The 57,671-nt window shown below is 31.9% G+C and carries 54 protein-coding genes and 1 tRNA gene (2 of these 55 cut by a window edge); 44 read left to right on the forward strand and 11 right to left on the reverse strand.

The window, feature by feature from the left end:
- From E7419_01650 to E7419_01665, 4 genes are all read left to right on the forward strand, one after another.
- A protein-coding gene (locus tag E7419_01650) for an MFS transporter (GenBank protein ID MBE7013894.1) crosses the window boundary here: on the forward strand, nt 1-603 show its 3' portion. The gene continues 645 nt to the left of window position 1, outside the view; 603 of the gene's 1,248 nt are visible here — the last part of the coding sequence; the start codon falls outside the window, past its left edge; the stop codon is at nt 601-603.
- 366 nt (nt 604-969) lie between these two features.
- Nucleotides 970-1,593 carry a hypothetical protein gene (locus E7419_01655; GenBank protein ID MBE7013895.1) on the forward strand — a complete coding sequence of 208 codons (624 nt, stop codon included), beginning with the start codon at nt 970-972 and terminating at the stop codon, nt 1,591-1,593.
- Nucleotides 1,594-1,648: 55 nt separating this feature from the next.
- Nucleotides 1,649-2,632 carry an S-layer homology domain-containing protein gene (locus tag E7419_01660; GenBank protein MBE7013896.1) on the forward strand — a complete coding sequence of 328 codons (984 nt, stop codon included), beginning with the start codon at nt 1,649-1,651 and terminating at the stop codon, nt 2,630-2,632.
- Between the two features lie 301 nt (nt 2,633-2,933).
- Complete coding sequence (locus tag E7419_01665; protein ID MBE7013897.1) at nt 2,934-3,335, forward strand: hypothetical protein; 402 nt, start codon at nt 2,934-2,936, stop codon at nt 3,333-3,335.
- A 272-nt stretch (nt 3,336-3,607) separates the two neighbouring features.
- On the opposite strand, the gene E7419_01670 is transcribed toward E7419_01665, so the two are convergent.
- A complete protein-coding gene (locus E7419_01670) occupies nt 3,608-4,453 on the reverse strand; it encodes a class I SAM-dependent methyltransferase (GenBank protein MBE7013898.1) in 846 nt (281 codons plus the stop codon).
- A 98-nt stretch (nt 4,454-4,551) separates the two neighbouring features.
- Between E7419_01670 and E7419_01675 the strand changes: the two genes are divergently transcribed.
- From E7419_01675 to E7419_01775, 21 genes are all read left to right on the forward strand, one after another.
- Nucleotides 4,552-4,989 (forward strand): Asp23/Gls24 family envelope stress response protein, encoded by a 438-nt coding sequence (locus E7419_01675; GenBank protein MBE7013899.1) that lies wholly within the window; start codon nt 4,552-4,554, stop codon nt 4,987-4,989.
- Between the two features lie 12 nt (nt 4,990-5,001).
- Nucleotides 5,002-5,439 (forward strand): transcription antitermination factor NusB, encoded by a 438-nt coding sequence (nusB, locus tag E7419_01680; GenBank protein ID MBE7013900.1) that lies wholly within the window; start codon nt 5,002-5,004, stop codon nt 5,437-5,439.
- Nucleotides 5,436-6,629, forward strand: coding sequence for an exodeoxyribonuclease VII large subunit (locus tag E7419_01685; protein ID MBE7013901.1), 1,194 nt, complete (start codon nt 5,436-5,438; stop codon nt 6,627-6,629). The genes nusB and E7419_01685 overlap by 4 nt, the downstream gene beginning before the upstream one ends.
- On the forward strand, nt 6,629-6,823 hold the full coding sequence (gene xseB / locus E7419_01690; GenBank protein ID MBE7013902.1) for an exodeoxyribonuclease VII small subunit: 195 nt from the start codon (nt 6,629-6,631) through the stop codon (nt 6,821-6,823). The genes E7419_01685 and xseB overlap by 1 nt, the downstream gene beginning before the upstream one ends.
- Nucleotides 6,823-7,695, forward strand: a complete 873-nt coding sequence (locus E7419_01695) for a polyprenyl synthetase family protein (protein MBE7013903.1) — start codon at nt 6,823-6,825, stop codon at nt 7,693-7,695. Before xseB ends, E7419_01695 begins: the two co-directional genes overlap by 1 nt.
- Nucleotides 7,696-7,703: 8 nt before the next feature.
- Nucleotides 7,704-8,153: a divergent PAP2 family protein gene (locus E7419_01700; GenBank protein MBE7013904.1), complete on the forward strand. Its 450-nt coding sequence runs from the start codon at nt 7,704-7,706 to the stop codon at nt 8,151-8,153.
- A gap of 35 nt (nt 8,154-8,188) precedes the next feature.
- Entirely contained in the window at nt 8,189-10,036 is a 1,848-nt protein-coding gene (gene dxs, locus E7419_01705) for a 1-deoxy-D-xylulose-5-phosphate synthase (GenBank protein ID MBE7013905.1), read from the forward strand.
- Nucleotides 10,033-10,833 (forward strand): TlyA family RNA methyltransferase, encoded by an 801-nt coding sequence (locus E7419_01710; protein ID MBE7013906.1) that lies wholly within the window; start codon nt 10,033-10,035, stop codon nt 10,831-10,833. The genes dxs and E7419_01710 overlap by 4 nt, the downstream gene beginning before the upstream one ends.
- Before the next feature lie 2 nt (nt 10,834-10,835).
- Nucleotides 10,836-11,699 (forward strand): NAD(+)/NADH kinase, encoded by an 864-nt coding sequence (locus tag E7419_01715; GenBank protein MBE7013907.1) that lies wholly within the window; start codon nt 10,836-10,838, stop codon nt 11,697-11,699.
- Nucleotides 11,696-12,151: an arginine repressor gene (gene argR, locus E7419_01720; protein MBE7013908.1), complete on the forward strand. Its 456-nt coding sequence runs from the start codon at nt 11,696-11,698 to the stop codon at nt 12,149-12,151. Before E7419_01715 ends, argR begins: the two co-directional genes overlap by 4 nt.
- 8 nt (nt 12,152-12,159) lie before the next feature.
- The gene (recN, locus tag E7419_01725) at nt 12,160-13,845 is read left to right on the forward strand and encodes a DNA repair protein RecN (protein MBE7013909.1); all 1,686 of its coding nucleotides are present in this window, start codon (nt 12,160-12,162) and stop codon (nt 13,843-13,845) included.
- The gene (locus E7419_01730) at nt 13,842-14,228 is read left to right on the forward strand and encodes a hypothetical protein (GenBank protein ID MBE7013910.1); all 387 of its coding nucleotides are present in this window, start codon (nt 13,842-13,844) and stop codon (nt 14,226-14,228) included. The genes recN and E7419_01730 overlap by 4 nt, the downstream gene beginning before the upstream one ends.
- A gap of 3 nt (nt 14,229-14,231) precedes the next feature.
- The gene (locus E7419_01735; GenBank protein MBE7013911.1) at nt 14,232-14,897 is read left to right on the forward strand and encodes a MinD/ParA family protein; all 666 of its coding nucleotides are present in this window, start codon (nt 14,232-14,234) and stop codon (nt 14,895-14,897) included.
- A gap of 11 nt (nt 14,898-14,908) precedes the next feature.
- The gene (locus E7419_01740; protein ID MBE7013912.1) at nt 14,909-15,118 is read left to right on the forward strand and encodes a 4Fe-4S dicluster domain-containing protein; all 210 of its coding nucleotides are present in this window, start codon (nt 14,909-14,911) and stop codon (nt 15,116-15,118) included.
- Between the two features lie 5 nt (nt 15,119-15,123).
- Nucleotides 15,124-16,185, forward strand: a complete 1,062-nt coding sequence (vorB, locus tag E7419_01745) for a 3-methyl-2-oxobutanoate dehydrogenase subunit VorB (protein ID MBE7013913.1) — start codon at nt 15,124-15,126, stop codon at nt 16,183-16,185.
- Nucleotides 16,185-16,928, forward strand: coding sequence for a hypothetical protein (locus E7419_01750; GenBank protein ID MBE7013914.1), 744 nt, complete (start codon nt 16,185-16,187; stop codon nt 16,926-16,928). The genes vorB and E7419_01750 overlap by 1 nt, the downstream gene beginning before the upstream one ends.
- On the forward strand, nt 16,928-17,461 hold the full coding sequence (locus E7419_01755) for a 2-oxoacid:ferredoxin oxidoreductase subunit gamma (GenBank protein MBE7013915.1): 534 nt from the start codon (nt 16,928-16,930) through the stop codon (nt 17,459-17,461). Before E7419_01750 ends, E7419_01755 begins: the two co-directional genes overlap by 1 nt.
- A gap of 190 nt (nt 17,462-17,651) precedes the next feature.
- Nucleotides 17,652-19,436: an S-layer homology domain-containing protein gene (locus E7419_01760; protein ID MBE7013916.1), complete on the forward strand. Its 1,785-nt coding sequence runs from the start codon at nt 17,652-17,654 to the stop codon at nt 19,434-19,436.
- A gap of 51 nt (nt 19,437-19,487) precedes the next feature.
- Complete coding sequence (fusA, locus tag E7419_01765) at nt 19,488-21,551, forward strand: elongation factor G (GenBank protein ID MBE7013917.1); 2,064 nt, start codon at nt 19,488-19,490, stop codon at nt 21,549-21,551.
- A gap of 131 nt (nt 21,552-21,682) precedes the next feature.
- Nucleotides 21,683-22,519 (forward strand): YitT family protein, encoded by an 837-nt coding sequence (locus E7419_01770; GenBank protein ID MBE7013918.1) that lies wholly within the window; start codon nt 21,683-21,685, stop codon nt 22,517-22,519.
- Nucleotides 22,520-22,619: 100 nt separating this feature from the next.
- Nucleotides 22,620-23,993: an MATE family efflux transporter gene (locus E7419_01775; GenBank protein ID MBE7013919.1), complete on the forward strand. Its 1,374-nt coding sequence runs from the start codon at nt 22,620-22,622 to the stop codon at nt 23,991-23,993.
- Between the two features lie 55 nt (nt 23,994-24,048).
- On the opposite strand, the gene E7419_01780 is transcribed toward E7419_01775, so the two are convergent.
- From E7419_01780 to E7419_01790, 3 genes are all read right to left on the reverse strand, one after another.
- The gene (locus E7419_01780; GenBank protein MBE7013920.1) at nt 24,049-24,381 is read right to left on the reverse strand and encodes a DUF86 domain-containing protein; all 333 of its coding nucleotides are present in this window, start codon (nt 24,379-24,381) and stop codon (nt 24,049-24,051) included.
- A complete protein-coding gene (locus tag E7419_01785) occupies nt 24,371-24,673 on the reverse strand; it encodes a nucleotidyltransferase domain-containing protein (protein MBE7013921.1) in 303 nt (100 codons plus the stop codon). The genes E7419_01780 and E7419_01785 overlap by 11 nt, the downstream gene beginning before the upstream one ends.
- 113 nt (nt 24,674-24,786) lie before the next feature.
- On the reverse strand, nt 24,787-25,290 hold the full coding sequence (locus E7419_01790; protein ID MBE7013922.1) for a hypothetical protein: 504 nt from the start codon (nt 25,288-25,290) through the stop codon (nt 24,787-24,789).
- A gap of 625 nt (nt 25,291-25,915) precedes the next feature.
- Here E7419_01790 and E7419_01795 point away from each other — a divergent pair.
- The 6 genes from E7419_01795 to E7419_01820 all read left to right on the forward strand — a co-directional run bounded on the left by E7419_01795 (nt 25,916) and on the right by E7419_01820 (nt 36,369).
- The gene (locus E7419_01795; GenBank protein MBE7013923.1) at nt 25,916-27,304 is read left to right on the forward strand and encodes a hypothetical protein; all 1,389 of its coding nucleotides are present in this window, start codon (nt 25,916-25,918) and stop codon (nt 27,302-27,304) included.
- 1 nt (nt 27,305) lies between these two features.
- Nucleotides 27,306-29,765, forward strand: coding sequence for an AMP-dependent synthetase (locus E7419_01800; protein MBE7013924.1), 2,460 nt, complete (start codon nt 27,306-27,308; stop codon nt 29,763-29,765).
- 398 nt (nt 29,766-30,163) lie between these two features.
- Nucleotides 30,164-32,464 (forward strand): helix-turn-helix domain-containing protein, encoded by a 2,301-nt coding sequence (locus tag E7419_01805; protein MBE7013925.1) that lies wholly within the window; start codon nt 30,164-30,166, stop codon nt 32,462-32,464.
- Between the two features lie 54 nt (nt 32,465-32,518).
- On the forward strand, nt 32,519-32,989 hold the full coding sequence (locus E7419_01810; protein MBE7013926.1) for a BlaI/MecI/CopY family transcriptional regulator: 471 nt from the start codon (nt 32,519-32,521) through the stop codon (nt 32,987-32,989).
- Nucleotides 32,967-34,547, forward strand: coding sequence for a M56 family metallopeptidase (locus E7419_01815; GenBank protein ID MBE7013927.1), 1,581 nt, complete (start codon nt 32,967-32,969; stop codon nt 34,545-34,547). The genes E7419_01810 and E7419_01815 overlap by 23 nt, the downstream gene beginning before the upstream one ends.
- 13 nt (nt 34,548-34,560) lie before the next feature.
- The gene (locus E7419_01820) at nt 34,561-36,369 is read left to right on the forward strand and encodes a hypothetical protein (GenBank protein MBE7013928.1); all 1,809 of its coding nucleotides are present in this window, start codon (nt 34,561-34,563) and stop codon (nt 36,367-36,369) included.
- A 155-nt stretch (nt 36,370-36,524) separates the two neighbouring features.
- Here the strand turns inward: E7419_01820 and E7419_01825 are convergent.
- From E7419_01825 to E7419_01835, 3 genes are all read right to left on the reverse strand, one after another.
- A tRNA-Arg gene (locus E7419_01825) sits at nt 36,525-36,599 on the reverse strand.
- A 99-nt stretch (nt 36,600-36,698) separates the two neighbouring features.
- Nucleotides 36,699-37,994 (reverse strand): diaminopimelate decarboxylase, encoded by a 1,296-nt coding sequence (gene lysA / locus E7419_01830; GenBank protein MBE7013929.1) that lies wholly within the window; start codon nt 37,992-37,994, stop codon nt 36,699-36,701.
- 61 nt (nt 37,995-38,055) lie between these two features.
- Nucleotides 38,056-38,751 carry an N-acetylmuramoyl-L-alanine amidase gene (locus E7419_01835; protein ID MBE7013930.1) on the reverse strand — a complete coding sequence of 232 codons (696 nt, stop codon included), beginning with the start codon at nt 38,749-38,751 and terminating at the stop codon, nt 38,056-38,058.
- A 119-nt stretch (nt 38,752-38,870) separates the two neighbouring features.
- Here E7419_01835 and E7419_01840 point away from each other — a divergent pair, with 119 nt between their 5' ends.
- The 5 genes from E7419_01840 (at nt 38,871) to E7419_01860 (ending at nt 45,779) form a co-directional block, all read left to right on the forward strand.
- Entirely contained in the window at nt 38,871-40,403 is a 1,533-nt protein-coding gene (locus E7419_01840; GenBank protein MBE7013931.1) for a DUF3794 domain-containing protein, read from the forward strand.
- A gap of 8 nt (nt 40,404-40,411) precedes the next feature.
- On the forward strand, nt 40,412-41,575 hold the full coding sequence (locus E7419_01845; protein MBE7013932.1) for a hypothetical protein: 1,164 nt from the start codon (nt 40,412-40,414) through the stop codon (nt 41,573-41,575).
- 136 nt (nt 41,576-41,711) lie between these two features.
- Nucleotides 41,712-42,197, forward strand: coding sequence for an NAD(P)H-dependent oxidoreductase subunit E (locus E7419_01850; GenBank protein MBE7013933.1), 486 nt, complete (start codon nt 41,712-41,714; stop codon nt 42,195-42,197).
- Nucleotides 42,190-44,076: an NADH-quinone oxidoreductase subunit NuoF gene (gene nuoF, locus E7419_01855; GenBank protein ID MBE7013934.1), complete on the forward strand. Its 1,887-nt coding sequence runs from the start codon at nt 42,190-42,192 to the stop codon at nt 44,074-44,076. The genes E7419_01850 and nuoF overlap by 8 nt, the downstream gene beginning before the upstream one ends.
- A 2-nt stretch (nt 44,077-44,078) precedes the next feature.
- Nucleotides 44,079-45,779, forward strand: a complete 1,701-nt coding sequence (locus tag E7419_01860; GenBank protein ID MBE7013935.1) for a 2Fe-2S iron-sulfur cluster binding domain-containing protein — start codon at nt 44,079-44,081, stop codon at nt 45,777-45,779.
- Nucleotides 45,780-46,040: 261 nt separating this feature from the next.
- On the opposite strand, the gene E7419_01865 is transcribed toward E7419_01860, so the two are convergent.
- The 4 genes from E7419_01865 to E7419_01880 all read right to left on the reverse strand — a co-directional run bounded on the left by E7419_01865 (nt 46,041) and on the right by E7419_01880 (nt 50,036).
- Nucleotides 46,041-47,063, reverse strand: a complete 1,023-nt coding sequence (locus tag E7419_01865; protein ID MBE7013936.1) for a hypothetical protein — start codon at nt 47,061-47,063, stop codon at nt 46,041-46,043.
- Nucleotides 47,064-47,083: 20 nt separating this feature from the next.
- Complete coding sequence (locus E7419_01870) at nt 47,084-47,698, reverse strand: RNA polymerase sigma factor (protein MBE7013937.1); 615 nt, start codon at nt 47,696-47,698, stop codon at nt 47,084-47,086.
- Between the two features lie 17 nt (nt 47,699-47,715).
- Nucleotides 47,716-49,062 (reverse strand): DNA repair protein RadA, encoded by a 1,347-nt coding sequence (gene radA, locus E7419_01875; protein MBE7013938.1) that lies wholly within the window; start codon nt 49,060-49,062, stop codon nt 47,716-47,718.
- A 305-nt stretch (nt 49,063-49,367) separates the two neighbouring features.
- Nucleotides 49,368-50,036 (reverse strand): DUF624 domain-containing protein, encoded by a 669-nt coding sequence (locus E7419_01880; GenBank protein ID MBE7013939.1) that lies wholly within the window; start codon nt 50,034-50,036, stop codon nt 49,368-49,370.
- Nucleotides 50,037-50,171: 135 nt separating this feature from the next.
- Here E7419_01880 and rlmN point away from each other — a divergent pair, with 135 nt between their 5' ends.
- The 8 genes from rlmN to E7419_01920 all read left to right on the forward strand — a co-directional run.
- Nucleotides 50,172-51,191: a 23S rRNA (adenine(2503)-C(2))-methyltransferase RlmN gene (gene rlmN, locus E7419_01885; protein MBE7013940.1), complete on the forward strand. Its 1,020-nt coding sequence runs from the start codon at nt 50,172-50,174 to the stop codon at nt 51,189-51,191.
- Between the two features lie 5 nt (nt 51,192-51,196).
- Nucleotides 51,197-51,916 carry a Stp1/IreP family PP2C-type Ser/Thr phosphatase gene (locus E7419_01890; protein MBE7013941.1) on the forward strand — a complete coding sequence of 240 codons (720 nt, stop codon included), beginning with the start codon at nt 51,197-51,199 and terminating at the stop codon, nt 51,914-51,916.
- 2 nt (nt 51,917-51,918) lie between these two features.
- Complete coding sequence (gene pknB / locus E7419_01895; GenBank protein MBE7013942.1) at nt 51,919-53,979, forward strand: Stk1 family PASTA domain-containing Ser/Thr kinase; 2,061 nt, start codon at nt 51,919-51,921, stop codon at nt 53,977-53,979.
- Entirely contained in the window at nt 53,946-54,869 is a 924-nt protein-coding gene (gene rsgA, locus E7419_01900; GenBank protein ID MBE7013943.1) for a ribosome small subunit-dependent GTPase A, read from the forward strand. Before pknB ends, rsgA begins: the two co-directional genes overlap by 34 nt.
- Nucleotides 54,866-55,498, forward strand: coding sequence for a ribulose-phosphate 3-epimerase (gene rpe, locus E7419_01905; GenBank protein ID MBE7013944.1), 633 nt, complete (start codon nt 54,866-54,868; stop codon nt 55,496-55,498). Before rsgA ends, rpe begins: the two co-directional genes overlap by 4 nt.
- Nucleotides 55,495-56,112, forward strand: a complete 618-nt coding sequence (locus tag E7419_01910; protein ID MBE7013945.1) for a thiamine diphosphokinase — start codon at nt 55,495-55,497, stop codon at nt 56,110-56,112. Before rpe ends, E7419_01910 begins: the two co-directional genes overlap by 4 nt.
- A gap of 5 nt (nt 56,113-56,117) precedes the next feature.
- Nucleotides 56,118-56,936 (forward strand): undecaprenyl-diphosphate phosphatase, encoded by an 819-nt coding sequence (locus E7419_01915; protein ID MBE7013946.1) that lies wholly within the window; start codon nt 56,118-56,120, stop codon nt 56,934-56,936.
- Between the two features lie 73 nt (nt 56,937-57,009).
- On the forward strand, nt 57,010-57,671 hold the start of the coding sequence (locus tag E7419_01920; protein ID MBE7013947.1) for a hypothetical protein. It continues 1,312 nt past the right edge of the window; 662 of the gene's 1,974 nt are visible here — the first part of the coding sequence; the start codon lies at nt 57,010-57,012; the stop codon falls past the right edge of the window.

Consider the following 57,671-nt stretch of genomic DNA (forward strand, 5'->3'; position numbering starts at 1 on the left):
TGTATGCTGTGTATATTTTTAGGAGGAGCAGCAGAGTGCACGATGGCTCAGTGGTCATCAAGTTTTTTGGAAAGAGCAATCGGTGTTCATAAAGTTTTCGGAGATGTTTTCGGTGTTGCTTTTTTTGCTATACTTCTTGGCATAGCAAGAACTTTTTATTCAAAGTATGGAAAAAATATTATCAATTTTATGCTTATGGGAATGATTGGGGCAACTTTTTGTTATATTATTGCAGGAGTAGTTTTAAATCCTGTTATTTGTATAATAGCCTGTGCTTTAACAGGTCTGTTTACAGCAATGCTTTGGCCCGGAACTTTAATATATTTAGAAGAAAACTTTACTAATGTAAGTGTTTCGGCTTATGCACTTATGGCGGCAGGCGGTGATATGGGTGCTGCAATTGTTCCTCAACTTGTAGGAGTTGTATCGGATAAATTTTCGTTATCAGAAATTGCTTTGAAATTTTCGGGATTTTTTAATATATCTTCAGAACAATTCGGAATGCGATGCGGAATAATAACTGCAGCAATATTTCCTCTTTTGGGAACTATAGTAATACTTTATATGAAAAAATATTTTAAAAACAAAAAAATACAGGGTTGATAATATATCAGCCCTGATTTTTTATACCATTTTTATTGCTTTTTAAAAATATGTTGTAAAAATTATTATAGTTTGTTATAATAAAGTTGCCAAACAAATCAAATAATAAAACTTGTAAAGTGTGTGTATTTTTAATTATGACAAAAATACAGATGCTCTTATTTGCATATACTTTGCAAGTTGTGTAAGATTTGTTTGGCGACAGTCGGAGCAATGTGTTTTTTATGCGTGGCTTAGGCTGCGCATTTTTTATTGTGATTTGCTATGCTAAGCTATTATTGACTTTAAATAAGGGGGAATGGTATAATATAAATAACAAGTAACTGGTAACATTTTCATATATGACACTAAAGGAGGTACACAAATATGAAAAAAATCCTTATTGTACTTTTAATAACTTTACTTTTAATTTCTATGGTGGGTTGCCAAACAAAACATAACAGCAGTGTTGAATATACTGTTGGTTTTTACAATTTGTTTGGAGAACATATAGATGTTATTACTAAAAGCACCGATTTTGGAGATGTAAAAGGAGTTACGGAAGGTAAGCAAACAACATATACTTTTACTTGCAATGAAAATAGCGAAAGTATTACTGAAAAACAGTTGGTTTTTTATAATGATATTTTAATGGCTGAAAAAGTCAAATTTTCCAATTTGGAAAAAGCCTATTTATTTGCTAAAGAATATCGTAAAGACTTTGAAAAAAATTATGGTAAAAAAGATACATATCCAAATATGTCTTCTCCATATTCAGGATATTTAGATGATATATCAAGCGTTGGAGAAATTAATAAACCTTGTAATTATTATGAAGATTATACGGTTGAAGTTTCAGAAAAAAAGACTAACGAGCCTTGGCTTCATATAGATAAAGCACAAAAAATGCTTGGCGATATAAAATATTCGCGTATTGATTTAAGACTGGAGTTACAAGTCCTTTCTGATGACTTGGCATATGTATCTGTAAAATATATGATATTAAGATAATCGATAAATAAAACACAATGTCCGACAGTTACTAAAAAAAGAAAGGAAAATACTTATGAAAAAATTATTTGTATGTTTTTTAATTGTACTTTTAATATTTAATTTAACTGCTTTTTGTGAGGAAACTAAAATATACACCTTTCCGGGTGAAAGGGTTGTGTTTGACTTTTCATTTTCTGATAATAAAGATGTTATAACATCGGATTTTTACATTAAGCCAACGGGACCTGCAAAGTTACAAATTAATTTTAAAAATGCTGATGAAAGTTTTACAGTTAATTTTAAGATTATAAACAAACTGACAAAGGATATTATATATAACAGTGTTGTAAACTTTATATCGAACGGAGAAGATGATACATATCAGTATATTGAAATTTTCCCTGCACAATTAAAAACAAATGACGAATATTATATAGAAATATCAGAGCCTTCTTTAAAGAATGCAAAGGGTAAAATTGAAATAATAGGCAGTATTGAATTGCTTTCCGAAATAGGTAAACTTCGTAATCTTGGAATAGCAAATGATGTGGGGGAAGGACCTTATCAACCTGTTAAAAGAGGGGAAATGGCAAAACTTATTGCTCAGACTCTTAAAATGACATCTTCTGCTGCTTTCTGTTTGCCTGAATTTTCCGATGTAGCAAAGGACAATCCAAATTATAACTATATTGGATTAATAGAAAAAAAGGGGATAGCAGACGGATATGGAAACGGAAATTTTAAGCCGGATGAAAATATTACATATTACGAAGCGGTTAAAATGATTGTTTGTATGTTAGGTTATAAGCCTGAAGCAGAGATTAAAGGATATCCGGAGGGGTATTTGCAAACTGCAAACAAAATAGGAATTATACTTTATCCCGGAGCGGAAGACAGAGTTATAAATCTTGATGATATTTCAAAAATTTTATATAAGGCAATTGATACACCTCTGATGCTTCAGACTGGATTTGGAGCAGAAACGCAATATGAAATAGCAGACGGTGTAAATAATAAACTTATGACCATAAGAAATACATATCTTGCAACTGAATAAGGACCTCTCAAAATTCTAAAATGTATTATCTTGTATCATTTGAAACTATATAAACATTTTTATATTTCACTGTCATCCTGAACGCAGTGAAGGATCTCTTCTTAATAGGTAAGAGATTCATCGTCTATGCCTCAGAATGACAAGAGGAAAATGTAAAGTTTTAGTCGTTACAAGGTAGTAGGGGCGGTTCACGAACCGCCCGCCTACTCGGGACATTCGTGAATGTCCCCTACAATAAAGAGAACCTTGTTGTGTTAATACACAATAAGATTATTTTTAAAATTAATATAAGAGGCGGAATATGAAAAAAATATTAATTACAATAATAGTTTTGTTAATACTTGTTTCAGTGTTTGTTATTTGCTATATAGGACCAAAGATAAATGAGTCTGTCGGGTACTTGACATCTAACGATGATTATACCGAGCCTGCTTCAATAACACCGCAAAAAGCAATAGAAAATTCCAAAAAGATGCTTAATGAAAAAACTATCAAAACAATTATAAATTATGATAATCCAAAAGTTCAAGAGGTAGTAGCCAACAAGCAACTATCAATAGTTTATTTTGATAAAAGTGTTAAAGATGGGAGACTCTTGTATAGGATTACTTTTAATACTATTCACGATGGACTTTTGGGACCGGTGGTTTTTTATGTGGATAAATTAAGCGGTAATGTAGTAGGTGGGGAATATAGAGAATAGAGAATAATATCACGAAATCCTAATGTATGATAATTTTCTCAAAGAACCTTGTTGCATTATTTCACAATAAAAAAAGAGGGCGAAATGGAACCGAACCCGACCGCATCCTTAATGGATGATGAAGGAAGGGTGCAGGGCTGTGCTGTAACACAATGAAAACGAGGGCGGCTTGCCCGCGTGATGTTTGAATTGATGTTACGAACGGAAGGTATAGCATCATTTCGCCTTCATTCATTTCACATTTCGCATTTCGAATTTTGAATTTGAAAAAATTATTTTTTTTCAATAACACACACTGCCATTTTAATAAACATTTCTTTTAAGACAGGAAGTTTTGCTAAAGGTGCTAAAAAATTTCTAAGTGGCATTTCATTATAGTAACTTGGTGTTATATTAAGATTTTTAAGAATGTTTTTAAATCTTTTTATTGTCATTTTATTTATATATGAAAAATATTCTTTTCCGTTTTCGTCTTTGGAAATTCTGAAATTAATTCTGCTTTTTCCGTCAGGCAGGTCTTTTACAAGTTCTTTATAATCTCTTATTAAAGTTTTTTCGCTAAAGAATAAATGAACCCAGGGGATAAATATTGCATCGCTTAAATGCGCACCGAACGGATGATTATAAGGAGGGAAGTTTATATATACTTTGCCGCCTTTTTTTAATACTCTTAAAACTTCTTTTAAAACTTCTTCAGGTTCTCCTACATGTTCCATAGCATCATTCATAATAATTGTATCAAACGAGTTGTCAGGATAGGGAAGATTTTTTGCATCGGCGCATATAAAGGTAAATTCGTTTTCTAAATTCAGTTTTCTTGCTAAAGTTTCCGATTCTTCCTTGTAAGACTCGACAACATCAACACCGTACACATGGTTTGCCCCAAGCGTGATATAATAAAGAGATTTTCCGCCTGCACCACAACCTATATCAAGAATATCTTTACCTTTAAACATTTCTTCTTTATTAGTATATCCTAAATAGTTTTTGATTGTATTTTCGCCTTTTTCAAACTGCCACATAGCATAAGTTTTAACTCCGTCATTATTTAAATTAAAAGGATGTACAACGGGTTTAAATAACTTGTTTATTTTTATAAGTAAACTCATAAATAACACCTCGAGAAAATATTATAAAACTAAATTTAATAATATCATATCATAAAAAAATAAAAAAATAAAGTTTTTTTAAAAAATGTTGAAATATATTATAAAAAATGCTAAAATATAATATAATGCATTTAATTTTATTTAAGGAGGCAAACACAATGAAAAAATATGAAGAAGAAAACAATGTTGTAGAAATCGAAGCGGGTGACGTTACAGTTTCCGAAAGTGTTATTGCATCTATTGCTAAAAATGCTATTATGGAGGTTGAAGGTGTTCATAGCGTAATTGGTGATGAGCAACCTGAACCAAAGAAAATTTTTGATTTGATTTCCAGTAAAGCAACAGGTAAAGATAAAGGTATCAAAGTTGTTACAAAAGATAATAAAGAACTGAGCATCGAAGTATTTGTTGTATTAAACTACGGAACAAATCTTATAAACGTATCTAAAAAAATTCAGGAAAAAGTAAAAGATGCAGTTGAAAGTATAGTTGGTATGCACGTAGTAGATGTTGATGTTTATATTGAAGGCGTATTCGCCCAGTAATCGGAGGAACTAATGAAAAGGCAAGATTTAAGAAAATATGCTTTTCTTATAACATTCGGAAGATCTCTTAGTTTTGATACTCCTGAGGAAGCTTTAGGTAACTATCTTGAGTCTTTTAAAGAAGATTATGAAAAAGAAAATGGAAAGTTTTCTAAAAAAGACCTTGAGTTTATAAAAGATATAATCTTCGGAGTAAATAAAAATATAGAAACTATTGATAGTACAATTTCAAAATATGTAGAAGGGTATGAAATTACGCGAATATCTAAAGTGGCTCTTGCCGCTTTAAGAGTGAGCATCTATGAAATCTTATTTAGAGATGATATTCCGGATAAGGTTTCAGTAAACGAAGCCCTTGAAATAGTTAAACTTTATGACGACGACAGTACAAGAAAATTTGTTAACGGAGTTCTTGGCAGTCTCATAAAAGATGCGGAGAATAAAGAATGATAATCTCTGTAAGTGAACTTAATTCTCTTATAAAAGAATTTTTCGACTTAAATCCTATGTTTAACAGTGTCTATGTTAAAGGTGAAATTTCCAATTTTAAAAGGCATTCATCGGGGCACTGTTATTTCAGTTTGAAAGACGAGAAGAGTGTTATTAAAGCAGTGATGTTTAAATTTAATGCACTAAGCCTTAACTTTGAGCCTGAAAACGGAATGAAGGTTATAATAAATGCACGTCTGTCTTCTTATGAAAGAGATGGAGTTTATCAACTTTATGTTAATGAAATGCAGCCTGACGGAGTTGGTGCTTTGCATATTAAATTTGAGCAGCTTAAAGATAAACTTTCAAAAGAAGGTTTGTTTGACGAACAGTTTAAAAAGCCTTTACCTCGTTTTCCTAAAACTGTAGGGGTTGTTACGTCTAAAACCGGCGCTGCCGTTAAAGATATAATAAATGTCATAAAACGCCGTGCGAAAAATACTGATATTATAATATATCCTGCAACTGTGCAGGGGGCTGATGCTCATAAAAGCATTGTAGCAGGGATTGAATATTTTAATGAAAATAAAGTTGACGTTATGATTGTAGGGCGAGGCGGAGGCTCTATTGAGGACTTGTGGTGCTTTAATGAGGAGGAAGTTGCCCGTGTAATTTTCAAATCAAGTGTTCCGGTTGTTTCTGCTGTTGGTCACGAAACCGATTATACCATTTCTGACTTTGTGGCAGATTTAAGAGCGCCTACACCTTCTGCTGCCGCAGAACTTTGCGTTCCTCATCTTAAGGACGTAATAGGCTTTATAGAAACTTCAAGGTCAAGAATGTATTTATCATTAAATAAAAATATAGATTTATATAAAAATAAACTTGATACTTTAAAAAACAGTAATGTGTTTATATATCCAAAAAGAATGCTTGAAAGATATGAACAGAATATTGTAACACGTTCTGCTACTCTTTGCAATGCGTATGAGCGTATAATAGCAAGTAAAAAGGAAAGTTTTGTAAGAAGTATTTCTTCCCTTGACAGTCTTAGTCCTTTAAAAGTTTTAAAAAGGGGATATACTTTTGTTGAGAATAAAGAGGGAAAAGTGATTGACAGTGTTAAAAAATTAAATACTGATGACATAATTTCTCTTAAATTTGCTGATGGAAAAGCAAACTGTCAGGTTGTGTCAAAGGAGGGTAACTGATGGCATTATTTGAAGAAGATTTAAAAAAGTTAGAAGATATAGTTTCAAAATTGGAAAAAGGCGACGCACCTTTGGAAGAGTCTATTAAAATGTTTGAAGAGGGTATTAAACTTACTAAAACATTACAGAAAACTCTTGATGACGCAGAAGGTAAAATAAAGGTTGTTATGGAAAATGAGGCGGAGGATTTTTGATGGATTTTAGTCTCGAATTTGAAAGAAGAAAGAAAATAATTGAAGATTATCTTGATGGCGATATAAAAGAGGATAATTCTTCATATAAAACCCTTTTATCTGCGATGAAGTACAGTGTTAATGCAGGCGGAAAAAGAATAAGACCGATACTTATGATGAGTGTTTATGAACTGTTTAAAGGAGATTTTGAACAAATTCTTCCTTTTATGGCGGGAATTGAATATATTCATACATATTCGCTTATTCATGATGACCTTCCTGCTATGGATAATGACGATTTAAGAAGAGGAATTCCTACCTGTCATAAAAAGTACTCGGAAGCAATGGCAATCCTGGCGGGTGATGCACTTTTAAATTATGCTTACGAGAAAATGCTTGACTCCCATCTTGAATATTCGAAAGAGGCAACAAGATATATTTTAAAGTCAGCAGGGAAAGACGGAATGATTGGCGGTCAGGTTATAGATATAGAAAACGAAAATAATAAGATTTCTTTGGAACTTCTTAACGAATTACATGCTCTAAAGACAGGTGCTTTAATCCGTGCCGCCTGTGTTTCGGGAGCAATACTTGCGGGTGCAGATCAGGATACTGTTGAAAAAATAGCCGAGTTTGGAAGTCTTATCGGAATGGCGTTCCAGGTTAAAGATGATATTTTGGATAAAATAGGTAATACTAAAGATTTAGGAAAACCTGTCGGAAGTGATGAAAAGAATAATAAAACAACATATCTTAGTCATTTTGACTTAGAAGAGTGTGAAAATATAGTAACCCTTCTTACAAAAAGAGCAGAAGAAATTCTTCTCACCTTTGGAGAAAAAAGCGAATTTCTGAAGGAACTTATAAACTATCTTACTCAAAGGAATAAATAGAGGATTGTATGAATTTTATAACTGAATTTTTTTCAAATAAAATAATCAGTGCAACACTTTTAAGTTGGCTTGTTGCTCAGATACTTAAAACGATACTTGTTATTATAACAAGTAAAACTCTTGATTTTACAAGGCTTGTAGGATCAGGAGGGATGCCAAGTTCTCATTCTTCACTTGTATCAACTTTAGTAATTATGACAGCAAGAATTGAGGGAATATCAAGTACAGCATTTGCGGTAAGTTTTGCACTTGCTTTGATTGTTATGTACGATGCTGCCAATGTCAGAAAAGAAGCAGGAGAACATGCAAGAATTATCAATATCCTTATTGAAGAATGGGTTGAAAAAGAAAATCTTAAAATGGATAAAGATTTAAAAGAACTTCTTGGGCACACCCCGTTTGAAGTTATAATCGGTGCAATATTAGGTTGTCTTATAGGTGGATTTTTCCCGATATAACCGTTGTCGGTTTTTAAATAACTAAGGAGAAACTAATGATTTTAGAAAATATCTATTCATCAGAAGATGTTAAAAAACTAAATATCGACGAACTTAAAATTTTGTCGGCTGAAATAAGAGAATTCTTAATAAATTCCGTATCCAAAACGGGTGGGCATCTGGCTTCTAATTTAGGGGCAGTTGAATTAACTCTGGCAATACATAAAGTGTTCGATTTTACTAAAGATAAGATTATATTTGATGTAGGGCATCAGAGCTATGTCCACAAAATTATTACAGGCAGAAAAGATAAATTTTGCGATTTAAGAAAATATAAAGGTATAGCAGGATTTCCTAAAATAAAAGAAAGTGAATATGACTTTTTTAACAGCGGGCACAGTTCAAATTCTCTGTCAGTTGCTCTTGGTATGAAAAGAGCATCTCAGATTATGGGAATAGATAACAATGTTATTGCATTTATCGGTGACGGTTCTTTTGGCGGAGGAATGATTTATGAGGCCATAAACGATATAGGTAACGATAGCCAAAAAGATAATATAATTATTATCTTAAATGACAATGAAATGTCTATTTCTAAAAATGACAGCAGTATTTCAAAGTACCTTTCTAAATTAAGAATAAATAACTCATATATTGATGCTAAAGAAAAGGTTGAACATAGCCTTTCCAAAGTTCCTTTTGTAAAAAATGTTATTTCAACTGCAAAAAAAACTTTAAGGAAAGCAATAGCTACAAATGGAGAATTTTTTGAAAATTTAGGTATAAAATATTACGGACCTTATGACGGTCATAATATAGAAGAACTTATTGAAATTCTAAGGGTTGCAAAAAATCTTAATAAACCTGTCCTTATTCATACCGTAACAAAAAAAGGAAAAGGTTATGAACACGCTGAAAACAATCCTGAAAAATTTCATGGAATTTCTGCTTTTGATATATTAACAGGTAACCCGAAAAACAAAAAGAAAGATTATTCTTCTGTTTTTGGTGATCAACTTGTAAAACTTGCAAAAGATAACGAAAAGATTGTTGCAGTTACTGCCGCTATGCCATCAGGCACAGGGCTTATGGAATTTAAAAATGCATATCCTGACAGATTTTTTGATGTTGGTATATGTGAGGAACATGCTGTTTCGATGTGTGCAGGAATGGCGCTTTCAGGGCTGACACCTGTATTTTGTATATATTCATCATTTTTGCAAAGAGCATACGACCAGATTATAACTGATGTTTGTGCTATGAATTTGCACGTTGTTTTTGGTGTTGACAGGGCAGGCATTGTTGGAGAAGATGGAGAAACCCATCAGGGAATTTTTGATATTTCTTATCTTTCATCTATTCCTAATATGACAGTTCTTTCGCCTGCAGACTTTAATGAACTTGAAATGATGCTTGACTTTGCAGTAAATGTTCATAATGGACCGGTAGCAATAAGATATCCGAGAGGCTCTGAAGTTTCAGTTATACCTTCTTGTCCACCTTTAGAGTATAAAAAATCTTCAACTCTTCATAAAGGCGATGACCTTACAATTGTATGTGAGGGAAGAATGGTAAGTATAGCACTTAAACTTGCATCTTTGCTTATTACAGATGGTATAAAAGCAGAGGTTATAAATACACGTTTTATTAAACCAATAGACATAGAATCTATAAGGCAATCAGTTTTAAAAACTAAAAAACTTCTCGTTATAGAAGAAGGGGTTGAAAAAGGCGGTTTAGGAGAGGCTGTTTATTCTTCGCTTTGTGATATTTCTTTTTCATACCTTTCAAAATCAGTAGGCGATAAATTTGTTGAACATGGTAGTTTCAATGAACTTTTATGTGAATTAAAACTTGACGAAGAAAGTATTTATAAAGAGGTTAAAGAGGTGTTTGGTCTTTGAGTGAATTAAAGCAGAGAATTGATACTCTTTTGTTCGAAAAAGGCTTGGCTGAAAGCAGAGAAAAAGCAAAAAGTCTTATTATGGCAGGTGTTGTTTACATTGACGAGCAAAAGGTGGACAAACCTGGAACTAACGTTAGTGTGAATTCAAATATAATTGTCCGTCAGGGTGCAAAATATGTAAGCAGAGGCGGATTAAAACTTGAAAAATCAATAGAAAATTTTGATATTTCACTTTCTGATAAAGTGTGTATGGATATCGGTGCATCAACAGGTGGATTTACCGATTGTATGCTTCAGAACGGCGCAAAAAAAGTTTATTCTGTTGATGTCGGATATGGTCAACTTGCATGGAAATTAAGATGTGATGATAGAGTATGCAATTTGGAAAGAACAAATATAAGATATCTTGATAATTCACTTATTTCGGATCCTGTTGAATTTGTTTCAATTGATGTATCATTTATTTCTTTAAAACTTGTTTTGCCAAAGGTAAAGGAACTTTTAATATCAAGCGGTGATTGTGTTGCACTTATTAAACCTCAGTTTGAAGCAGGCAGGGAAAAAGTAGGCAAAAAAGGTGTAGTAAGAGATATAAATGTTCATAAAGAGGTAATTTCTAATGTCTTTTCATTTACCAGAGAATTAGGTTTTAAAGTAGTAGAACTTGATTATTCACCAATTAAAGGACCTGAAGGAAATATCGAATATTTAATGCACATAAAAAAAGAAAGCGAAATTGAATTTTCTGATAGTCTTATTGAAGATATAGTAGAAAAATCGCATACGGAGTTATAATTATGGAAATTAAAAATATCGGTCTTATTTTTAAAAACAAAGATGAATTGAATATTGATATAGTAAAGAAGATATATGATATACTTTCTCAAAATAATATCAGAGTTTTTGCCAATAAAAAGTATGAAGATTGTATTAACTTACCTCTTGAATTTGTTGGGGAAGACGATTTTTTTAAAAATTCTGACGTAATTATATCTCTTGGCGGAGACGGAACATTAATTACGGCGGCGAGAAACTGTGCTGTATATGATAAACCTGTTATGGGTATCAATCTTGGGCATCTTGGTTTTTTGTCCGAAATGGAAAAAGATGAACTTTCAGGTCTTAATAAACTTTTGTCAAACGAATATACCATTGATGAAAGAATGATGCTTAACTGCACAATAACTGATATAAACGGCAAAGTTCATAATTTTAACTGTTTAAATGATGTTATTATTTCAAGAGGTTCATATCCAAGAATGATAGATATAAATTTAAAAATAGGTAAAGAAACAGTTGAAAACTACACTGCAGACGGTCTTATAATTTCTACCTCGACAGGCTCAACTGCATACTCACTTGCCGCAGGCGGTCCTGTTGTAGAACCTGACGTTGAAGTTATAATAGCAACACCTATTTGCCCTCATTCTTTAAAGAACAGGTCGATACTATTCTCTAAAGACCGTGAACTTGAAATAACAGTCAATGAAAAATATAATAAGAAAGTTTTTGTTTCGCCTGACGGGCAGGAATCGATAGAAATAAAGGGAAGTATTATTATAAAAAAATCTCAGTATATAACAAAACTTATAAGAATAAATAATAAGAGTTTTTACTCTATTTTAAATAATAAGTTATCCGAAAGAGGTGTTAACCGATGAAACAGAAAAGGCAAATGGCAATTCTTAACTTAATTGAAAGCGAAGAAATTTCAACTCAGGAAGAACTTACCGATAAACTTAAAAAAATGGGTTTTAAAGTAACTCAGGCAACAGTTTCAAGAGATATTAAAGAACTTAAACTTATAAAGGTCCATTCGGATAAGAAAGGCAATAAATACAGTCACGTATCTAACGAAATTTCAAAAAACAATAATAACAGCAGTGCAAAACTTTATACGATTATCTCCGAAGCAGTTTCCAGTATAGATTACGCTAACAATATTGTTATAATAAGAACTTTACAGGGGATGGCACAAGGTGTTGCGTTTGCTATTGATAACCTTCAAAAAGAAGGTGTAATGGGTACAATTGCAGGTGATGACACTATAATGATTGTTACCAAAACTGAGGATAATGCAAAAAAATTAGTTTCTAAAATAAAGAATATATAGGTGCTAATATGCTTAAAAGTTTGTCAATAAGTAACGTTGCAGTTATAGAACATGCAATTATAGATTTTGAACGCGGTCTTAATATTTTAACAGGGGAAACAGGTGCCGGAAAATCTATTATAATTGATTCTTTAAATTTAATACTTGGGAACAGAGCTTCAAAGGAAATAGTAAGGTCGGGGGAAATAAATGCTAAAGTTGAAGCATTGTTTGATATTGATAAAAATATTAAAACTATACTTTCAGAGTATGGAATTGACGCTGATGATGAACTTTTAATTTCAAGAGAAGTAAATGTTGACGGGAAAAACAGTATAAGAATAAACGGGAATCTTTCTACTCTTTCAATATTAAAAGAAATCGGAAAAGAACTTATAAACATTCATGGGCAGAATGATAACCAGGATTTATTAAATCCTGATAAACATATAAAGTTACTTGATAGGTATGCAAAAAATAACGAACTTTTATCTGAATACAAAAAAGAATTTAAGGAAGCACAAAATATAAATAACAGAATAAATGAATTGACAATTGATACTTATGAAAAGGAAAGAAAGTTAAGCCTTCTTACATACGAAATGGAAACGATTGAAAATGTAGGATTAAAAGAAGGGGAATATGAAGAACTTCTTGATAAAAGAAAGAAAATAGTAAACAGTAAAAAAATCTCCGATAACCTTTCAAAAGCCTATGACCTTATTAAAAAAGGGTATAATGGGCCCTCCTGTGAAGAACTTCTTTCTGATTCTTTAAAAACAGTAGGTGAGATAACATCTTTTGATAATGAACTTTCAAAAATTTACGATAAACTTAATGATGTTTATTATAATCTTTATGATATTTCGGACAGTCTGAGGGATTATATGTCTTCGTTTATGTTCGATGAAAGAGAGATTGAAGAAATAGAAAAAAGAATAGACGAAATAAATGATTTAAGGCGTAGATTTGGCGCTGACTATCAGTCAATAATTAGTTATTATGAAAAAATAACTAAGGAAGTTCAAGAAATAAATCTTACAGACGAAAATCTTAAAAAATTAAATGAGGAACTTACTTTAAAGAAAAAAAATCTTGCCGACCTTTCTTCTAAACTTACATCTAAAAGAACTGTTGCAGGTAAAAAACTTGAGAAAGAAGTTATGATGCACCTTGCTGAACTTAATATGAAAAATTCGGTTTTTGAAGTTAAGATTACAAAAGAAGATAAATTTGCAAAAGACGGAGTAGATAAAGTAGAATTTTTAATAAGTGCAAATGTCGGTATGGAAGCGGGGAAACTTGCAAAAATTGCATCAGGCGGAGAACTTTCAAGAGTAATGCTTGGAATTAACTGCGCACTTCTTGATACTTTTTCGGTTCCGACAATGATTTATGACGAAATTGATACAGGTGTAAGTGGAAGAGCAGCACAAAAAATAGCAGAAAAACTTTACTTTGTTTCTAAAAACCATCAGGTGCTTTGCGTAACCCATCTTGCTCAGATTGCCTCAATGGCAGACGCTCATTACTTAATTGAAAAAAATGTTATAGATAATTCAACTAAAACCAAAGTTATAAAAATGAATGAAAATGAAAAAGTAAATGAAATTGCACGAATTATAGGCGGAGCAAAAATAACTGATAATACAATTCTTAGTGCAAAGGATATGATTGTGCAGTCTTGTAAATATAAACACGGAGAGAAAATATGACAAGTGTTGGTTATGTTATAGATGTAAAAGGTAATATGGCAAAGGTCAGGTTTTTAAGAGAATCAGCTTGTGGTGGTAATTGCTCTTCATGTGCAGGATGTGCGACAAAACCTATAGAAAAGTGGATTGAAAACACTTTGAATGTTAATTGCGGAGATAAGGTAACAGTCAAGACAAGCAGTAATAAAATTCTTTTTTCTGCCTTTATGTTATATATTTTTCCTCTTATTTTGTTTTTTGTGTTTTATATTATTTTTAATATATTTTTAAGTGAAGTTATAAGTCTTGTTACAGGTGTTTTAGCGTTTTTTCTATCGTTTATCATAGCAAAAAAATACGGTAACAAACTTAAAATAGAATATGAAATGGAAAGGCTGGCTTGATTAGTGGACAGAATTACAATATTTGTCGGTCATTACGGAAGCGGTAAAACGGAAGTTGCTGTAAACTATGCAATAAAATTAAAAGAAGAAGGTAACGATGTTATAATAGTTGACTTAGATATCGTTAATGCATATTACAGAACAAAAGATAATGAAGAAATGTTAAATAAAATGGGGATAGAGGTAATTTCTCCATCGTACGCTAATACGAATGTTGATATTCCGTCTTTACCTCCTGATATTTTAAAAGTTTTTGCAAATAAAGATAAAAAAATTGTATTTGATGTTGGTGGCGATGATGCAGGTGCAATTGCTTTAGGACGATTTTTTAGTTATTTTTCACAAGAAAATTACCAAATGTACTCTGTAATAAATACTAAACGACCATTGACGGATAACAAAGAAGATATTATAATAATGATAAGGGACATAAATTTAAATTCCCGATTGCAAATAAAAGGCCTTATCAATAACACCAATTTATCTTATGAAACGAATATTGATGATATATTAAAAGGTGAAGGTATTGTTAAGGATGTATGCGAAGAATTAAATCTGCCTTTTATTTTTACATCTCTTCTTTCGGAGAATGTATCAGAATATAAGAAAAAGTCTGACAGTAAGTTGTTTCCTATAAAGAAATATCTTAACTTGCCATGGCAAATTTAGGAGGTAAAAAAATGGCAAAAATTATTATCAATGAAGAATTGTGTAAAGGCTGTGGACTTTGCACAACGGCATGCCCTAAAAATTTATTGGTGCTGTCGAAAGATAAACTTAACAGTAAAGGTTATCACCCTGCAATGATGACGGATGAGTCAAAATGTATTTCTTGTGCATTTTGTGCTACGATGTGTCCTGATGTTGTAATTGAGGTCAGAAAGGATTGATTATAATGGAAAAAGTACTTATGAAAGGTAACGAAGCGATTGCTGAAGCTGCTATGAGAGCAGGTTGCAGGCATTTCTACGGATACCCTATAACACCTCAGACAGAGGTTTCTGCTTATATGGCAAAAAATATGCCTAAAGTGGGCGGACTATTTATGCAGGCAGAAAGTGAAATCGCTGCTATAAATATGGTTTATGGTTCTGCATCAGCAGGTGTACGTGCCATGACATCTTCATCAAGCCCGGGTATCAGTTTAAAAGCCGAAGGTATTTCCTATATGGCAGGTGCTGACTTACCATGTGTAATATTAAATATTGTAAGAGGAGGTCCCGGACTTGGTGGTATTCAGCCTGCACAGTCTGACTATTTCCAGGCAACTAAAGGTCTTGCTCACGGTGACTTTAATCTTGTTGTTCTTGCTCCGTCTTCAATTCAGGAATGTGTTGACTTGACTATGGAAGCATTTGACATAGCCGACCAGTACAGAATGCCTGTTATGATTATGGGTGACGGTATGCTTGGTCAGATGATGGAACCTGTTTCTTTCGGAGAATACAAAGGAAGAAATCTACCCCAAAAAACATGGGCAACAAATGGTACAGGTTTAAAGAGAAAACATAATGTTATTAATTCACTTTACATAGACCCTGATACATTGGAAAAAACAGTTATTGACAGGGATAAAATGTATAATGAAATTAAAAAGACCGAAGTAAAGTATGAAACCTATAATATTGAAGACGCAGATATTATTATGGTTGCTTACGGTACAATAGGAAGAATTGTTAAAAATGCTATTAATAAAGCAAGAGAAGAAGGCATAAAAGTCGGGCTTATAAGACCTATAACATTATGGCCATTCCCTGAAGAAATAATAAATAAAACAGCTGATACTGCTAAAGCATTCATTTCAGTTGAAATGAGTACAGGTCAGATGGTAGAAGATGTTAAACTTGCGGTTAACGGAAAAGCAAAAGTTGACTTTTACGGAAGAACCGGAGGGGTTATTCCACTTCCTGATGAAATTTTAGCAAAAATTAAAGAAGTTTGGGGAGGTATAAAATAATGAGCGTAGTATTTAAAAAACCAAATGCCCTTACGGACGTTCCTTTTCATTATTGTCCGGGCTGTACTCACGGTATAGTTCACAGACTTGTTGCAGAAGTAATTGATGAATTAGGTATAGAAGGTAAAACTATAGGTATTGCACCTGTTGGATGTTCTGTTTTCGCATATAATTATTTTAATTGCGATATGGTTGAAGCGGCTCACGGCAGAGCGCCTGCAGTTGCTACAGGTGTTAAAAGAGCAAACCCTGATAATATTGTGTTTACATATCAGGGTGACGGTGACCTTGCTGCTATCGGTACAGCAGAAACTGTTCATGCAGCAGGAAGAAGCGAAAATATAACAATAATATTTATAAATAATGCAATTTACGGTATGACAGGCGGTCAGATGGCTCCTACATCACTTGTTGAACAGATAACACAAACAACACCATACGGAAGAAAACCTGAAACTCAGGGTTATCCGATTAAAGTTTGTGAAATGTTATCAACACTTGACGGAACAACTTATGCCGAAAGAGTTGCTGTTAATAATGTTAAAAACATCAGAAATGCTAAAAAGGCAATAAAAAAAGCATTTGAAAATCAGATTAACAAAAAAGGATTTTCAATTGTTGAAGTTTTATCAACCTGTCCTACAAACTGGGGACTTTCTCCTGAGGAAGCACTAAAATGGGTTGAAGAAAAAATGATGCCTGTTTATCCTCTTGGTGTATATAAAGATAGGGAGGATGTGTAATTATGAATCATGAAATTATTATTGCAGGATTTGGTGGTCAGGGTGTTCTTTTTGCAGGTAAATTGTTAGTATATACAGGAATGATTTTTGATAAAGCAGTATCCTGGTTACCTTCTTACGGACCTGAAATGAGAGGCGGAACATGTAACTGCCACATTATACTAAATGATACATCGGTTGGTTCTCCTTATGTTGTTAATCCAACTGAAGCAATTATACTTAATAAACCGTCTTTTGAAAAATTTGAAGCAAGTATCCTGCCGGGCGGTAAATTATTCTATGATAGTTCCTTGTGTGATAATGAACATAAAAGAGATGATATAGAATATATTGGTATCCCTGCAACAACAATGGCTTATGATATGAATGCATCGAAACTTGCAAATATGATTATTACAGGTAAAGTTTTAAAAGAAACAGGAATGTTTAATTTAGAAGATGTATTTACAGCACTATCAAAACTTATTCCGCCAAAAAGAGCAGAGATGTTAGAAATTAACAAAAAAGCAATAGAAAACGGATTCAATTATTAAAACAAAAAGACCAAAGTTTACTTAAATATGTGAACTTTGGTCTTTTTTAGTGTAATATATACATAAAAAAATATACATTTAGTGTTTTTTTATAAAAAATTCATAAAAAAATTATAATATTTCTTGAATTTCTATATATGATATGATAAAATAATCTTATAAAAATATATATACATAAGGAGGAATTTAAGTGTTAAAGAAAATTATTTCAATATCACTGATAATTACTATGATTTTAAGTTTCACAACTGTTGTTTTTGCAGAAGGTTTTTCAGATGTTGATGAAGCAAAATATTCATGGGCTGTAACTCAAATTAACGATATGGCTGAAAAGGGAATAATCAATGGTTATCCTGACGGAACATTCCAACCTGCAAACGGAATTACAAAAATTGAAGCAATGCTTCTTATTTCAAGAATTCTTGGAATAAATAATGATGTATATTCTGATTCATTAGACGATATATATAGTGTATACGAAGAAGAACTTGATAAGTTAAATCTTCAGTATGAAAAAGAAATTGCATTTTTAATATACAAAGGAGTTTTTGCTCTGGGTGAAATAGAAGAAATGGCTGACGAACTTAAAAAGCCATTACTTCGATATGAAGCGGCAGAATACTTAACAAAAGTAATGGATGCAAATGCTGACCTTTCAGATAATGAAACCGGTTTTTCCGATGAAAGCAGTATTCCTGCTTCTTACAGAGCATATGTTAAATATGTAAAAGTTAATGGTATTATGCAGGGTATGACTGAAACTACATTCGACCCTTCATTCCAGGTTAACAGAGCGCAAATGGCAGTTATGTTACATAGAGTTATGGATAAAAAAGAACTTTTATTCATGGAAGGTACATATGAAGGTATTGTAGGAAAACAAATTAATGTTAAACTGTCATCAGGTACAGGAAGTTACGATGTTTCCGAAGCAGATTTTTACAAAAATGATGAAATTTGCGAAAATGATGATATAGTAATCGGAAATAAAGTAATATTGGTATTTGAAAATGCTACATTAAAAAGAGTTGAAACAGTATATATTGCTCCTGAAGTTTCCAAAACTGTTGTAGGGCAGATTAAAGAACTTGTTTTAACATCTGTAAAAACTGTTAAAATAGAAAACAGCGCAACTGATGAAGCGGAAATATATTCAGTATCACCTGAATGTGAAGTTTATGTTGATGGCAATATATCAACATTGTCAGTTTTAAGAACAAAAGATAATTCAAGATTATATATTAATTCAGAAAATATTGTTGTAAGAATTGATGTACTTGATGCAAGTTTTGATTTTGCTGACGGTGTGATTAAGGAAATATCTTATGACGGTTCAAGAATCGATATTTTAAGAAAAGACGGAACTATGGAAACATATTATGTTTCTGACGATATCGTTGTTACAAGAAATTCGAAAGAATCAACTTTATCAAATCTTCTTCCGGGCGATGAAGTAAAATCATGTATCGTAAGATATAATAAAATTGACAAACTTTCTGTAAAGAGTGAAATAGGAAGTTCTTCAGGAACAATTACCGAACTTGTTATCTCTAAACAATCTTCAATTGTTGTTACTAAAAACGGTGTTCCTACAAGATACCCTATAACAAACTCTTTGAAAGTATCTTTAGATGGAAAAGAATGTGAAATTTACGATTTAAGACTTGATATGGTCGCAGAAATTACAACTGACAGCGGAGCAGTTTCTGAAATCAATGTTACATCAGTTGAAGAAGTAGGTCAGATTTCAGGTGTTGTAGAAAATGTAAATGTAAAACGTGGATTTATCGAAGTAAAAACATCTGATAACTCATTAAAACAAGTTTTTGTTACCACTTCAACAAATATAACTCAGGATGGTGCTGTTACTGCTAAAAAAACAATTGAAAATATCCATGAAGGAGATTATGTTGTTGTAGTTGGTAAATCAGTTAACGGAGCATTTGATGCTACCACAATTGTTATTGTTGATTAAAATTAAGGCATAAGGAATTTTGTTCCGATGGCCTAAAAGGAGGATAAACCTATGAAAGATTATACTACTGAAGCGATTAGAAACATTGCACTTGTTGCTCACGGAGGAACAGGAAAAACTAATTTAGCAGAAGCAATGCTTTATAATGCTAAATTGATTGACAGGCAGGGGAAAGTTAGTGACGGTAATACCGTAATGGACTTTGACCAGGAAGAAATTAAAAGAAAAATTTCTATCAATACATCCCTTGCAAGTTTTGAGTGGAATGATTGTAAAATTAATATTATAGATACACCGGGATATTTCGATTTTGTTGGCGAAATGATTGAAGGTACATCTGTTGCTGACGGTGTTGTTATTATGGTTAGTGGTAAATCAGGAGTCCAGGTCGGAACAGAAAAAGCATGGGCAGTTGCAGAAAAAAATAATATCCCTAAAATAATATTTGTTAATGAAATTGATGAAGAAGAAGTTGATTTTACATCTGTTGTAAACCAACTTAAAGATGCATTTGGAAAATCAATTGCACCTTTATACATACCGATAAGAGAAAACGGTAAAGTAATCGGTTTTTATGATGTTATTCACGGCGAAGCAAGAAAATATGTAACAGGCGGAAACGAACCTATGGCATTACCTTCCGAATATGAAGGGGAAGTTAAGGAAAATACTGATATGTTAGCAGAAGCCGTTGCAGAAACAAGTGAAGAACTTATGGATAAATATTTTAATGGCGAAGAGTTTACTAAAAAAGAAATTCTTTCTGCTGTTAAAAAAGGTATTGAAGAATGTTCTATGGTTCCTGTACTATTTGGTTCAGCACTTAAGAATATCGGTATAAAAGCACTTGTTGATGCAATTTGTGAATATTTCCCTGCACCGAACGAAATTAAGCAAAGAAACGCTTATAAACCTGGTACAGATGAAATAATCGAAGTTAATACTGACAGTAATGGTCCTGTATCTATATTTGTATTCAAAACTTTGATTGACCCTTATGTAGGTAAATTAAGTTATTTTAAAGTTATGTCAGGAACTTTGAAAGCTGACTCAACTTTAAAGAATATAAGAAAAGGCGAAGATGAAAGAATTTCAAGATTATTTACAATGTGTGGTAAAAAGCAGATAGAAGTTAAAACACTTTCTGCCGGCGATATTGGTGCAGTAAATAAACTTGCTATTACTAAAACAGGGGATACGCTTTCTGATCCTAAAAATCAGGTTGAATTTGAAAAACTTATTTTCCCTAAACCTGCTTTATCACTTGCAGTTTTACCTAAGGAAAAAGGCGATGAAGAAAAAATCAGTTCAGGTCTTTCTAAATTAAGAAACGAAGACCCAAGTTTTAATTTCTATAATAATACTGAAACGCATCAACTTATTATTTCCGGTATGGGTGAACAACACATTGATGTTATCATAAGTAAATTGAAAACAAGATATGGTGCTGAAGTTACTTTGGCAGAACCAAAAGTTCCTTACAGAGAAACTATCAAGAAAAAAGTTACTGCTGAAGGTAAACATAAGAAACAATCAGGTGGTCATGGTCAGTATGGTCATGTTAAAATTGAATTTGAACCGGGAATGAGCGAAGGATTAGAATTTGCAGAACAAATCTTTGGCGGCAGCGTTCCTAAGAATTATTTCCCTGCAGTAGAAAAAGGACTTTTGGAAAGTATTGAGCATGGTGTACTTGCAGGTTATCCTGTTGTTAACTTGAAAGCAACTTTGTTAGATGGTTCTTACCATCCTGTTGACTCTTCCGAAATGGCATTTAAGATGGCTGCTCATATTGCATATAAGAATGGTTTGGAACAAGCAAATCCTGTTCTTTTAGAGCCAATCGGAAAACTTGTTGTTATCGTTCCTGATCAGTATATGGGAGATATAATGGGTGATGTTAATAAGAGAAGAGGAAGAATTTTAGGTATGAACCCAATCGGTAACGGACTTCAGGAAGTTACTGCAGAAGTTCCTATGGCTGAAATGCATAAGTATGCTATCGACCTTCGTTCTATGACTCAGGCAAGAGGAAGTTTCGAATTTGATTTTGAAAGATATGAAGAAGCACCAAATATGGTAGCAGAAAAAATTATTGCAGAAAGTAAAAAATAATTTATAACAAAAAACCTCACGAATATTTTTCGTGAGGTTTTTAAATTTAATTTAGAAAAATGTTGAAATATGATTTTATATATTGTATAATGATTGATGCTTAGAAAAGATGATTTGAGAGGGAAATACATATGTCAAAATTGAAATCAATGTTATTAACAGTAATAGGAACAATGATAACAGGCTTTGGAGTTGGAGTGTTTTTGACACCTAACAAAATTGTCGGTGGAGGAGCAACAGGTCTTTCAACACTTCTATATCATACATTTGGGTTTGAACCCGGTCTTAGTTTCTTTGTAATAAATATAATATTTTTGGTTTTGGGACTTAAAGTTTTAGGAAAAGATTTTGTTTTAAAAACACTTGTCGGAACATTTTGTATATCAATTTTTGTTCAGATTTTTTCTTATATAAAAGTTCCTGTTTCAAATCTTACATTGGCTACATTGTATGGAGGAGCACTTTATGGGATTGGTATCGGGTTAAGTTTTGCAGCAGGTGCTTCAACTGGTGGTACTGATATATTAGGAAGAATTATTCAGACTAAATTTTCTCATATTCCTATAGGTAAACTTCTTTTATTTGTTGATGGTGTAATTATTACCATATCACTTATAATCTTTAAAGATGTTGAACTTGTACTGTATGGTATTACAGCGCTGTTAATATCAAGTTATACAATAGATTTTGTCATCAGTAAATTAAATGTTTCCCGCCTTGCTTTTGTTATAACAGATAAAGGCGAAGAGATTTCGCGTAAACTTGTAACAACTTCTCCAAGAGGAGTTACTTTAATTGATGTTAAAGGAATGTATACCAATACGGAGAAACAAATGCTTTTTTGTGCATTAAAAGAAAGTGAAGCAGAAGAGTTTCAGAAAAAAATACTGGAAATAGACAATACAGCATTTATAGTATTTTCAGAGTCGCAAAGAATTAAAGGTAATGGATTTTATTTGTATAAATAATTTTATTAATATTTTGTTAAAAAATGCAATTTTTATTGCATTTTTTTATATTTTTTAGTATAATGAATAATGTTGTTTTTCAAAATTTTGAGGTGATTATATGGTAAAAAAATTAACAACACCGGTTGACTTGACAAAGGGAACTCCCTGGAAAGATATTTTGATATTTACTCTGCCGATGCTTATCGGTAATATTGCACAGCAACTTTACAGTACAGTTGACAGTATTGTTGTTGGAAAATATATAGGTGATAATGCTCTTGCTGCAGTAGGCAGTTCACTGCCAATACTTAATATGCTTTTGGTTTTGTTTATGGGTATTTCAGCAGGTGCGGGAATAATGGTTTCTCAGTATTTTGGTGCTAAGAACAGAGAGGCACTTTCAGTAACAATAGGTAATTGTATAACATTAACTTTAATTTCCTGTTTGTTTTTGATTGCTTTGGCAACTCCGTTTATCAAACCTATTCTTATTGCTTTAAATACGCCTGAAGCAATACTTAACGATTGTACGAATTACCTTACTATTTCTTTGGTTGGTATATTTGGTATGGCTTTTTATAATATTTTAAGTGGTATTATAAGAGGTCTTGGCGATTCGTTTTCTGTTCTTATATATCTTCTTGTTGCAACTGTTATAAATATTGTTTTGGATATTTACTTTGTTGCAGGGCTTAAAATGGGAGTAGGAGGCGTTGCTCTTGCAACGGTTATTGCTCAATTTATCTCATCAATTTTATGCCTTATAAAACTTTCAAAAATGAGCGATTGCTTTGATTTTTCACTAAAGTTTTTAAAATTAAAAGGGTTGTTTGTTAAAACTATTGTTCGTTTAGGGCTTCCATCGGGACTTACTCAGGCAATAATGTCATCTGCTATGATTGTTGTTCAGTCTTTAACCAATCAGTTCGGCGAACAGTTTATTGCAGCAAACGTAATTATTATGAGAGTTGACGGATTTGCTATGATGCCAAACTTTTCATTTGGTATGGCACTTACAACTTATGCAGGTCAGAATGTTGGAGCAGGACTTTATGACAGGGTAACAAAAGGTGCGAAACAGGGGACTTTACTTGCAGTTATAACATCAACTTTTATCACTCTTGTTATACTTTTGTTTGGTAAAAACCTAATGGGTATTTTTACCGAAACTGCGTCTTTGGTTGATATGAGTTATTATCTTATGTGTATTCTTGCTGTCGGATACATTGCAATGGCAGTAACACAAAGTTTGTCGGGAATTATGAGAGGTGCAGGGGATACCGTTACTCCAATGTGGATATCTCTTATTACAACTGTATTTTTAAGAATTCCTCTTGCTTACGGAATATCCTATTTAACCCGTACTCCCGAATTACCATTTGGAAGATGTGAATGTATTCAGATTTCACTTGTTGTGACATGGGTTTTAGGAGCACTTATAACATTTATATTCTATAGACACGGAAAATGGAAAACTAAAGCGATTAAATAAGTATTAAAAATGCACCGCAGAAATTATTTCTGCGGTGCATTTTAATATAATAATATTATAAGTTTTGATACAATTTTTTTAATTGATCGTTAAGTCCCTGTAAATCCTCTTTGATAATATCCCATATCAAAATAAGATTTACACCTTCATAATCGTGAACAATTTTATTTCGAAGTCCATACATAACTCTCCAGGGGATTGATGGATTATTTTCTTCAAATTCTTTATCGATTTTGTTAGCAAGTTCGCCAATTTGACTAAGATTAAAAACACAGGCTTCTACAAGAATGGAGTTGTTGACAAAATCTTCATAGTTTACGTCTTTGGAGTAGTTTATAACCTTTGAAATATATTTAATTATTTTTTCAACAATTATTTTATTTTTCATAAATAATCACTCCATCTTTGGAAATTTCATTAAAAATTTTAGAGTTTGGTATTATATGACTTTGGTCAAAAACGTCAACCTCTTTGTCAAGTGCAGAACGCACATCCTCTATTAAACCCACAAATTTCAAACCTCTAAGTCCGCTGTCAAGGAGTAAGTCAACATCACTATTCTGATTGGCAAGTCCTTTAACATACGAACCAAAAAGAATAGCTTTTTTTACACTATGCTTAATAAATATTGGATGTAAAACAGTTTTTATATCATCTATAGTATAAATTGTATCACGCATAAAAATACTCCTTTCACAATCATTTATATTTATTATATATCAAAATTTATATAAAATCAATAGATTATCTTGTAAATAAAGGTATTATATGCGTAAATTTTATAGTAGCATTTTTAGTTATATATAACATCATAAATTTCAGCAGATGGAAGCCAATCAGTATCAGAGAAATTTTTTTCAAAATTTTGTTTGGTTTGAATAGTTTTGCATGGAATAACTAATTTTATTGTTCCGTCTTTGTTAAATTCAGAATGTATAATATAATGAATAAAATCATCTTTGTCTATAAATTCAGACTTATTTCCATCATCATCTAATTTAAAATAGTTTAAAGGTGTAGCAGTAAACCATTTCGCAGGATAAACAGATAAATATATTTTTGCATTTTTATTTATCTTTATTTTGTTTTTAGGTATGATTTCAATAGATAAATTGCAGGTAGTTACATATTGGGTAGTAAAACTATCTATTTTAATTTTTTCCTGAAACATATTAATAACTTTTTGATTAATAATAAAATACTCTGAAAAATTTTCTTTGGTAATATGTTTGTTACTGCAACTTGTCGGTATAAGAAGTAAAATTAATATAATCAGTATCTGAGTAAACTTTTTCATATAATTCTCTCCTAAATTAAAAAATGCGCCAACTAAGGTTGACGCATGAAAAACGCAAACCCCGTTGTCGCCAAACAAACTTAATATTAGTAAATGTTATACACAATAATACTAAAACCAAGTTGGAATTTGCATTTTTTCCAATATCATATGATTTTAATATTATTGTATTACTTTCATAATATACAAATATGAAATAACAGACAGATATTAAGTTTGTTTGGCACTTACTATTATATCATATTTTAATAAAAAAACAATATTTTTTTAAAAATTACTTGACAAATATAAAAGATTATGCTAAAATTTATCATAATTTAAACACTGCGATGCGGAATAGTATGCAAATATTTTCGCCTTGAGAGAGATGCCGGGTGGTGCGAGGCATTGGGAGGATTTTGAGGAACTCACCGCGGAGTGGCTGCTGTGAATTCATAGTAATGGCAGACGGGTACTCCCGTAACAGAGTTAAGATGTGATGGCATCTAAAGAGCATCCTTTTTGGGTGAAAAAGAGTGGTACCGCGGAAACGAATGATTTATTACGTTTTCGTCTCTTTAAGAAAAGCAAAGAGACGAAAGCGTTTTTTTGTTTAAAAATAATTTTTTGAAAGGAGTTTTCGAAAATGAGAACTGTTAACGTTGCAGATATTACACTAAAAAAACTTTCAGAGGAACGTGAAATTTCACTTCTGTTTCGTGAAAAATCTAAAATAGCAAACTGCGCAGATAAAATTGGCGCAGATGTTATAGAACTTCCGCAGATAAAAAATCTTCGTGAAGATACTATTGTTTATAAAACTATTGCGCAAAATATTAAGAACGCTGTTCTTGCCATTCCTGTTGGTTTTAATAAAGAGAATGTTGCATATTCATGGGAATGTATTAAAGATGCGATAAAACCTCGTCTACAGATTGAACTTCCTGTATCAACAATTCAGATGGAATATACATATCACGTTAAACAAGCAGTTATGCTTGAAAAGATTAAAGAACTTATCATTGATGCTAAATCATATTGTAATGATGTTGAATTTGCTGCCCTTGATGCAACAAGAGCAGATGTTGATTTTCTTATTAGTTCTGTTAAAGAAGCAGAGGCAAACGGTGCAACACTTATAACCATTTGTGATAATGCGGGAGTATCAACACCTGAAGAAATTGGTGCATTAGTTTCAAAAGTTGCAGAAAGTGTAAATGTTCCTGTATATGTTCAGGTTTCTGACCGTATTAATATGGGTGTAGCATCTGCTTTTGCGGCAGTTTCAAAAGGTGCACAAGGTATTAAATGCGCTATGGCAGGAAAAGATGTACTGCTTATGGGAGAAATATCTGATGCAATGAGTGTATGTGCCACAAGGATAGATGCAAAAATCAAACTTGATAAAACAAAAATACACTCAAGTATTGACGATATGTTATCAAATATAAACCATGAAAGTTATGAATCGCAAAAAGAGGTCAGTGATAAGAAAAAGATATTACTTGATTCTGATTCTACTATAGCACAGGTTGAAGAGGCAGCCAAAATTCTTGGATACGAACTTTCTGATTCAGATATCGGAAACGTGTATAAAGCGCTTATTAATGTTTGTGAAAAGAAAGGTGCTGTCGGTTCAAAAGAATTTGAAGCTTTAATTGCAAGTTCTGCTATGCAGGCTCCTTCAACATATCATTTTGAATCATATACAACAACAAGCAGTAATGTTTCCAGTTCTATGTCACAGGTAATACTTAAATATAACGATGAAATTATTTGTGGCGTAAGTAATGGCGAAGGTCCGATTGATTCGGCGTTCAGAGCGATAGAGCAGTGTATTGGTCATCATTATGAACTTGATGATTTTCAGGTTCAATCAGTAACGGAAGGGAAAGAAGCATTAGGTTCTGCTCTTGTAAGACTTCGTAATAACGGGAAACTATACTCAGGTAACGGAACTTCAACTGATATTATTGCTGCAAGTATCAGAGCATATATAAATGCACTTAACAAGATAGTTTACGAGGAGGCATAATATGAAAATAGTTTTTTCTACAAAGAATGTAAGTCGTGCTTCGTTCTTGGATACGTGTCGTTATGCTTTTGATTATGGATTTTGCGGTTTTGAAATATATGACGCAATAAAAGAAAGAAACTCTCATTATGACAGTATTTTAAGACGAGAACGTATATCTGACACAAAAAGAAAACTTGTTAACAGAAATCTTTCAATATCTGCACTTCGTATGCCTGATTCAATAGATAGCGAAAATACTACACCTGAATTAATTTTAAAATATGTGGATATGGCTGCAACTTCAGGAATTGCTAATGTGATTTTGTATATTGATAAAGAGATTTCCAATGAAATTCTTAACGAAAAAATTCATCTTGCTGTAAAAAAAGCAGAAAATTCAGATGTTAATATTTTGTTTGAAACAGTAGGATACCTTGCAAATACTGAAAAAGTCATTGATATTATCAATTATCTTTCCTCAGCTGCAGTTGGTGTTTCCTGGAATGTTAGAGGTACATATTTCGGTAAAGGAGAGTCCTCTGAATCAACAATTAAAACACTTGGAGCATATATAAAATACGTTCGTCTTGGCGATATGAAAGACGGGAAAACTGTTCTTATTGGCGAAGGGGAACTTGATGTTGAGAAACTTATCAATGCACTTTCGTCATTAAATTATGAAGGATATATTTGTGCAGCATGGAATGAAGAAATAAATGATGCAGATATTGTGCTGACACACTTTGCTAATTATATTTCAAAACTCAACCGTGAGAAAAAAACTTATGAACACGCATATTATAACAGAGATAAGACTGGTACTTTTGTATGGAAAAAGTATGATGTTATTGATTTGACTTTCTCTCAGGTTTTAGATACAATGGCTGAAACTTATCCTGACCAGTATGCTTTTAAATATCCTACACTTGATTATACAAGAACTTATGAGCAGTTCAGACGAGATGTTGACGAATGTGCGGCAGCCTTAATTTCGCTCGGTGTGAAAGCGGGCGACCATGTTGCAGTATGGGCAACAAATGTTCCTGAATGGTTTATCACATTCTGGGCAACAACAAAAATCGGCGCAGTTTTGGTTACCGTTAATACTGCCTATAAAATTCACGAAATCGAATATCTTTTAAAACAATCAGATACACATACACTTGTAATGATTGAATATTGCAAAGATATAAACTATAAAGAGATTATAGAAGAACTTTGTCCAGAACTTAAAACATTGGAAGCAGGTAAACCTTTATATTCAAAAAATCTGCCATTTTTAAGGAATGTTGTTACAGTTGGCTTTTCAATGGATGGATGTTTAACATGGGAGGAAATGCTGTCCCGTTCTTCACTTGTTCCGCTTAATGAAGTAAGAAGACGTGCATCGCTTGTTAAACCTGATGATGTATGTAATATGCAGTACACATCAGGAACAACAGGTTTCCCTAAAGGTGTTATGCTTACCCACAGAAATATCGTTAATAACGGTAAAACTATCGGTGACAGAATGGATTTATCAACAGCAGACCGTATGATGATTCAGGTTCCTATGTTCCATTGTTTTGGTATGGTTCTTTCTATGACATCTACTATGACGCATGGTGGTACGCTTAGTCCTATACCTTACTTTTCGCCTAAGTCATCTTTAGCATGTGTTAACGATGAAAAGATAACTTGCTTTAACGGCGTTCCGACAATGTTTATTGCAATGTTTAACCATCCTGATTTTTCTAAAACTGACTTTTCATATATGAGAACAGGAATTATGGCGGGTGCTAACTGTCCTGCTGATTTAATGCGCCGTGCAGCCGATGAAATGAATATGCGTGAAATTATATCTGTTTATGGGCAAACAGAAGCATCACCCGGATGCACTATGGGAGAAGTAAACGAAGATATTGACCATCGTGTTGAAACTGTAGGAAGCGCTTTTCCTGGAATTGAGTGTAAAATCATAGATCCTGAAACAGGGGAAGAATTGCCTGACGGAGAAAGCGGAGAATTTGTTGCAAGAGGATTTAATATAATGAAAGGGTATTATAAAATGCCTGAAGCAACATCTTTGGCTATTGATAAAGACGGATGGCTTCACTCAGGGGATATTTGTTTAAGAACACCTGACGGATATTATAAAGTAACCGGAAGATTAAAAGATATGATTATCCGTGGTGGAGAAAACCTGTATCCAAGAGAAATTGAAGAGTTTTATCTTACAAATCCAAAAGTCCGTGATGTTCAGGTAGTTGGTGTGCCTGATGAAAGATATGGAGAAGAGTGCTGTGCATGGATTATTCTTCATAAAGGGGAAACTGCTGACGAAAATGAAATGCGTGAATTTGGGAATGCTTCTATTGCAAGGCATAAAGTACCAAGATATTTTATATTTACAAACGAGTTTCCTATGAATGCAGCGGGCAAAATATTAAAATATAAAATGCGTGACGACTCAGTAGAAAGATTAGGGTTAAAAAAATAATTTAAATATTTTTAAAAAATACTTGACATTTTCAAATTAGGGAGTATAATAGTATTAAATTTGAATATCACAAATAACGACTATGACGAGGACGGTCGGATTGTGAAACCTGGAGAGAGTTGCCGGTTGGTGCGAGGCAATGGCGGAACTTTCCAATGACTTATCACCTCTGAGTCGAAGGACCGAAAAGTTTTGGCTTAGTAGATTCCTTCCGTATTGCTGCGTAAAGGCAAAGGGCTTGTTAGAGTCCGGTAAGTGACGGAAATTGTTTTCCGTAATTTGAGTGGTACCGCGGGTTGATATAACTCGTCTCAATAGTTTTTGAGGCGAGTTTTTTGTTTTATTCAAATTAGTAACCAAATAACTAATTTGTCATGAAAATGAAAGGAGACAAAACAATGGATTACAGTTTGAAAGAAGTTGCAGGAAGAATTAAAGACTTAAGAGAAGCAAAAGGGTTTACGCAGGAAGAACTTGCTAAACTAACAGGTGTATCTTATGAAGATTACAAGGTTTTAGAACAGGGAGAAACAGACTTTAGTTTTACATTTATTTATAAATGTGCAAAAGCCTGCGGAGTTGAAGTTGTTGATTTATTAGAGGGTACAAGTACAACACTTAAATCTTTTGCTATTACAAGAAAAGGCGAAGGACTGAAGATACTTAAGAAACACGGCGTTGAATATAACAATCTTGCTCCAAAATTTAAAGAAAAGTTAGCAGAACCATTTTTAGTTAAATTTCCTTATATTGAAGAAGAACAAAATCAACCTCTTAAATTAAGTTCACATAAAGGTCAGGAATTTGATGTTATTGTTAAAGGTTCACTTAAAGTTCAGGTAGGAAGCCATATAGATGTTTTAAATGAAGGCGATTCAATCTTTTATAACAGTACAATTCCTCATGGTATGATTGCAGTAAGCGAGGGTGGTTGTGAATTCCATGCAGTTGTATTAAATCCTCAGGATGGTAATGTGAGCGAAGAATATCCTGAAGTACCGGTTACTGTTTCTAAGGTTTCTGATAAAAAAGCAAATTACCAAACGGTTGCAGATAAATTTATTGAATCTTCTTATGATGAAAACGGCGTATTTAACGGTATTAAATTTAAAAATGATGACACATTCAATTTCGCATTTGATTGTGTTGATGCTATCGCAAAGAAAAATCCTGATAAACTTGCTATGATGTGGGTTGCAAACGATAAAACTGACAGGAAATTTACCTTCAGCGATATGAAAAAATATTCGGCAAAAACTGCAAATTACTTTGAATCACTTGGAATTAAAAAAGGCGATACTGTAATGCTTGTACTTAAAAGACATTATCAGTTCTGGTTTGCAATGCTTGCGCTTCATAAAATCGGTGCTATCGCAATCCCTGCAACCAATCAACTTGTAGAACACGATTTTACTTATAGATATAAAGCAGCAAAAGTAAAAGCAGTAGTATGTACAGCAGATGGAGATGTGTCAACTGAAGCAGAAAAAGCCGCAAAAGAATTTCCTGATATGATTAAAATTTTAGTCGGCGGTAAGAAAGATGGATGGAATGACTTTAATGTAGAAATGGAACGTTTCAGTACTCATTATTACAGAACTGAAAATACTCCATGCGGTAACGATCCGATGCTTATGCTCTTTACATCGGGTACAACAGGATATCCAAGAATTGCAACACATTCATATAAATATGCACTTGGGCATTATCCAACAGCAAAACATTGGCATAATGTAAACCCTGACGGACTTCATTTTACGATTTCTGATACCGGTTGGGGTAAAGCACTTTGGGGTAAACTATATGGTCAGTGGTTGTGCGAAGCGGCAACATTTACCTATGACTTTGACAGATTCCATTCGGAAGATATCTTACCTATGTTTGCAAAATATCATATAACAACATTCTGCGCACCACCTACAATGTATCGTTTCTTCATTAAAGAAGATTTGTCAAAATATGACCTTTCTTCTATCGAATATGCAACAACAGCAGGCGAAGCATTAAATCCTGAAGTTTTCAATCAGTTCAAGAAAGCAACAGGTCTTACTATTATGGAAGGTTTCGGTCAAACTGAAACAACATTATCTATTGCAAACTTTGTTGGTTCAACACCTAAAATTGGTTCTATGGGACGACCAAGTCCGCTTTATGATGTAGTTGTTCTTGATCCCGATGGCAATGAATGTAAAGTCGGAGATACAGGCGAAATCTGCATCCGTACTAAAGAGGGAACACCTTGTGGTTTGTTTATAGGATATTATCTTGATGAGGATAAGACAAATGAAGTATGGTATGATGGATATTATCATACAGGAGACCAGGCAACAATGGACGAAGATGGATATCTTTGGTATGTTGGTCGTATTGATGATGTAATCAAATCATCAGGTTACCGTATCGGTCCTTTTGAAATCGAAAGCGTTATCATGGAACTTCCTTACGTATTAGAATGTGCAATAACTCCTGTTCCTGATGAAGTAAGAGGGCAGATTGTAAAAGCAACAATTGTTCTTGTAAAAGGAACTAACGGAACAGATGAACTGAAAAAAGAAATTCAGGAATATGTTAAAACACATACTGCTCCATATAAATATCCAAGAATAGTTGAGTTTGTAGATGAACTTCCAAAAACAATCAGCGGAAAAGTAAGAAGAGTCGAAATCCGTAAGAACGATTTGGAAAAAATGGGGAAATAATTGATATAAATACAAAAAATTCTTTACAAATTTTATAAATAAGTATTGACAAAAATGGATTACAAGTGTAAGATAAAAATAACTTACAAATGTAATCCATTTTTTAAAATAAAGGAGGAATTAAGAGTGAACAAAAATATACCTCAAATATCAGAGGCAGAAATTGAAGTTATGAAAGTATTGTGGGAAAAAGGGGAAGCGACTGCTAAAGAGATAGTTAATGAAATTGAAAAAACAAATGAATGGAAACCTAAAACAATACAAACACTTATAACAAGATTGGTTGGGAAAGGAGCAATCAAAACTGATAAAATTAATGCAAAATCTTACATTTATTTTGCTAATATTACCAAAGAGGAATATCAATCTTATGCTAATAAAAGTTTTATGAAAAAATTATATAATGGTTCTTTGAATTTGATGCTCTCTTCATTTATAAAGAATGAAAGATTATCTGAAAGTGATATACAAGAACTAAGGAAAATTTTGGAGGAAAAACAAAATGAATATAAACAGGATATTTGATTTTGTTTTAACTTCCAGCGTACATGGAAGTATTGTAGGTTTTATTATCTTTTTAGTAAGTAAATTTACAAATAAAATTATTCCTTATAAATTTAAAACTTTCTTGTGGTCTATTTTTATTATAAAAATCTTTTTGCCGAACGGACCTGAGAGTAAGGTAAGTGTTTTTAATGAACAATTTTTTTATAACGCAAACAATTTTAAAGAAATTGTTTTAGACAATATGGGAACTTCCGTGCATACGGGAACTTCAAATTTAAATATTTTTCCACTTATATGGTTTTTAGGCTTTATCATTATATGTTTATGGCTTTTAATATCTAATGTAATATTAAACATAAAATTAAAGACATATCATAAGCCTGTTAACGAACGAATTTATAATATTTTTAATAACTGTAAGAAAAATATGAAGGTTAAAAGGGAAATAATACTTGTTAATCAATCTTTTGTAAAGAGTGTTTCTCTTTTTGGATTGTTTTTTCCAAAAATACTTATAACAGATAAGTTGCAAAATTATGAAGACAGAGAAATTGAATATGTATTTTATCATGAACTATCCCACTATAAAAGAAAAGATATATTCGTAAATTATCTTGTTACTTTTATACAGGTAATACATTGGTTTAATCCTGTTATACATATAATCACAAAATTTATAAGGGAAGATATAGAGTTTTCAACTGATGAGAATACTTTGGCTAAGATTAAGCCTTCCGAACACAAAAGATATGGTTTGCTTCTTATTTCAATGCTTGAAGAGTATTCTAAAACTTTCACTCCAAAGATTTTAAACGTTGTTGATTCTGAAAAACAAATTAAAAAAAGAATTAAGAGAATAACAAGTTATAAAGAAAGTAGCATATTTAGTATTATTATATTAGTGTTTTTAATCATAAGTCTTTCATTTCTAACTTTGACAACAGGAGTTTGTGAAGAATCAGTAGAAACTATTGTAGAAAATATTACAGCTGTTGAAAAAAATATACATACATATCAGGAAAATAACATTACAAAAAAAGTTAAGATACCAAAAAAAGAACAAGAAATCACAAAAGAGATTTTAAAGGAGGAAAGTACCACTGAACATGTAGAAGAATTAAATACCTCATATGAAAGTGTACCTGTCAAAAATATTCAAAATCCGGAAGCCACAACAAAATCGCTTCTTCCGGGTACTGATATAAATATATTGCTAAATGACGTTTTGTCAACAGGTAAGAGTATAAAAAAATCATCGTTTGTTGATTTGAGAGATTACTGCACAATAAAGGATTATTCCATCAAGGAAAATGAGTCTGTTGTTTTGGGAACATATATCCCTGATTCTAAAAACAGTATATCAATATATTTAAATTCTGATAATAGTCAGAGGATAAATATTATGCTGTTAAAAAATTCTGATATGGTAATTAATGCATCGGTTAAGCCATCTAAAACAAATTTGTATCTATTTACAGGGCTTAATGAAGGAGAAAAATACGAATTGCTTTTAGTTCTTAAACCAAACAGTCAATATACAAATTATGATACTTCTGGTTCTATTTTAATTTTTTAGGAGGGTTAATGCTATGAAAAAAATTATTTCTTTAATAATTGTTGTTATATTATTTAATGTTATTGCTTATGCTGATTACAGTTTTTCAAATGAGAATTTAAGTTATGTTAAGGAAATTCCTAATGAAGGACTTAAATATGAGATTTTCTCTGAAAACGGAAAGTATGGAATGAAAAAGTATGGTAATATTATTATTCCTGCTATTTGGGATGAGTTTGGAACTGATAACAGACCTGCGTATCCACCTTATGGTGATTTTTCTCACATTGCAGTTAGAGATAATGAAAAATGGGGTGCTGTAAATGAAAAAGGGGAAATTATTATACCAGTAATATACAAGGAAGTTGTTATACAACCAAAAATTACTGACAGATTTGAAATAAGAGTTCAGGACTTTAATGATAAATATGGTTTCGTTGATTATAATGGGAAAATAATTGCAGAATGTAAATATGATTATTGCGAAAGTAGTTTTATTGATGGAATGTGTGTAGTTGGAAGAGATTTCGGATATACAGTTATAGATAAAGAAGGCAATGAACTTATGCCTTTGATTTCAGAGAAGTTAACTTACTATAATGGCAAATTTGTTGTTGAAAAAGAAGAGGGAAGTTATATATTAGATAAAAATGGGAATATATTGTTAAAAAGTGATTATGATTATTTATGCCCTACAAGTGTAAATACTGTTATAGCAACAAAAAATAATAAACAAGGTTTGATAGATTTTAGCGGCAATATTCTTATTCCTTTAAAATATAATGCAGTTGTTTTTATGGGAGAAAAAAATATCTATTTAGCAATGGATAACACCTATGACTATTATTATGATATAAATTTAAATTTAATTAGAGAACCAAGTGAAAAAATGAGTTCACATCATAGTGGCAATGATAATTTATTAACTTTTAAGAAGAATGGGAAAATAGGTATTATTACAACTGACGGAAAACAAATCGCACCATGTATATATGAAGATTTTTATTCACGTGATGGTTATTTTATGGTAAGGCTTAATGGACTTGTGGGAATTTTAAACCCTGATGGTACATATCATACTTATCCAACAATTCGTATGGAGGCATTATATAATACCGAACATTTGGGAGATGGTTTTTTTGCTGTAATGTTATCGCCACGTAAATGGGCTGTTTTAAATAACAAAGGAGAGTTCATAACAAGACCTGTTTTTCCAGAGGTTAATGTTATTGATAATAAAATTGTAGTATCTGATAATTCCAAGTGGTATGAAATTAAATTTGAAGATAAAATAACACCTGTTAATAATTCTTCCTATATGACAGAACTTTACGAGAAAGAAATAAACTATTTATCGGAAAAAGGGATAATAATAGGTAATGAAAACGGAGAATTAAATCTTTATAATCAGATTACAAGAGCAGAATTTTTAACTATGATAATTCGTTCGTTGTCCTGTGATATTAAGGAATGTGATGCTGTATTTTCTGATATTTCCAATCATTGGGCAAAAAATATAGTTATGAAATGTTATAATGCAGGTATTGTAAAAGGTTATGAAGACAATACATTTAAACCTGACCAGATTATAACCTATGAAGAAATGTTGCAAATTGCTATAAGAAGTATGGGCGTCCCTGATTATATTATAACACGAGAAAATTCCATTTTTCCCATTGCGAAATATGCAAAACTCCTTCCAGTAAATACTACATTTTCAAGTAATGAAACAATTCTGAAAAATAAAGCATGTGTTATAATTTACAATCTTATTAATACTGATATAACTAAAGATGATATAATAAATTATAAGCCTAATATAGTATATAATCTTGGAAATTAGTAAAAATTGTCTTCAAGTGTGAAATTGATAAAGAGTAGTAATGAAATATCAATTAAAATAAGATTTTTCATTATCCATCAAAAAATCCTTTTGTATCAAATAAATAATGAATAGTACAAAGAAAAAACCGTCGATGACTCGACGGCTTTTTTCTTTGGCACCCTCAACGGGAATCGAACCTGTAACTGCCCCTTAGGAGGGGGCTATTATATCCATTTAACTATGAGGGCAAATATTTAATTTTTTAAAATAGCCCCCTCCTAAGAGAGTTTAAAAAAGGGGCTATTATTCTGAGCGCAGCGAATAACAAGGTTCACAAAGTGGTTCAGTTATATTAAGTCATTTTTTATAATGTCATCATAAGTTTCTCTTTTTACAATAAGTTTATCTTGTCCATCTTTTAACATAACAACAGGTAAACGTGGAATTCTGTTATAATTACTTGCCATTGAAAAGTTATAAGCACCGGTTGAAAATACACATAGTATATCGCCGACTTTTGTTTCTTGCAACATTATATCTTTTGCAATAATGTCGCCTGATTCACAGCATTTTCCGGCAACTGTAACCTTTTCATTTTGTGGGTTACCTGCTTTATTTGCAATCATTATAGAGTATTCTGCTTCGTATAAAGCATAGCGTGGATTATCTGCCATACCACCATCAACAGAAATATATTTTCTTACATCTTTAATATCTTTGACAGCACCGACAGTATACAAAGTAACACCTGCTTCGCCGACTATTGAACGTCCCGGTTCCATAAGAATTTTAGGTTTTTGAATATTTTTTTCTTTGCAGACTGAATTAACAACTTCAGAAACTTTTTTTATATATTCACCATACTCAATCGGGTCGTCTTCGCTTGTATATTTTATACCAAACCCACCGCCAAGATTAAGTTCTTTTATTTCAATATTATACTTTTCTTTAATATCGGAAATATAGTTTAGCATAACCTCTGCAGTTTTGCAAAAAGGGTCTATATCAAAAATTTGTGAACCTATATGGCAGTGAACACCGACAAAATCAATGTTTGAACATTTTTTTATATCCTCTATAATATCAAATGCCTCGCCGTTTTCTAAAGCAAACCCAAATTTTGAATCAATCTGACCTGTCATAATAAAATCGTGAGTATGTGCGTCAATACCGGGTTTTATTCTTATAAGAATTGAAACTCTTTTGTTTAGCTTTTTTGCAATAGAGTCAATATTGTTAAGTTCATAAATATTATCAACAACGATTCTTCCTACATTGCTTTTTATAGCAAACTCAAGTTCATCGTAAGTTTTATTGTTTCCGTGAAAATAAATTTTTTCGGAGGGGAAATCTGCTTTTAGCGCAGTATATAATTCTCCGCCTGAAACAACATCAACTCCAAGACCTTCTTCGTTTGCAATTTTATATATATAAAGACAGGAAAATGCTTTTGAGGCATATAGTACAAGTCCGTCATCATAATTTTCTTCCAGTGCTTTTTTATATGCTCTGCAATTTTTCCTTATTAAATCTTCGTCCATAAGATATAAAGGTGTTCCATATTTTTTTGCCATGTCGACAGTATCGATTCCTGACATTGTTAAATGGTTATTTGCATTTATATCAAAAATGTTATTTATCATAAGTTTCACCTCATACTGTAATATTCTAACACATTTAAAAGAAGATTACAATATTTTTTTATTAAGAAAAGTATTTTAATAATCCGTTTTTTATTGTTTCAGCGATTTTTTCCTGATATTTATCACTCATCAACAGTTGCTCTTCGGTTGGATTAGATATAAACCCACATTCAATAAGACAGGCTGGGATTTTAAGATTTGAAAGAAGATAAATTTCTTTTCCCGAAGGCTTAATCTGCCGTTTGTTATTTGGGTTTAGAGAATTTTTAAGTTCTTCTCTGAGTATAGAAGCAATTTCCTTACTTTCGGGATTATTCTTTGAATAAAAAATTTGTGCACCGCTTTGTGAATTATCTTCAAAATAATTCATATGTATACTTATAAAAATTGCATTATTATAATTTTGTGCAATTTTAATTCTGTTGTCAAAATCCGTTCTTTTTCTCTTTTTTTGTTGATTTTTGTCACAAAGCATAATATCCGTATCTCTTGTCATAACAACGTTTATTCCTGAATTTAAAAGTTTTTCTTTTAATTTTAGTGCAATTTTTAAATTAAGGTCTTTTTCTTTTATGCCCGTTACTCCAACTGCACCACCATCTTCTCCGCCATGTCCCGGGTCTATTACTATAACGTTTGATGTGACTGATGTAACCATTGATTTCTGATATGAATTATAAATAAAGGAACTCATAATAAAAACGAACATTAAAGAAAAGGTAAGAATAATACTTTTTTTATTTATAACATAAAACATATAACACACCTCAAAACAAATATATGTTTTTTAAAAAATATAATTCTATAAATTTTGAATATTTAAGATTTGTCCATCATATTATTTAGTAAAAAAACAAATCCTGGAGGTTAAGAAAAATGGAATATCAAAAAGAAAATATGAGCATTTTAAAAACTGTTTCAAAAACAGCACAAACAAAGAATTATGAATGGGATATCATTGTTCCTGATTCAAAGCCTGATATTGCAACTATAGTAAGCACAGACGGACTTGTTAATATAACGGGAAAAGAAATAATGCAGGATAGGGTAGTTATAAACGGAAATGTTAAAATCACTATACTTTATATTTCATCTGATGATTCAAAAAGTATAAAAAGTATTGAGAATATACAGAATTTTAATTGCGTATTGGAACTTAAAGATTTAAGACAAAATATGGAATTAAATATCTATGCTTTTGTAAATAAAATTTCATCAAATATGTTAAACAGCAGAAAAATAAATGTCGAGTCTGTCATTGATTTTCATGGTATCGCATACGACAATGAAGAAATATCATATATTGAAAAGATGGAGGAAGAAAATGTAGAATATAAATCAAAAGAAATTAAAACAGAGAGAATGGCATCTTATTTTGAAAATTCTTTTTCTTTTAATGAAAATATTGAAGTTCCTGTCGGAAAGTCAAGTATCACCGAAATATTAAAAATCAAACCTGAATTTTTGGTTAAGGATATCAAATTTGCAAATAATAAAATTGTATTAAGAGGAAATATCTTATTTTCGACAGTTTATTTAAGTGATACAGATGACGATCCTGTGCAATTTATGACAAATGAAATACCAATAAATGAGATTATTGACTGGAAAGATATTAATGAGGATTCAATATTCGATTATGATGTTTTTGTAAGTAATTTTAATTACATATTAAGAGATAACAGTGACGGAGAAAAAAGAATTATAAAAGTATGCGGTGATATACTTATAAAAGGCAAAACTTATGAAGAATTATTGATTTGTCCTATTGTTGATGCATACAGTCTTAAAAGCAATCTTAATCTTCAAAAGAATTTGTTTAATTACGAAGAAATACATCACAGGCTTTCAGGTCAGTTTTCCTTGAAAGAAACAGTAACTTTTAATAGTTTAAAAGATATTCAGAAAGTACTTCTTCTCGAAATAAAAGAAGATGTGGACAGTGTAACAATAACATCGGGAGTTATAAAAATAAAGGGAAATATTGCCGTTTCAATGCTCTATATATCAACAGATGGTGAAGTTTGTATGGCTAAATCTTTAGTTCCTTTGGAATATAATGTAAATACTGATGTTGATTCTTCCGAAGCATTATGCGATTTGAAACTTCAGATTGATTCTTTTTCTTATAATATTGTTTCTTCAGATGAAATAGATTTAAGAATAAACTTAAGTTATAAAATCATAATAAAAAATCATATTTCTCAGGAAATAGTTCATGATATAGAATGTGATAAAACAAACTGTAATTATGAAAAACATGGTATAACTGTTTTCTTTTGTGATGGTAATGAAAACTTGTGGGACATTGCCAAAAAGTATAAAACAACAGTGAAAGATATTGCTTTGGCCAATGAACTTGACGATAATATTGTTGTGAAAAAAGGAATGAAATTATTAATTCCATAGAGGATAATATGAAACATACAAGAGCATATGTAATAAATATAAAAAAAGTGATTATATATATAGCGATAACTGCTAGTGTTTTTTTAAGTATTATTTGTATAAGTACAAATATAAAAAAAGAAATTTTTATAAATAAACTTATTGAATACAGCATTTCGACAAACAGAATAAAAAAAGAAATTCCTGTCCTTAATAAAAATGTGAGCGAATATAAACCTGTTACACTGATTAAGATTTTAAGTTTTATATTTAATGAGAATCTGGAAAAACCTTCAAACATTTTTTCTGATAAAATTGGTTTTATAAAATCGGTAAAAAACAAACTTAGCGAACAATATAATTTTGTTAATGAAAGTAATAATTACTATATACCTAAAATCTTTAAGAGTATTTTAAAAGATGATAATATAACTTATAATCCCGCAACTGAAACAACTATAAATTCTGTTAAAAAAAGTGGAAATATTCTTGAAAGAAAAGGGATTATCGTTGATAACAAAACAACGTACAGTTTAAATCTTTTAAATCTCTATAATGAAAAATTAACCTTAAACAAAGTAAAGGGAAAACCACAGGTTTTAATAGTTCATACTCATGGCAGCGAAAGTTATAATCCGACTGACAGAAGTCAGGATATAAATAATAACATTGTACGTGTTGGCTCAGAAATGGCAAAAGTTTTTAAGGAAAATAATATCGAAGTTATTCATTCTGAAAAAATGCACGATATTCCCAAATTTAACAACTCATATAAAAATTCGCTTTTAACAGTTAACGAAATGCTTGAAAAGTATCCAAGTATTTGTGTTGTTCTTGATGTTCACAGAGATGCAATGATAAGTGAGTCGGGCGAGGTTTTTAAAGTTGTTAAAGAAGCGAACGGAGTTAAATATTCTCAGGTAATGTTTGTTGTAGGAACAAATCAGGGGGGACTTACTCATAATAACTGGAAAGAAAATCTTAAATTTGCTATGCATTGTCAGGAAAAAATAAATGACATTATACCTAATCTTGCGCGGCCTATAAATTTAAGGCAGGAAAGATTTAACCAGCATACAACAAATGCATCTTTGATAATTGAGGTGGGAACTAATGGCAATACGTTAATTGAGTCGGTTAACTCGGCTGTTATAACTGCTAAAGCAATTTCAGAAGTGTTAAATTCATATTAGTATGAAAACAGGTGTTAAAAATAACATCTGTTTTTTTGTTTAAAAAAGTTAAAATATTAACAAAATAAGTATTTACTATTTTAAAAAAGGGTGTTATAATGTATTATGTAAAAATTTGTAAAGGAGTAGGGGAATTATGAGTAAAATTGATTTTAACATTGCTGACAAAATACTTGATTCTTATAACAGAAATCAATCTTCTCTTATTGCTATTATGCAGGATCTTCAGGCAGAGTTTCATTATTTACCTGAAGAAATTCTTGAATATATTGCAAAAGGTTTGGATATAAGTATTGCGAAGGTATATGGAGTAGCCACTTTCTATGAAAATTTTTCTTTGGAACCAAAAGGAAAATATATCATTAAAATATGCGATGGTACAGCATGCCACGTAAGAAAGTCTATTCCTATTTTGGAAACATTAAGAAAGGAATTAGGTCTTTCAGATAAAAAGCACACAACTGATGATATGCTCTTCACAGTTGAAACCGTGTCTTGTCTGGGCGCTTGCGGTCTTGCACCTGCTGTTATGGTAAATGATACAGTTCACGGTTCTATGACTCCTGAAAAAGCAATAGAAATGCTTGAAAAAATCAGAGAGGAGGAAAAGAATAATGGCTAAGTTAAACAGTTTGAAAGAATTAAATGATTTAAGAGAATTTGCTGTAAATTCTTTGAACAAACAAAAGAAAAAGGTTCTTGTTTGTTGTGGGACAGGCTGTGTAGCCGGAGGTTCTCTTATTATTTATGATAAAATTAAAACAGCATGTGAAAAAAATAATATTGATGTATGCGTTGAGTTAGAACATGAGCCACATGAAAATAATATTGGCTTAAAGAAAAGCGGATGCCACGGTTTTTGTGAAATGGGACCTCTTCTTAAAATTGAGCCAATGGGTGTTCTGTACATAAAAGTAAAACCTGAAGACTGTGATGAAATTATCGAAAAAACAATTCTTCACGATGAAATTATTGACAGGCTTTTATATAAACTTGATGGTAAAACATATCAGAGTCAGGAAGAAATTCCGTTTTATAAAAAGCAAACCCGTATGGTACTTGCAAACTGCGGTCAAAATGATGCAGAAGATATTTTAGAATATATTGCAAAAGGCGGATATACTGCTTTGGAAAAAGCACTGTTTAAAATGACTCCTGATGATATATGTAATGAAATTGAACTGTCCAAACTTCGTGGAAGAGGGGGCGGTGGTTTCCCGACTGCAAGAAAATGGAAACAAGTTCAAAGGCAGGAAGAACCTCAGAAATATATAGTTTGTAATGGTGACGAAGGTGACCCTGGTGCATTTATGGACAGAAGTATTATGGAAGGCGATCCTCATAAGATGTTAGAAGGTATGATGATTGCAGGGATTGCAACAGGTGCTTCTGAAGGTTATGTTTATGTAAGAGCGGAATATCCTCTCGCAGTTAAAAGACTTAATATTGCAATAGAAAAAGCAAGAGAAACAGGATTGCTTGGTAAAAATATACTTGGCTCTTCATTCTCATTTGATATTCATGTAAATAAAGGTGCCGGAGCGTTCGTTTGCGGAGAAGGAAGTGCTCTTACAGCGTCTATTGAAGGTTCAAGAGGTATGCCTCGTGTTAAACCTCCAAGAACTGTTGAAAAAGGTTTGTTCGGTAAACCAACAGTGTTAAATAATGTTGAAACTTTTGCAAATGTTCCGCTTATTATCGCAAATGGTGCAGATTGGTATAAAACTTTAGGTACTGAAAACAGTCCTGGTACCAAAGCATTTGCTTTAACAGGAAACGTTGTTAATACAGGACTTATCGAAGTTCCTATGGGAACAACACTTAGAGAAGTTATTTTTGATATCGGTGGAGGTATTAAAAACGGTAAGAACTTTAAAGCAGTTCAGATAGGCGGTCCTTCGGGAGGTTGTTTATGTTTACCGCATGAACATCTTGATTTACCGATGGATTTTGACTCTCTTAAAAAAGTTGGCGCTATGATAGGCTCAGGCGGTCTTGTTGTTATGGATGACAGTACCTGTATGGTAGAAGTATCAAGATTTTTTATGAACTTTACTCAAAACGAATCTTGTGGTAAATGTGTTCCTTGCCGTGAAGGTACAAAGAGAATGCTTGAAATCTTAGAAAGAATTGTTGCAGGTAACGGTACTGTTGAAGATGTTGAAATGCTTGGGGAATTATCCGATACTATTTCAAGTACTGCTCTTTGCGGTCTTGGAAAAACTGCTTCTTTCCCTGTGCAGAGTACACTAAGATACTTTAAAGATGAATATATTGCACATGTTGTTGATAAAAAATGTCCTGCAGGCGACTGCCAGGCGCTTAAAAATTACTATATCGATAAAGATTTATGTAAAGGCTGTTCTAAATGTGCAAGAAATTGCCCTGTAAATGCTATATCAGGCGTAATCAAACAACCGTTTACTATTGATACGAAAAAATGTATCAAGTGTGGTGCTTGTGTAGATAATTGTGCCTTTAATGCAGTTAAGGAGGGGTAATTATGGCTAAGGGAATTATGTATATAGATGGCAGAAGAGTTGCTTTTGACGGAGAAAAAAATGTTCTTCAGGTTATAAGAAAAGCAGGTATAGAAATTCCTACTTTCTGCTACTACTCAGAATTATCAGTTCATGGCGCATGCCGTATGTGTGTTGTTGAAAATGAATGGGGAGGAATAGAAGCTTCGTGTTCTATGGAACCTCGTGACGGTATGAAGATTAAAACAAACACTAAAAAACTTTTGAAACACAGAAGAATGATTCTTGAACTTCTTCTTGCTGCTCACTGCAGAGATTGTACTATCTGTACTAAAAACGGCAATTGTAAATTACAGCAACTTGCTGTTCAGTTCGGTATTAATAAGGTAAGATTTGCAGATACAAGAGGTGAACTTCCTCATGATGAAACAAGCCCTTCTATTGACAGGGATTTAAGTAAATGTATCTTATGTGGCGACTGTGTGCGTGTTTGCGACGAAATAATGGGTATGGGAGTTATTGACTTTACATACAGAGGCTCTGAACTTAAAGTTACTCCTGCTTTTAACAGAAATCTTATAGATACAGATTGTATAGGCTGCGGGCAGTGTGCTGCAGTTTGTCCTACAGGTGCTATAACCGTTAAAAGAGAAATTGGTAAAGTTTGGAATGCTATTCATGATGAAAACAAGAGAGTTGTTTTCCAGATTGCTCCTGCAGTTAGAGTTGCTATCGGAGAAGAGTTTAATGCTCCGATTGGAACAAATGTTTTGGGAAAACTTGTTGCTTCTATTAAAAGAATGGGCGTAGATGAAGTTTTTGATACAACCTTAAGTGCAGACTTAACTGTTATTGAAGAATCAAATGAATTCCTTAACAGACTTGAAAATGGTGGTAAATTCCCTATGTTTACCTCTTGCTGTCCGGGTTGGGTAAATTATATTGAAAAGAGAAAACCTGAATTAACTGATAATATTTCAACCTGTAAATCTCCGATGGAAATGTTTGGTGCCGTTCTTAAAGAATATTATAAACCTATCGATAAGGAAGATGGCAAAGAAACATTTGTTGTTGCAGTTATGCCTTGTACAGCTAAGAAAATTGAAGCAGGAAGAGAAGAATTTACAAGAGATAATATTCCTGATATTGACTGCGTTATTACTACAAGCGAACTTGCAGTAATGATCAAAGAAAGCGGAATTAAGTTTATGGAACTTGAAAATGAAGCACCTGATATGCCTTTTGGTTTAGGTTCAGGAGCAGGTGTTATTTTCGGTGCAACAGGTGGTGTTGCAGAAGCAGTTATCAGAAGATGCTTCCCTGAAAAAACAACCAATGCTCTTCGTGAAATCGAATTTTGTGGTGTGCGTGGTATGGATGATGTTAAAGAAGCCACAATTACAGTCGGAGATAAGGAAATCAAAATTGCTGTTGTTCATGGACTTAGAAATGCTCAGGAACTTATTAAGAAAATAGAAAACAATGAAGTTTATTACGACTTGGTTGAAGTTATGGCATGTCCCGGCGGATGTGTTGGCGGTGCCGGTCAGCCTCATAATACAAAACATAAGAAAAAACAACGTGCAAAAGGTCTTTACAATGCAGACAGAAACTCTCAGATTAAACGTTCTGAAGAAAATCCTGCTGCTCTTGGCTTATATGAAGGTATTTTGAAAGATAGAAATCACGAACTTCTTCATGTTCACTATAATTTTAACAAATAAATATTTTACAAGTAAAAACCTTGTTGTTTTAAAAAATGCGATTTTTTAATCGCATTTTTTTATTGTGTAATAGAATATACCCATGATATTCGTTCGCATAAAAAAAACCACCTCACTTGTAGGCAGTCAGTAAAATGTATGTAATTGGCAAACCCTTTTTAGTGCATTTTGAGACACTGTTTACAAAATATCTTTATAGACTAAGTGCATGACTATCGTTTTATCGACAGTCATGCACTTAGCACTACAAATTTTCTTTCGTTACTGTTTGTTCACAAGATGAAAATAAGGTTTAAAGGTGTTTTCTTCACTGAAATTTTTAATTTCATAAGGAATATCGTTAAGGATATTAATAACATTGGTATATTCTTTAATATCAATTTTAAATATGTTTTTTTCTATTTCTTCCATTTTAATATCGTTAAAGAGTGAATTATCGCAGTTTGTTATAATTACAATATTTTCTACACTGTGGGAAAAATCGTATATCGGGGAAGTTGCCATACTGCCTTGGCCACCACTGCCGCCTGAAGCACCAGCGCCTGAACTGCTTCCGCCTCCGCCACCACCGGCGTTGCCTCCACTGTGAATATTTTCGTTGCCAGAAGCGTTTGCTGTTTCGTTATCAGAAGTTTTATCATTAAGTGATTCGCTGCTTACTTCTGTTTCTGAAATTTTATGTTCCTGGTTTGCGATAGAAGGTGTGTTTTCTTCTTTTTCTTTATTTTCAGGCAGTTTTTCTTGTGGCTTAGTTGTACTGTTATTAAAAAGAACAGGTTGATTTGAAGTTCTGCTTTTATCCTCGTTTATAATTCTTTCTTTGTTGTTAGAATTTTCGTTATTTAAACTTTCAGTTGTTGACTTACTAATATCTTTATCCTCAATAGATTGAGATGTTTTATAATTATTAGATGGCATAACCTCTTTGTTTTGCATTTTTTCATGAGGATTATAATTAATTCCGAATGAAAATGCAATTAAGAATACTGCTAAAACAGCCGTTGCTGTAATATTAATTTTAAATAAGTTCTTTTTGCTTTTTAAAGGTGCATTGTTAAGGTTGTAATCAACAAGTTTTTCTCTTAATTTAACTTTAAAATCAGATGGAAGGGGAGAGTTACTCTGATTTTTAAGTTCGTCTTTAATATTTTTAATAAGTACATATTCTTCATTTAAATCGCTGTGCTTTTTCAGATATTTGTTAAGTTTATTAAGTTCTTTTTCGCTGATAGTATTATCTGCTTTTTTAAACATTAGCAAAGATATTTTATCTTTCTTTTTCATATTATACTCCTTTCCAGTCATTATTTAAAATATCTTATAATAAATATGACTAAAATTGAAAGGAAAAGTTCCTTGTTTTTAAGAAGAATTTCTTTTAATTTAAGTCTTGCACGGGATATTTTTGATTTAACAGTTCCTAAGTTTAAATCGGTTATTTTTGCAATTTCTTCATAAGAAAAACCTTCGATATCCCGAAGAATAATCATTTCTTTTTGAATATTATCTAATTTATCAAGTGCTTCATATAAAACTTTTTGCCTTTCGTTTTCCAAAACTTTTCCCACAACATTTTGCTTTTTATCTTCAAACTGTATAGGTATTTCATTGTCTTTTGGGGATACGGTTTGTTCAAGCGAAATTGTAAAGTTATTCTTTTTATTTTTATTTATATAATCAAGACAGGTGTTAACGGTTATTTTATAAAGCCAGGTTGAAAAAGAGGAATTTCCTTTAAAATTAGAAATATATTTATATGCTTTTAAAAGTGCGTCCTGAGATGCATCAAAAGCATCGTGTTCATTTTTTAACATTTTAAGTGAAATATTGTAAACTGTGGTCTGATATTTTTCTATTAACTTTTCAAAGGACTCAATATGCCCGTCTTGTGCTTTTTTAATCAGTTCGTTGTCAATCAAATATTTCACCTCGTTTGTTAAAAAATGGCTCCAAATGCCTCAATGATATTTTTTACTTTTATTATTTCCAAACCTTCAATAAAAATGTTGTTTTGCGTATAAGGAATTACACATTTTTTAAAACCTAATTTATGAGCCTCCGTAATTCTTTTTTCTAAAAATGATATATTTCTTACTTCGCCCGTAAGACCAAGTTCGCCAAAAACAACCAAATCATCATCAATTGGCTTGTTTTTAAAACTTGATGCAACGGAAACTGCAATCCCTAAATCACATGCAGGCTCATATATTTTAAGACCACCCGTAACATTTATATAAGTATCAAGACTTGCAAGATTCAGTCCGGTTTTCTTCTCTAAAACAGCAAGAACAAGATTGGAACGGTTAAAGTCAATCCCCGTTGCCATTCTTCTGGGATTACCAAATGCTGAATTTGTAACCAGTGCCTGAATTTCAGCAAGTATTGGTCTTGTACCCTCCATAGAGCAGATAACAACAGTTCCCGAAGCGTTTTTCGGTCTTCCCTCCAAGAACATATTTGATGGATTTTCAACCTCTTTTAATCCTTGGTCGGTCATTTCGAATACGCCTATTTCATTTGTTGAACCAAACCTGTTTTTAACTGAGCGGATTATCCTGAAATTAGAATATCTTTCTCCTTCAAATTGTAAAACGCAGTCAACCATATGCTCTAATACTTTAGGGCCAGCCAGAGCACCGTCTTTAGTAACGTGTCCTACAATAAAAACAGTTATATTATTTTCTTTGGCAAATCTCGTTATTTTAAGAGTACATTCTCTTATCTGAGATACTGTGCCGGGTGCAGAATCAAGTTCATCGGAAAAAATTGTTTGTATAGAGTCGATAACTGCAATTTGAGGTTTTATTTCTTCTAAATCTTCAATTATTAAATCAATGCTTGTTTTTGAGGTAATAAAAATATTTTTATTACCGTCTGATAATCTGTTTGCTCTTAACTTAATTTGTTCAACTGATTCTTCGGAAGAACAGTACAAAACCGATACATCATCTTTTATTTTTCTGCACATTTGTAACAGTAGCGTGGATTTTCCAATACCTGGGTCGCCACCGACTAAATTAACCGAACCGATGACAACTCCGCCTCCTAAAACCCTGTCAAGTTCTTTAATTCCTGTAGTAATTCTTAATTCCTTGTTTACAGGAACTTCATCAATTTTTAAAGGCTTGACATTGGATACAACGGTATATTTTTTAGTTTTTGAGTCTTTTATCAGTTTTTCTTCATTGAATGTATTCCACGAGTTGCAGTCAGGGCATTTTCCGAGCCACTTTGATGATTTATATCCACATTCCGAGCAGAAAAAAACTGTATCTTTTGCCATAATTATTAATTCCTTTCAATTTTTCTTTTTACCATCAGATGTTCAAAAAAGTCAATTTTTAAACACCCTCTCTTTAGGGGATAGGGAAAAAAATTCAGAATGGACGAATTTAGCCAAAATTCTTGATTTTGGGTCACCCGAAGGCGTACTAAGTACGTCGAGTGGCTAAATTCGTTCATAGCAAAAAGTATAAATTCCAAAGATTTTTTTAAAAATCTTTACCTTGTTATTACAACCTAAAAATTTGGGTACTAACATATTGATATATCTCACTTTTTGCGGTCTGGAGTTTTTTAACATCCCCTTTATTCTTCCATATTTTTCTTAATCGCAGGCCATACTGAATAGGTAGTAAAATAATTTATAAACGAAGTAAGAAAGAATGGAGCAAGCACCCAGCCAATCTGTGGTATAAAACCAAAAGACAGAGCCACTATTAAAATTACAACAAACGCAACAAAAAGGTTAAGCGGAAGTTTTATAAGCGCAAAAATAAACGAGTTTTTTAAAACAGCAAAAAAAGGAATATCATAAAAAACAAGTAAAGGATATATATAAAAACTCATCATTAAAACAATCAGGTTTACAAGTAATAAAGGCATTGTAAAATATGAAAAATGAGGTACAGTTTTTAAGTTTATAAATACCAGAATGAATGAGAATACAGGTATCAAAGATAAGAAAAATGCAAATATACTCTTAAAAAAATTTTTCTTAAAGTGTTCAAAATAGTCTGATATAAGAAAAACGGGGTTGTTTTCCGTAAAACACTGTGAAATATATGTAAGTCCGCATATAGAAGGACCTATTGTAACAACAGGGATACAAGTAACCAAAAACAGCATACTTAATTTTACAATTTTGAAAAAATTAAAAAATAAGTAGTAGAAAAATAAAAAAGGTCTTTTAAGTTTTCTTTCGTCTTTTCTGACACCTCTTCCGGGACCGTATGATGAAAATGAAAATAAACCCATAAGTAAACATCCTCTCGTAAATTATTATTTTACATTATTATACTATATTATTATTTATATTTCTATATAATTTTAAAAAAACTTGCTTTTTTACTTATAATAATTTATAATTAGACTTGGATTGGAGTTGGTATTTTGTTAAGAAATATAAAGGACTTAACTTTAGAAGAATTAACTGAATATTTTTTAAATAAAAATCAACCTGCATTTAAAGCAAAACAATGTTTTAAGTGGCTTTCTCTTGGTGTTTTTTCATTTTCAGAAATGACTGATTTAAGCAAAGTTTTAAGAGCAGAACTTGAAAAAGATTTTTTTATAAGTGTTCCTGAAATTATAAGAAAACAGGTTTCTAAAGATAAAACTGTAAAGTATCTTTTTAAAAACACTGACGGAACTTATATTGAAACTGTAGTTATGACTTATAAACATGGTGTATCTGCTTGTGTTTCCACTCAGGTAGGGTGTAATATGGGATGTAAATTTTGTGCTTCTACCATAGACGGAAAAGAAAGAGATTTAACCGGCGGAGAAATATTAGATCAGATTATTTTTGCATCGAAAGATATGGGAGTAAGGATTTCCCATGTTGTACTTATGGGAATGGGAGAGCCTCTTGATAATTATGATAATGTTATAAAATTTTTAAAGAATGTGACAAATCCTGTTGGTCTTAATTTGTCATACAGGCATATTTCCTTATCAACTTGCGGACTTGTTCCGAAAATTAATATGTTAAAGGAAGAAAAAATGCCTATTACATTATCTGTTTCTCTGCATGCTCCGACTGACGAAAAGAGAAGTAAAATTATGCCTGTAAATAAAAAATATAATATTAAGGAATTGATGTTATGTCTTAAGGAATATACTGAATATACAGGCAGAAGAATATCTTTTGAATATACTTTGATAAAAGATTTCAACGATACTTATGAAGACGCTAAAATTCTCGCAAGACTGCTTAAAGGAATGCTTGCACATGTTAATCTTATTCCTGTCAATGAAGTGCGGGAAACAGGATTTAAAAAACCTGAAAACGCAAACAGATTTAAAGAATGGCTTACGGGATTTAATATAAATGCGACAATAAGAAGAGAACTTGGCTCCGATATAGATGCTGCCTGCGGGCAATTAAGAAAGAAAGAAAAAAGGGGATGATATAGTTGGATTACGGATATAGGACTGATGTCGGCAAAGTCAGAAGTTTGAATGAAGACAGATATCTTTTTGTCAATGAAGAAGATTATGTACTTCTGGCAGTAGCCGATGGTATGGGAGGTCACAATGCCGGAGATATTGCAAGTCAGATGGCAATAGATGAGATTTTAAAATATAACCTTAATCTCGGCTTTTATAATGATACAAAAGAAAATATTAAAAAGTGTATAGATAATGTAAACTTAAAAATATTTGAATATTCAGTAAAAAATCCTTCTTGTAACGGAATGGGAACAACACTTACCTTGGCTGTGATTATAGGAGATTTAGTATACTTTGCCAATGTAGGTGACAGCAGAGGTTATGTTGTAAATAATGATATCAAAAAAATTACTGTTGACCATTCATATGTTGAAGAACTTGTTAAAATAGGTAAAATTACCGAAGAAGAAGCAAAAAATCATCCGAATAGGAATCAGATAACAAGAGCAATAGGTACTTCTTTTGATGTTGAAATTGATATATTTGAATTTAAAAAGAATAAAGAAGACATTATTTGTTTATGTACTGATGGATTTACCAATATGCTTTCTGATGATGTAATACTAAAAGAGTTTGAAAAGACAGACTCACTGCAAAAATCGATTGACAATCTTGTTAATCTTGCCAATGTTAATGGCGGATGTGACAATATTACAGTTGTGTGTTATACGGAAGGAGAATAGAAATGGTTGGTAAAATACTTGGCGATAGATATGAGATAATAGAAGAAATCGGTAATGGTGGTATGGCAATTGTATATAAAGCCAAATGCCGAAAATTAAATAGAGTTGTAGCAATAAAAGTTTTAAAAGACGAGTATAAAGTTGATGAAGAATTTGTAAAAAAATTCAACAGGGAATCTCAGGCGGCTGCAAGTCTTTCTCACCCTAACATTGTTTCCGTTTACGATGTGGGGCATGATGACGGTATTTATTATATCGTTATGGAACTTGTTGAAGGTGTTAATTTAAAGGATTACATATTAAAAAATCCAAAAATGGACTGGAGAGTTGCACTTAAATATTCAATGCAGATTTGTTCTGCACTTGCTCACGCACACCGTAACGGAATAATTCACAGGGATATTAAACCTCATAATATAATCCTTTCTAAAGACGGAAACTGTAAGGTTACTGATTTTGGTATTGCGTTTGTAAATAATATGAACGAAACAAAGAAAATAGACGAGGGGATTTTAGGCTCCGTTCATTATATTTCTCCTGAACATGCAAAAGGTGTTATCACTGACGAAAGAAGTGATATATATTCTTTAGGTGTTACAATGTATGAAATGTTAACAGGCGTTTTACCTTTTGACTCAGATAATGCGGTTTCAGTTGCTGTTATGCATATAAATTCAGATCCTAAGCCAATAAAGGATATAAATATTGCAGTTCCTCTTACTTTAGTGCAGATAGTTAAAAAGGCAATGTCTAAGGATATTTTAGGAAGATATCAAAGCGCTAATGAAATGTATAAAGATTTATATGAACTTTCCAATGAACCTGATGTATTTGTTTTAGCCAAAGAAGAGCCTTCTGATCTTGGTGTAACTAAAGTTATATCTAAAGAAGAAACAGAGGAAATTAAAAATAAGATTCAAAACGGTGAAAAAGAAATTGTAATTTCGATAGATAATACTCCTCAGAAAAAAGAAGAGGAAAAAGAAACCGTTCAGGAAAACAAAAAAGCAAAAAAAGGTTTCTTTAAAGATTTATTTAAAGCAGAAAACAAAAAAGATAAAGTTGCGATAATATCAGCATTGGCAGTATCAGTGATTTTAATTGGCATGGTTCTTACATTTGCTGTTGGTATTCTTGCACCCGGAATTTTTAATTTCGGTTCAAATGATGAGTATAAAATTCCAAAATTTGTCGGAAGTAATATTGAAGATATAAAAGAAGAATATAAAGATATTGATATTGAATTTATAATCACCGAAGAACAATTTAATGATGAGTACAACGAAGGCATAATTATAACACAAAATCCTGACGAAGGAATGAATGTTAAACTTCCTGTTAAAGTCAGATTGACTGTTTCAAAAGGGTCAAGAGAGATTGTTTTATCAAATTATGTAAATAAAGAAGCGCGTCAGGCAGAACTGGAAATTACTGAACAGGGACTTAAATATGTTGAAAAAACTGAATATGACGAGGAAGTACCTGCCGGATATGTTATATCACAATATCCTCTTGCGAAAACTAAAGTTTTATCAGGAACTGATGTTACAATAACTGTAAGTAAAGGTGCTAATGAAGAATTTGCTGTTGTTCCTAATTTGATAGGTTTAACAGAAGCAGAAGCAAAAGCGAAACTTACCGACTATGAACTTGTTTTAGGAGGAATAATCCGTGAAGCAAGTGATAAAGAAGAGGGAAGAGTTATTGCACAGAGCGCACCTGCCAACAGTGAACTTGTTAAAAAATCAAAAGTTACACTTACTTTGAGTAACGGTAAAAAGCCATCTTCCAATCAGGGTGGAACAACCGAAAATAATCCTTCAAAACCAGATGAGCCCGATGAACCTGAAGTTACATTAAAAAAATATACATTAACCTTAAATTTACCTTCTGATAAAGATTCTGTTACTGTTAAAGTTGATCAGGATGGAAAAACTGTTTATAATAAATCGGTCAAAACATCACAAAAAACTCTTAATATAACATTAGAAGGTAATGGTAATCATAATATTGTTGTATATTATGACGGATTACTTATAAAAACTCAGAAAATAAAAATCTAAGAGGTGAAATTTTGACGGAAGGGATAATCGTTAAAGGTATAGGCGGTTTTTACTATGTAAAAACTGATTTTGGTATCTTTACCTGTAAAGCAAAGGGGAGTTTCAGAAAAGAAAATAAAACTCCCTATGTAGGAGACAGGGTAAAAATGCGAATAGTAAGCGAAGAAGCAAAAGAAGGCTTTATTGAAGAAATAAGGGAAAGGACGAATTTTTTAATTCGTCCTCCTGTAGCAAATATTGACAGAATGATTATTATATCTTCTGTTGCCGAACCTTCTCCTGATACTTGCTTTATTGATAAAATGATTGCAATATGCGAGCATAATAATATTGAGCCAGTCTTATGTTTTAATAAAATAGATTTAAAGGCAGATTTTAGCATAATATCTGATTATGAAAAAATTGGATATAAAGTTATGAAAACCAGCGTTAAAGACGGCGTTGGTCTTCTTGATTTAAAAAATATGCTGATAAAAGGGATTACATCAGTTGCAGGGTTTTCCGGTGTAGGTAAATCAAGTTTATTAAGTACAGCAATAGATAAAAAATTAGAAACAGGCAAAGTAAGTGATAAAATTTCAAGAGGCAGGCATACAACAAGGCATGTTGAACTTTTTGAAGTTGAAGAAGGAAAATTTTTTGCTGACACACCTGGCTTTTCAGGTCTTGACATAGAAACACTAAGAAAAGAAGAACTTGCTTCTTTGTTTATTGATTTTAAAGATTATACTGACTTATGTAAATTCAAAGACTGCAGTCATACAAAAGAACAAGGGTGTGCAGTTATAAATGCAGTTAATGAAGGTAAAATTGTTAAATCAAGGCATGAAAACTATTTGGAATTTTATAATACACTTAAACTTATAAATGATTGGGAGAGAGCAAAATGATAAAAATTGCACCGTCGCTTTTATCGGCAGACTTTGCTGATTTGAAAAATGAAATAAAGGCTATTGAAAATGCAGATTTTGTCCATCTTGATGTAATGGATGGTCAGTTTGTTCCAAATATTTCTTTTGGAGCACCCATAATAAAATCCTTAAGAAAACATTCAAATCTTATTTTTGATGTTCATCTTATGATAAAAAATCCGTTGAAATATATTGAGGATTTTTGCAAAGCAGGAGCAGATATTATAACCTTTCATGTTGAAGCGGATGATGATATAGATGAAACTATTTTAAAAATTAAAGAGTATGGGAAAAAATGCGGAATAGTCTTATCCCCTGATACTGATGCAGAGGTTGTTATCCCTTATCTTGATAAGGTTGATATGATTTTACTTATGTCTGTATACCCTGGATTCGGAGGTCAGAAATATATTCACAGAATTACCGAAAAAATAAAAAGAGTCAAAGAATATATTGGAAACAGGGATATAGATTTGCAAATTGATGGTGGAATTACTAAAGAAAATGTAAAAGAGACTATAGATGCAGGAGCGAATGTTATTGTTGCCGGAACTTCAGTTTTCGGAATGAGTGACAGATATAAAGCGATTGAGGAATTAAGACAATGATTACATATATTTTCGGGGCCTCAGATATAGAAGACTATTCTTATCTTAAAAGCATAAATTTTGAGGGAAGTTATATAATTTGTGCAGATGGAGGAACTAAACATTTAAAAGAATTAAATCTAATTGCTGATGTCGTTATAGGTGATTTTGATTCTTCTTCTGATTATAAAAAATATGAAAATAAGATTACTTATCCAAAGGAAAAAGATGATACTGATTTGGGTCTTGCAATAAACTATGCATCAGATAATGATTTTAATGAGTGTGTGGGTATTGGTTGTCTTGGTAATAGATTAGACCATACTTATGCTAATATTGCTTTGCTAAAGTATGCTTTTAATAAAGGTGTAAACCTTGAACTTATTGATGATAACACGAAAGTATTTCTTGTAAATGAGAAAAAAGAAATATTAAAAGAAGATTTTAAATATGTTTCAATTTTCCCCTTTGAAAATAATGTAAAGGGAATAAACTTAACAGGTTTTAAATATCCTCTTAATGAGGCAACGTTAACTTCAGATTATCCTTTGGGTATAAGTAATGAAATTTTGGATGAAAAAGGAATAATTGAAGTTAATGATGGCAATCTGATTGTTATGTTAATTAAGGAGTAGAAATAATGAATTTAATTGAACTTTTAAAAGTAATTTTTTTAGGTATTGTTGAAGGAATAACTGAATGGCTTCCTATAAGCAGTACAGGTCATATGATACTTTTAGACGAATTTATTAAACTTAATATTACTGAAGAATTTAAGGAAATGTTTTTTGTTGTTATTCAGCTTGGCGCAATACTTGCCGTTGTATTTTTATACTTTAAAAAACTAATCCCTTTTGATATTGTAAATAAAAGGATAACAGTAAAAAAAGAAGCATTTTCTCTATGGGGAAAAATAATTGTATCCTGTATTCCTGCAGCAGTTATCGGGTTACTCTTTGACGATAAGATTGATGAAATATTTTATAATTCTTTTGTTGTATCACTTATGCTTATACTTTATGGTATTATATTTATTCTTATTGAAAGAAAAAAAAGAATTGTAAAAACAACTGATTTAGATAAATTAACATATAAAACAGCCCTGTATATTGGATTGTTCCAACTATTATCTTTAATTCCAGGTACTTCAAGGTCGGGAGCAACAATAATAGGTGCAATGCTTGTCGGCACCTCCAGAGAGGTTGCAGCGGAGTTTACTTTCTTTCTTGCAATTCCTGTAATGCTTGGTGCAAGTTTACTTAAACTTTTGAAATTTGGTTTTGTGTTTACCGGTTCTGAAATAATTATACTTGTAGCAGGGCTTATAACAGCATTTATCGTTTCGGTAATTGCAATTAAATTCCTTGTAGGTTATATTAAGAAAAACGATTTCAAAGTTTTCGGATGGTACAGAATTGTACTTGGTATAATTGTGCTTTTATATTTTGCGTTTATATAAAGGCATTTAAAATTTAGAATAAAGTTTGAGGATAGTTATATCTATATGAAATAACACGAAAGAAGGCAAATTTATGAAAAAAATTATTTTATTTATTCTTTTGTTTGCAAACATAAGTTTTATGGCGTTTGGAGCAATTCCTGATTCTTCTGCCAAGACTATTATATGTCTTGACAGAAAATATAATTTTTTAGATAAAGATAACTATGTGGATTTAAAAAGTGGAGGAGAGCATATTGCTCTTATCCGTGATGATAATTCACTTTGGATGTTTGGCTCAAATGAAGACGGCAAACTTGGTATAGGTGAGATCAGAAATGCTTATAATGCACCTGTTAAAGTACTTGAAAATGTTGAACGTGTAAAAGCAAATAGTGATGGTACTGTGGCTTTAAAAAAAGATGGCTCTGCCTGGTTTTTTGGAAATACTATAAATAGCGTTCCGACAAAGAGTTATGATAATGTTCTTGATGCTGACTGCAATGGTATTTCCTCATATGTTGATAAAGGCGGAAATGCATATTATATAAATTTCAATCAAGATAAGATACCTCTTTGCAGTGATGCAAAGGAAATTTATATTTTGTCAAGTGAAGGCGGAGATGGTCTTCTAAGTAAAGGTGGTTCCACTACAGGTGTATTCATTGTCGGAGGTATGAAGGATGTAATTTCAAAACCAACTTTTTATATTGAGGTTTTAAAATCAAACGGAGACCTTTATGAATATGCTGTAGG

Source organism: Oscillospiraceae bacterium (assembly GCA_015068525.1).
Taxonomy (GTDB): domain Bacteria; phylum Bacillota; class Clostridia; order UMGS1840; family HGM11507; genus SIG450.

Excerpts from the sequence above, each read along its gene's own strand:
- xseB (MBE7013902.1), top strand. The coding sequence starts at position 6,629 with ATGGCATTATTTGAAGAAGATTTAAAAAAGTTAGAAGATATAGTTTCA.
- nusB (MBE7013900.1), top strand. The coding sequence starts at position 5,002 with ATGAAAAGGCAAGATTTAAGAAAATATGCTTTTCTTATAACATTCGGA.
- rpe (MBE7013944.1), top strand. The coding sequence starts at position 54,866 with ATGATAAAAATTGCACCGTCGCTTTTATCGGCAGACTTTGCTGATTTG.
- vorB (MBE7013913.1), top strand. The coding sequence starts at position 15,124 with ATGGAAAAAGTACTTATGAAAGGTAACGAAGCGATTGCTGAAGCTGCT.
- E7419_01835 (MBE7013930.1), bottom strand. The coding sequence starts at position 38,751 with ATGTTTTATGTTATAAATAAAAAAAGTATTATTCTTACCTTTTCTTTA.
- E7419_01860 (MBE7013935.1), top strand. The coding sequence starts at position 44,079 with ATGGCTAAGGGAATTATGTATATAGATGGCAGAAGAGTTGCTTTTGAC.
- E7419_01915 (MBE7013946.1), top strand. The coding sequence starts at position 56,118 with ATGAATTTAATTGAACTTTTAAAAGTAATTTTTTTAGGTATTGTTGAA.
- radA (MBE7013938.1), bottom strand. The coding sequence starts at position 49,062 with ATGGCAAAAGATACAGTTTTTTTCTGCTCGGAATGTGGATATAAATCA.
- E7419_01675 (MBE7013899.1), top strand. The coding sequence starts at position 4,552 with ATGCTAAAATATAATATAATGCATTTAATTTTATTTAAGGAGGCAAAC.
- E7419_01775 (MBE7013919.1), top strand. The coding sequence starts at position 22,620 with ATGGTAAAAAAATTAACAACACCGGTTGACTTGACAAAGGGAACTCCC.
- E7419_01655 (MBE7013895.1), top strand. The coding sequence starts at position 970 with ATGAAAAAAATCCTTATTGTACTTTTAATAACTTTACTTTTAATTTCT.
- E7419_01810 (MBE7013926.1), top strand. The coding sequence starts at position 32,519 with ATGGATTACAAGTGTAAGATAAAAATAACTTACAAATGTAATCCATTT.
- nuoF (MBE7013934.1), top strand. The coding sequence starts at position 42,190 with ATGGCTAAGTTAAACAGTTTGAAAGAATTAAATGATTTAAGAGAATTT.
- E7419_01805 (MBE7013925.1), top strand. The coding sequence starts at position 30,164 with ATGGATTACAGTTTGAAAGAAGTTGCAGGAAGAATTAAAGACTTAAGA.
- E7419_01730 (MBE7013910.1), top strand. The coding sequence starts at position 13,842 with ATGACAAGTGTTGGTTATGTTATAGATGTAAAAGGTAATATGGCAAAG.
- E7419_01665 (MBE7013897.1), top strand. The coding sequence starts at position 2,934 with ATGAAAAAAATATTAATTACAATAATAGTTTTGTTAATACTTGTTTCA.
- E7419_01770 (MBE7013918.1), top strand. The coding sequence starts at position 21,683 with ATGTCAAAATTGAAATCAATGTTATTAACAGTAATAGGAACAATGATA.
- E7419_01800 (MBE7013924.1), top strand. The coding sequence starts at position 27,306 with ATGAAAATAGTTTTTTCTACAAAGAATGTAAGTCGTGCTTCGTTCTTG.
- E7419_01880 (MBE7013939.1), bottom strand. The coding sequence starts at position 50,036 with ATGGGTTTATTTTCATTTTCATCATACGGTCCCGGAAGAGGTGTCAGA.
- E7419_01785 (MBE7013921.1), bottom strand. The coding sequence starts at position 24,673 with ATGCGTGATACAATTTATACTATAGATGATATAAAAACTGTTTTACAT.
- recN (MBE7013909.1), top strand. The coding sequence starts at position 12,160 with ATGCTTAAAAGTTTGTCAATAAGTAACGTTGCAGTTATAGAACATGCA.
- E7419_01715 (MBE7013907.1), top strand. The coding sequence starts at position 10,836 with ATGGAAATTAAAAATATCGGTCTTATTTTTAAAAACAAAGATGAATTG.
- E7419_01660 (MBE7013896.1), top strand. The coding sequence starts at position 1,649 with ATGAAAAAATTATTTGTATGTTTTTTAATTGTACTTTTAATATTTAAT.
- E7419_01910 (MBE7013945.1), top strand. The coding sequence starts at position 55,495 with ATGATTACATATATTTTCGGGGCCTCAGATATAGAAGACTATTCTTAT.
- E7419_01840 (MBE7013931.1), top strand. The coding sequence starts at position 38,871 with ATGGAATATCAAAAAGAAAATATGAGCATTTTAAAAACTGTTTCAAAA.
- argR (MBE7013908.1), top strand. The coding sequence starts at position 11,696 with ATGAAACAGAAAAGGCAAATGGCAATTCTTAACTTAATTGAAAGCGAA.
- E7419_01780 (MBE7013920.1), bottom strand. The coding sequence starts at position 24,381 with ATGAAAAATAAAATAATTGTTGAAAAAATAATTAAATATATTTCAAAG.
- E7419_01700 (MBE7013904.1), top strand. The coding sequence starts at position 7,704 with ATGAATTTTATAACTGAATTTTTTTCAAATAAAATAATCAGTGCAACA.
- E7419_01790 (MBE7013922.1), bottom strand. The coding sequence starts at position 25,290 with ATGAAAAAGTTTACTCAGATACTGATTATATTAATTTTACTTCTTATA.
- lysA (MBE7013929.1), bottom strand. The coding sequence starts at position 37,994 with ATGATAAATAACATTTTTGATATAAATGCAAATAACCATTTAACAATG.
- E7419_01795 (MBE7013923.1), top strand. The coding sequence starts at position 25,916 with ATGAGAACTGTTAACGTTGCAGATATTACACTAAAAAAACTTTCAGAG.
- E7419_01815 (MBE7013927.1), top strand. The coding sequence starts at position 32,967 with ATGAATATAAACAGGATATTTGATTTTGTTTTAACTTCCAGCGTACAT.
- pknB (MBE7013942.1), top strand. The coding sequence starts at position 51,919 with ATGGTTGGTAAAATACTTGGCGATAGATATGAGATAATAGAAGAAATC.
- fusA (MBE7013917.1), top strand. The coding sequence starts at position 19,488 with ATGAAAGATTATACTACTGAAGCGATTAGAAACATTGCACTTGTTGCT.
- E7419_01820 (MBE7013928.1), top strand. The coding sequence starts at position 34,561 with ATGAAAAAAATTATTTCTTTAATAATTGTTGTTATATTATTTAATGTT.
- dxs (MBE7013905.1), top strand. The coding sequence starts at position 8,189 with ATGATTTTAGAAAATATCTATTCATCAGAAGATGTTAAAAAACTAAAT.
- E7419_01750 (MBE7013914.1), top strand. The coding sequence starts at position 16,185 with ATGAGCGTAGTATTTAAAAAACCAAATGCCCTTACGGACGTTCCTTTT.
- E7419_01695 (MBE7013903.1), top strand. The coding sequence starts at position 6,823 with ATGGATTTTAGTCTCGAATTTGAAAGAAGAAAGAAAATAATTGAAGAT.
- E7419_01845 (MBE7013932.1), top strand. The coding sequence starts at position 40,412 with ATGAAACATACAAGAGCATATGTAATAAATATAAAAAAAGTGATTATA.
- E7419_01740 (MBE7013912.1), top strand. The coding sequence starts at position 14,909 with ATGGCAAAAATTATTATCAATGAAGAATTGTGTAAAGGCTGTGGACTT.
- E7419_01850 (MBE7013933.1), top strand. The coding sequence starts at position 41,712 with ATGAGTAAAATTGATTTTAACATTGCTGACAAAATACTTGATTCTTAT.
- E7419_01685 (MBE7013901.1), top strand. The coding sequence starts at position 5,436 with ATGATAATCTCTGTAAGTGAACTTAATTCTCTTATAAAAGAATTTTTC.
- E7419_01865 (MBE7013936.1), bottom strand. The coding sequence starts at position 47,063 with ATGAAAAAGAAAGATAAAATATCTTTGCTAATGTTTAAAAAAGCAGAT.